This window comes from Tenacibaculum sp. M341 (genome assembly GCF_004337695.1).
Classification (GTDB): Bacteria; Bacteroidota; Bacteroidia; order Flavobacteriales; family Flavobacteriaceae; genus Polaribacter.
In genome coordinates, this window is the sequence record NZ_SJXJ01000009.1 from 173,015 (window position 1) to 230,685 (window position 57,671).

Genomic DNA, 57,671 nt, shown 5'->3' on the forward strand with positions numbered 1-57,671 from the left:
TACGTTTATAAAAAAGTAACTGCTACTAATACTTTTTGTGGTATAATAGCTGCTACTTCTGTAGAAGATTATCATAACAATGTTATTAAAATACACGAACGTACCTTAAAAGAAAGAGAATTACTTTTTGAAAACTATCTAAAAAACACAGGTTTTAACGCAGAGCCAGTGTTACTAACCTACCCTGATGATACCGATATTAATATGATTCTAAATAAATATCAAAATCAAAGGGCCGAATATGAATTCTCTACTACCGATAAAGTTTTACATTTTTTATGGCAGGTAAACGATGTTAACGATATTGAGATTATAACAAAGTCTTTCAATAATATAGATACATTATATATTGCAGATGGACATCATAGAACGACTTCGTCTTGTTTATTAGCTAAAAATTTAGCTAAAGAAAACCCTAATCACACAGGTAAAGAGGATTATAATTTTTTTATGAGCTATCTTTTATCTGAAAGTCAACTTAGCATTTATGAATTTAATCGATTCATTAAAGATTTAAATGGTTTAAGTGTTGAAGAGTTTTTAATAGAATTAGATACTTACTTCAGAATAGAAAACAGAGGTCAAGAATTATATAAACCAAAAGAAAAACATCATTTTAGCATGTATTTAAATGGTGATTTTTATGCTTTATACTTAAGAAAATCTGCTTATGAATTTAGTGATAAACTAAGTGAGTTAGATGCTGAAATTTTATACCGAACAGTTTTAAAACCTATTTTAGGTATTAATGATATTAGAAATGCTTCTAAAATTATTTATTCTCAAGATAAATCTGATGGTTTAGAATTAAAGAATAAAGTAGACAATGGTGAATTTAAAGTTTCATTTGGTATGTTACCAACTAACATACAAGAAATAAAAAATATCGTAGATGCCAATTTGGTAATGCCACCTAAAACAACTTATATAGAACCTAAATTAAGAAGTGCTTTAACTATTTACGAATTCTTATAATGATTGCAGAAAATTTAATCAACATAAAAAATAAATTGCCAGAAAATGTAACATTAGTAGCAGTTTCTAAAACAAAACCTATTAGTGATTTACAAGAAGCTTACAATGCTGGTCAACGAATATTTGGTGAAAATAAAATACAGGAAATGGTAACCAAATATGATGAACTACCTAAAGATATTGAATGGCACATGATTGGTCATTTACAAAGAAATAAGGTAAAATATATGGCGCATTTTGTTAGTTTAATTCATGGTGTTGATAGTTTTAAAACTCTTAAAGAAATAGACAAACAAGCAAAAAAACATGATAGAGTTATCAATTGCTTACTACAAGCTCGCATTGCTAAAGAAGAAACTAAATTTGGTTTAACTTTTCAAGAAATCAAAAACATTCTATTTTCTGAAGAAATAAAAGAGCTAAAAAACATAAATGTTGTTGGTTTAATGGGAATGGCAACTTTTACCGATGATCAAGAACAATTAAAAAGTGAGTTCAACGATCTAAAAGCCCTGTTTAACGAAATTAATATCAGTGGTAAAGATAAATTTACTACATTATCTATGGGAATGAGTGGAGATTATCAATTGGCAATTGATTGTGGCAGTACTATGGTAAGAATTGGTAGTTCAATTTTTGGTAATAGAAACTACAAAATTTAAATTTTAGTCACTTATCTGATTTTCTTTATATTTGCCAAAATCTACTCCCCATATTATTATGATAAATAGGAAACCTTTACTGCATGTACGCAATTTTAGACATAGAAACAACTGGGGGAAAATTTAATGAAGAAGGCATTACTGAAATAGCTATCTATAAATTTGACGGACACGAAATAGTAGATCAATTTATATCTTTAATCAACCCTGAAAAAGAAATTCAAGAGTTTGTTGTTAAACTAACAGGTATTAACAATAAAATGCTTCGTAATGCACCAAAGTTTCATGAAGTAGCCAAAAGAATCGTAGAAATTACATCTGACTGTATTTTGGTTGCACACAATGCTGCTTTTGATTACAGAGTTTTAAAAAATGAATTTAGCCGATTAGGTTACGATTATTTTAAAAACACTCTTTGTTCTGTTACACTTAGTAAGAAATTAATTTTAGATCAACCTTCTTATAGTTTAGGTAAATTATGCCGCAATTTAGGCATAGCTGTTGCCGATAGACATCGTGCTAGTGGCGATGCCCAAGCAACGGTTAAACTTTTTAAGTTACTTCTTGAAAAAGATACTAATAAAAAAATCATTCAACGAACAATTAAATACACTGATAACAGAAATCATAAATTAAAATTACAATCAATTTTAGATGATTTGCCTGAAAAGGAAGGCGTATATTATGTTCATAATGAAGAGGGTAAAATTATTTTTTTAGGCAGAGGAAGAAATATTCGACAGGAAGTCAATAAGTTATTTCTTAAAAACTCGAAACGAGCTGTTAAGATTAGTACTAAAGTTGAAAATATCACCTACGAAGAAACTGGTAACCAACTACTTACAAGATTAAAGTATTATATTGAATTAGACACCTTAAAACCTAAATATAACATCGTAAGAAAAAGAAAGTTAACTGATAAAGATTTTAATCATGATAATTTTCTGCTTGTAAATAAAGGTAGAGAACCAGAAGAAAAATCTATTATTTTAATTGAAGAAAATACTGTTTTAGGACATGCTTTTACCAATTTGGCGTATCAAAATAATGAGATTCATATTTTAAAGAATTTAATCACTCCAATTGAAAATAAGGAACTTGCCAAAACTGTTATTAAAAACTTTCTGATTAGTAGTAGTAAAACTGTTGAAAAGATTGTTAGATACGAAGTAGATTCATAGAGATATAATAATTATCATCAACAAAAATGATAATCATAAAAAAAGACATGTAAAAAACATGTCTTTTTTATTTTATGTAATTTTATCTAATCATTAATCTAAACTAAAGTTAAGTGGAAAATTATATTTAGCATTTACCTTTTTTCCATCTTTAACAGCAGGAGTAAAAGTTGGTAATTTTTTTACTAAATTAATAGCTGCCTTTTCTAATATTTCAGCATTTTTAGCACCTTTAGCTTCTATATTAACAACTTTACCTGTTGCATCAATTACGAAATTGATGTCTACCATCCCTTCTATATTATCGTCAATAGCTGATTCAGGGTATATAAAGTTCTCTTGAATATGCTTTATTAAACCTTTATTAAAACATTTTACATCATTCGTTTCAGAACAAGCTTTAAATCTAGGAATTGCGTTTAATCTATTAAATGTATAAAGAACTCCTAAGTCTTTCTTAACGTTTGGTTTTTTAATGTTAGTAGGCTTAACTCCTGGAATTTTAAACGTAATTGGTAATCCATATTTTACAGCAATTGGATTTCCTCCTTGTTTTCCTGGTTTAAATTCTGGTAATTTCTTAATTATTCTTTTTGCCTCTTCCCCTAACTCTTCTCCTAAATACGGATCTACAGTTTTAAGGTTTACTACATGACCATCACTATCAATATTAAAAAAGATAAAAACTCTTCCTTGAATTCCTTTATTGTAAGATTTTTCAGGATATCTGAAATTTCTTTTGATATGCTTAGATAATTCAGACCTAAAACACTTTTCTTGTTGAGCAAGTGGTGAACTTTCACAAGATTCGAATAACGGAATCTCTTCTACAAAATTAAACAAAACAGCTTCTTTCCTTTTAATCTCATTGACGTTAAGCCCTTGGTTGATTTCAGAAATCTTCTTTTTAATGCTTGCTAATTTGTGATTCGTTTGATTTTCATTGGTTAAAATACCAGAAGCTTCGTTTCTTTTTCTTAAAATCCTTTTTCTTGAAACAACTTTAATGCTAATTTTTTCAGTTTTAACACCTTCTTCGTTTGACTCTTGAACGGTGCACTTAGTAATGCTATTCAAACCTTGAACTGAGTCCCCCGATTCATCTGTACATGTTGTTTTTTGTGCTGCAAGTTGCATGCTAAAAAACAAAGTACATACTACAAGTAATAGTTTTTGCATCATAATTTGTTTTAGGTTTATTTAGATTATAGATTAAGCTAAATGTATTAAGAAAAAAACTAATAAACAAAAAACATGAAAAACTATGTGCTGTTTTACAGCTCATTATAGAAATTTAAGTTGATTTTTCACTAAAAAGACATCATTTTTAGAGGCAATTTTTTTTCATAAACAAGTTAAACAAAAAGCTTTTAAAACACTGAATTGCAACACTTAAAACTTTTAATAAATTCTTTTTTTATTAGTTATAATTCATATGAATCAACTAGATAAAAAAAATTATCATTTGTTAATTTTTTTTTCAATTATTGAAGAAAATTATGCAATAACAAGGTGATTTTCCCCATTTTTAAACATAAAAAACTGTTAAACTCAATAAAAAACGCAGATTTTTAAGATTTTATTTAAAAAAATGATGTTTTAGAGGTATTAAGTATTTCTAATTATTTCAAACTAAAACTGATTGGAAAGCCATATTTAGCATTTACTTTTTTACCATTCTTAACAGCTGGCTGAAATCTAGATAGTTTTTTCACTAAGTTTACAGCTGCTTCTTCTAAAACTTCTCCATTCTCAGGACCATCTGTTTCAATATTTACAATATCACCTTTTCTGTTAACTACAAACTTAATATTTACAATACCTTGTATATCATCATCTAAAGCGCTTTCAGGATAATCAAAATACTCTTGTATATGCTGAATTAGCTGTCTATTGAAACATTGTATACTTAAATCGTTACCACAAGTTTTAAATTGAGGAATACTCTCTAATTCATAGAAAGCATACTTGTTTTCATCTATTACTTCTACTTCCTTTACTTCAACCTTTTTAGTTTCTTTAATTTTGTCTTCTTCAATATTAGATGGCTTAACTCCTGGTATTTTAAAAGTTATTGGTAATCCATATTTCACAGTAATTGGGGCACCATTGTGTTTACCTGGAATGAATTTTGGTAACTCTTTAACAATTCGCTCGGCTTCCTCTCCTAATATTTCTCCCTTAAAAGGTGATTTAGACTTAATTTGACTAATATTACCTTCTTTGTCTATTAAAAAATATACATATACTCTACCCTGTATAGCTTCTTCATAAGCTTTTTCAGGATACTTAAAGTTCTTTCTAATGTGCGCTGTTAATTGCTCTCGGAAACATTTATCTTGATCATCTAAAGAAACTATTTGACATTCTTTAAACAAAGGAATTTCTTCAACAAAATTGAAAGGAATTATCTTATGACCGCCTGTCTTATCAAATTCAAGCTCATTCATTTTAGATATTTTATCCTTTAAATTAACTAATTTGTGAGAATAACTATTTGTAACAATACCTGTTGCTTTATCTCTTTTACGTAATATTCTTTTTCTAGAAACTACTTTTACAGAAACCTTTTCTTCTTCGGTATTATCAGATTTTTCTACGGAACACTTTGTAATGGTATTTAAATCTAAAATAGGTTCTATTTTGTCTTTAGAACACGTTTTAGTTTGAGCAGAAACATGTGTGTACAGAGATAACGCACACACTATGAGTAGTAATCTACACATGGTGCTTGGGGATTAGGGATTATGTTCAAATGTATAAATTTGATATAAATTAAGCAAATAAAATATCAAAAAATGTTTTTTTACTATAAATAGAATAAACTATAAACCAAACGATTACCAATATTTATCACTACGGACTAAGTATAAAACCTTTTATTACTTCAAAAAAAATATTTTCATAATTTAGTGCTCACAATCTAAATTTATGGCTTCTCAATTAGAAAAACGTTTTGAAAACCTACTTATAAAATACACAGATGATACCGACTTCATCAAAAAGTTCTGGAAAAACATTCATAATAAATATTCTGAGAGTCACAGAGCATATCATAATTTAAATCATTTAGAAGAACTTTTTAGATACTACGATCAATTTGAAAGCCAATTAGAAACCCCTGATACAATTGCTTTTTCTATTTTTTATCATGATGTTATTTACAACATATGGAAAAAAGATAATGAAGAAAGAAGTGCTGATTATGCTGTTGATGAATTGTCTAAAATTTCTCTTTCCAAAGAAATATTAGAAAATATTCAAGAACAAATACTAGCTACTAAAACTCATGAAAGCAGTAATAATGACAGTAAATTACTTATTGATTTTGACTTAGCCATTTTAGGGCAATCTGAAGAAATTTATGAGAGTTATACAAAAGCTATTAGAAAAGAATATAAACTGATACCTAACTTATTGTATAAAAAAGGTAGAAAGAAGGTGTTATTACACTTTTTAGATAAAAAAAGTATTTACAAAACTGAAACTTTTGTAAGTCTATATGAAAAGAAGGCTAGAGTTAATCTGAGAAACGAATTAAAAGATTTGTAGCCCTTTACAATTTTCTAAAGTCATATATATTAAGTAATTTGGCTTTCTCAAATTATGTATATACAATTTATAAACAAGATCCTTTTTTAATGAATAAATTGTTGTTGAAGAGTGAATGTTTGAAGTTTTTTTGTTGTTACATCCTAGTATTTTTATTTTCAAATAGTGTATTTGGTTTAAAAAAACATGATAGTATAGTTAATACAACTTCTCTCCAGAAATCTCCTGTTAATACTAAAAGTACTGAAATCTCTCTCGATTCTGGTTGGGAATTCTATTGGAAACAATTAATTAATCCCAATGAATTTAACAACAATTACACACACACCAAAGTTTCACTAACAAATTGGACCAATTATAGTCTTGCTGATGGAGAAAACCTTCCTTCTATCGGTTATGCAACCTATCGGTTAAAATACACTTTACCTGAAAAAAACAAACACTTATCATTATTTATTCCTGCCATATATGCATCATCAAAAACTTGGATTAATGGTAAGTTAATTTCTGAAATAGGTAAAGTTGGAACAACACGAAGTGAAACGTTACACAGAAGATACTCACAAATAATTCCTTTAGATACCAATGAAAATCAACTTGATATAGTTATACAAACAGCAAATTTTTATCACAATAAAGGAGGAATCGACAAACCTCTTGTTTTGGCTAACAGTGAACACTTAAGCAATGTAAGAGCTAAACGCATTATTGCTGACATGATTTTTATTGGTTGTTTAGGCTTTATTGGGGCTTTCTTTTTATTATTTTATCTTTTTTACTGGAATAAAGATAAAGCCGTATTATTCTTTGCTTTTGCTTGTATTTGCTTATCATACATGGGTTTAAGCGATAGATATGCTCCTTTAGCTAGAATTTTTGAATCATCTAGCTGGGTTATTCTTACAAAAATAGAGTATGTATCTTTATTTTTAGCGGGTACAGCTGCTAGCCTATTTTTTGATAGTATTTTCACCAGTTTTACACATAAAACATATTCTAAAGTTATTAGGCTAAGCTTTTACACACTTAGTGCTTTAGTCATATTCTTACCTGCTCCACATTTTACAAGGTTTGTGCTACCTTTTTTAATATTAATGATGGTTAACCTGTTATATGTAACCTTTATTATTATGAAAGCAATTATTGGTAAAAGACACGAATCTATTTTATTACTGGTAAGCATGATTTTAGGAACTGTCGTTTTTTGCATTCACATTTTTATATTTTTAGGTAAGAACGCCAATGCAATTATATATGTAAACTTCGGATACGTACTGGTTTTTATGATGCTTTCCATGTTACTAATGAATAGATTTTCGGATTCTTTTAAAGAGTTAGAAAAAGCTAAAGAATTTGCTTTAGAACAGAAAAAAGAAATCTCTGTAAAATCTAAAGAACTATCAAATGTTAACTTAGAACTTAAAGAAAATTTAAAACAGTTGGAAAGCTCAAATTCTGAATTAGATAGTTTTAATCATATCGTTTCTCATGATTTAAAAGCTCCTTTAGTAGCAATGCATACTTTGGTTACTTTTATTGAAGAAGATTTAGAAGAATCTCTTGATGATAACTCTAAAAATTATTTTGAGTTATTAAAAGGAAGAGTGTCTAAAATGAGCGCTTTGATTGATGGTCTTTTAGAATATTCAAAAGTAGCTAGAGGTAAAAAACAAAAAAACACTTTTAGCTTTAATGAATTACTAATTGAAGTTACCGAAATTTTTGACACTAAAAATACTTTTGTTTTACCTGAAAAAGATTCAGAAATTTTTGCTAACAGAATTGAATTAGAACACGTGTTTCAAAATTTAATTAGTAATGCTATTAAGCATAATGATAAGGAAAAACCTGTTATAACTGTTGGAGTTTCTACATTAAATGAAGAATACCTATTTTTTGTTGGTGACAACGGTCCTGGTATACCCGAAAAGTACCATCATAAAATATTTGAAATGTTTAGTAAGCTAAATAATAATAGCGAAGTTGAAAGTACTGGTATTGGTTTATCTATCGTAAAAAAATTAGTTTCTGAAAATAACGGAACCATTTGTGTAGAGTCAGAAAAAGGTTTAGGTACTACCATTAAGTTCTCTTGGAAAATTTAAAATATAATCAATCACTTTCAAACTCTACTTCTACTCTATTATTTAATATAAATAAGCATATCTTTGCCACCAGTAAAAACTATATATGTCAACAACATTTTCAGCTTTAGGTGTACGTAAAGATTTTGTAAAAGGATTGAAAGAGTTAGGTATTAAAACCCCTACAGAAATTCAAGAAAGAACTATTCCTTATTTATTAAATGAAAGAACTGATTTTATTGGATTAGCTCAAACTGGAACAGGAAAAACAGCTGCTTTTGGTTTACCTATACTTCATCAAATAAAACCAAATTCTAATACCATACAAGCTCTTATTTTATCTCCTACAAGAGAGTTAGTTCAACAAATAAAAAAACAACTATTTAAGTTTACAAAATATGTTGACGGAAAAATATTTGTTGAAGGTGTTTATGGCGGTGAAAAAATTGAGAGACAAATTAAAAATTTACAACGTCCAACACATATAGTTGTAGCTACTCCTGGTAGATTAATCGATTTAATTGAAAGAGGAGAAATCGACTTAAAAAACATTAAAACATTGGTTTTAGATGAAGCTGACGAAATGTTAAGTATGGGATTTAAGTTGGCTATTAACAGAATTTTAAAATATACATCTGGAGAAAGAAATACGTGGCTTTTTTCTGCAACAATGCCTGAAGAGATCAAAAAAATAATTAAAAACTACATGAATGTAAATGCCAAACGTGTAGAGATTAATCCTTCTTCAGTTGTAAATCAAAATATCACACATTTTTACTCTTTAACTACACTGAATGAAAAGTTAGACGCTGTAGTTTCTTTTTTAGAAAAAAGACCAGATGAAAGAGGTATTATTTTCGCTCGAACAAAAGCTGGTGCAAGAAAACTGAATGAAGAGTTACAAAAAGAAGGTTTTAGTATTGGTGTTTTAGAAGGTGACATGAAACAAATTGAGCGAGATAAGGTAATGCGTGCTTTTAAAAATGAAAGTTTACAGTATTTAATTGCTACAGATGTGGCTGCTCGTGGTATTGACGTTCAAAATTTAAACTTTGTAATTCATTATCAATTACCAGAACAATTAGCATATTATACTCACAGAAGTGGTAGAACTGCAAGAGCTGGTAAAAAAGGAATTTCTCAAGCTTTTATTTTACCTAAAGAATTAGAGCAAATTCATCAACTAGAGAAAAACTTAAATATTAAGTTTATTAAAAAATAAATTCAAGATTTTAAAATAGAATTTCTGTTTATTAAAATTTCCAATCAAAAAAAAATCGCCGAAATGGCGATTTTTTTTGTTTTATATGTACTGAAATAACTATTCTTTTCCTAAAGAATCAATTTCATTAACATTTCCGATTCCTTTTGGATTTGGTCCCCAATCATTTGGTCCATGCTCACTATCTGTTGCCCACCAAACAATCAATAAAATAACTCCTATTAAAGGAATTAAGATTAAAAGTAACAACCATCCACTTTTACCTATATCATGCAAACGTCTAGCTCCTACAGCAAGACTCGGTAATAAAACAGCAAGAGAATATAATGTTCCTAATATAGCTAATTCTGGTGCTATTGCTAAAGATAGAATATTAATAGCAAGAGAAATCAGAAAGTTGATCAATGTAAACATCCAAAACTCTTGTCTCCTTGCTCGACCATTAAAGTCAACATACTGCTTAAGTACTTTTACATACCAATTCATAATAAAAAAATTTAGTTAAGTTAATTTTTGATAGGTTTAAATGTAAAGAATTAAAATAAACCACGCAATTTTAATTCTAAATATCCATTAATCGTATCTCCTGTTAAGTTTTGAGGTTTGGTTAAAATTGATTGGATACCATACTTTTTTAATTCATTGGCTATCTGCTTCTTTTCGTACATAAACTTTTCAGCAATTATTTTATCATAAACATCATTTACATTATTAGCCTTCTCTTGTACTATTTTACTCAGCTCAGTATTTTTGAAGAAAACAACCAATAAAACATGATTTTTAGCTATAGCTCTTAAATAAGGTAATTGACGTCTTAAAGCATCTAGAGTTTCAAAATTTGTATATAAAATCAATAAACTTCTACTCGGAATTTTTCTTTTGATAGAAGCATATAATAAGCTATAATCTGGCTCTAAGAAATCTGTTTTAATATTATAAAGAGCTTCTGAAATTAAATTCATTTGTGAGTTACGCTGTTCTGCTACAATAATATTATCAATCTTTTTAGAAAACGTAAACATTCCTGCTTTATCTTGTTTTCTTAAAATAACATTACTTACCGCTAATGTTGCATTGATGGCGTAATCTAATAATGTTATCTTTTCAAAATGCATTTGCATAGCTCTACCAGAATCAATAATTGAATAAACCGATTGAGACTTTTCTTCTACATACTGATTCACCATTAACTGGTTACGCTTAGCTGTCGCCTTCCAGTTTAATGTTCTAATATCATCGCCTGCTACATATTCTTTAATCTGTTCAAATTCTAAAGAGTTCCCTATTCTTCTTATTTTCTTACTTCCGTGTGCTGTTAAATTATTTGAAATCGCTTTCATATTAAAATCTTTCAACTTTAAAAACGAAGGATAGCATCTAATTTTTTTCTGAACTCCTAATACATACTTTTTAGTTGCCAATTGCAATAATGAAGAAACATATACATTGGTATTTCCAAAATCATAATCTCCTCTTACATATGGAGTAACATTATAACTTAATTCTTTTTCTTGCTTCGGATTAAAAACTTCAAAGAGTTTAAAATTTCTATTTTGTAATTGATAAGGAAGCTCTTCAATTAATGAAACATGCGTTTTAACATTATAATTATTAACTACTTTTAAGTGAATAGTATTTACATCTCCATTAGATAATCTTTCAGGCAACGTACGTTCTAACTCAACACCTTTCTTTTTTGAAAAAAGTATAGCAATATCAAAAAGAGTAATTAAACAAATGCTAAACAGTAAGACTTTTGCAAAAGTAAAAAACATAGGAACGAAAAAACCTATAACAAATAGCACAGTAACTATTGCTAAAGCATAGAAAAATCGATTGTTTAGAAATAACGAGTTGTATAAGTTTTTCATTCTTTATGATCAATTATTTTATCTAGGTATTTCAACAGATTCAATTATTTGCTCAATAATTTGTCTGCTTGTAATCCCTTCCATTTCTCTTTCTGGTGTAACAATAACTCTGTGTTCTAAAACTGGAATTGCAGCGTTTTTAATATCTTCTGGAGTAATAAAATCTCTACCATTAATAGCTGCAAATGATTTTGATGCTTTTAAAATAGCAATAGTTGCCCTTGGTGAAGCTCCTAAAAACAAGAAAGAGTTTGTTCTTGTGTTCACTACAATATTCGCAATGTATTCTAATAAATTTTTCTCTACTTTTATTTGAGTAATTAATTTTCTGAACTTTAAAATTTCTTCTCCAGTAATTACCTTTTCAACCTGATCTAATTTTACATTCTCAACCAAATCCTGCTCTCTAGTAACAATCTCTAACTCCTCAGCTGCTGTAGGATAATCCACATTAATTTTAAATAAAAAACGATCTAACTGAGCTTCTGGTAAACGATAAGTTCCTTCTTGCTCTATTGGGTTTTGAGTAGCTAATACAATAAAAGGCGGATTCATTTTATAACGTACACCATCCATTGTAATTTGCTTTTCTTCCATTACTTCAAATAATGCTGCTTGAGTTTTAGCTGGAGCTCTATTTATTTCATCAATTAAAACCATATTAGAAAAAATAGGTCCTTTTTTAAATTCAAACTCATTACTTTTTACATTAAATACTGAAGTACCTAAAATATCAGAAGGCATTAAATCTGGAGTAAACTGAATTCTACTAAAATCAATATCCATAACACGAGAAAGTAATTTAGTCGTCATTGTTTTTGCAACACCTGGTACCCCTTCTATTAATGCATGTCCATCAGAAAAAATAGCCACAATTAATAAATCGATCATACTTTTTTGTCCAACAATCACTTTATTTAATTGTGTTTTTATCTTATATATACTCTCCTGTAATTCAGATACGTCAATTCTATTTTTAAACTCTAATTTATCATTGCTCTCTTGAGGCTGATTCGTTTCTTCCATAATTATTTATTTTGTAAAAAGTTTTCAATAAGTGTATTTAAACGAACAAGTTCATCTTGTGTACACTCTGACCTTTTGTTTACTGTAATAATTGTATTTATTAAATATGTTGTTGTATGAACTGTATTTCCTGATTTAGCGGCTAACTTTTCTATGAACTCTTTATTTAAGTTTCTTGTTTCAATATGATATTTGCTTCTTATTTTCTCTAAAAAGTAAATAATCTTTTTAGTAGCCAAGTTTTTATGATTTTGTTCCCCTTTATACAAGTTTGCTATCGTGTGTATAAAATCTTTTGTTGAATTTTTTAATGGTTTTACTTCAGGAATGGCACGTTGTTTACGTCTTGCATTAAAAATTAAAAAAGTAAGTAAACCAATAAAAGCAACATACAAAGACCATTTTAAAGATGAATGTTGTGAAAAAAAGTTTAAAGCAGAAGTACTATCATTTCTATCTTGATTTCTAGCATTTTCTTTACTTCTTCTTATGTGCGGATCCCATAATGTTAACCTATTTGGTAAATATGAAAGAACATTAGACGCATAACTTTTATTTTCATTTAATAAATTATAATTAGTAAAAGCAATAGGTTGTGTATGCAAATAAATAGAACCATCGTAAAACTTAACTTTAATAAAATTCGGATGATGATCAAACCTACCTACTTTTTGAGTACCTAAAACGGTGGTAGTTACTGGGTCAAAAGATGAAAAATAATGTCTTCTTATATTTCTATCAAATACATATGAAGTTTCTTTGAATCCTTTATTTCTTAATTTAAAAGTGCTTCTCAATTCTTTTAATTTAGAAATATTGTAGGTTAAACTATCAAGATTTGTTGTTTCAACTTTTAAAGTATCCGTTAACCTACTATTCATATAATTTAACGACAAGAAAATATCGTTACCAGATGCTACAAAATTCAAAAGTTTATTAATATTTAAACTATCTAAACGATGAGCAATAGACTTTATACATACATAATTAGCATAATCAGCCTCATTATCATAGTAAACATCATAAAAATAATCTTCTATATGCTTATCTAGCATGGTAAACTGATCTTTACCAAAAAGTTCTTCTCCTTCGTTAGCAATAATATAAGTTCCAAAAGGATCTTTAGAACGTTCTTTATAGTTTTCATACCAATTTGTTCTAGACGAACATGATGTAAAAACCATTAAAGATATTATGAATGTAAAAAATAATATGTTTCTTTTAAAAATCAATTATATCGTATTTAAAAATGATTGATATTTCTTTTCTATAGCTGTAAAACTTGTTTGATCAATATTAAACTCACCATACCAAACATAATCGTATAAATACAGTAAATATGAAAAAGGCTTACGCAATTCCGTTTTTTTCAAATCAAAAATATACTCAGAGTTTGTTTTATCTTTATCAAAGTTAATCAACTCTTTTTCATTCATTTTCTTCAATAAATGTAAATAGTAATATTTTGTAGCCTTTCTATAATCACCGTCTTGCTTTGCTTTTTCTAACAACTTTAAATAATCATTTTTATGAATATCTTCTTCATCATTAACAGCTACAATAGCTACTTTTTCAGTTTTATTTCTACTGAAATCCCACAATGAAACTTCATTACTTAAAACACTTTTTACAATAATTAATATGACTATTAACGCTAATGCATAAGGAAAAATAGTTGCTAAAAAATCTACAACCGATTTAAAAAAAGTTAAGTCTACATCTTTTTCAGGTTTCTTCTCCTCTACTTCTTTTACAGGCTCTTCGTACTCTGTATAGGTAAAATCACTACCATTGTATTTAGATTTTAAATCTTCATTAAAAGCTCTATTTTCAGCTGGTACCACATCAATATTTTCTTCTTGAGAAGTAGCAACAAGACTAAAAAAAAGCATAAAAAACAGTAATAATTGCTTCATTATTTATTTAGTTTTTTAGCTGCCACTTTATAAGGCAATATTAAATAGTAATAAGAAATAGAAACCAGACTCGTTGCAATTATTAAGAAACATACAAATCCAGGTACTTTATTATAGTATCGTGTTACATAACCTTCTAAAAAAGCAGCTACAAACGTAAAAGGAATTGTACTAATGAATATAAAAAAGGCTTCTCTTATTCCTTTTTTAAAGGACTCCATCCTTTTTAAAGCTCCTGGAAATAAAATACTAGCACCAATAATATAACCACAACCAGCTTCTATAACCATTCCGAAAATTTCATATGTACCATGAATCCAAATTCCTTTTAAACTATCTAACAAAGTATTATTTTGATAGAAAAAAGCTTGAAAAACAGCTACCATGATTCCATTTTGAATAATATAAAAACCTGTACCTAACCCTAGGAACAACCCTGATAGAAACATGTAAATACCTACACGTAAATTATTTGCAAAAATTCCGATAAAACTTCCCCAGTTACTTCCTCCTTTGTAAACAGCTAAAGCATCTCCACTTTCTATATTTTCCAATGTTTTCTCTACATAACTATCTCCTAAAATCTGACGTGCAAAATTATCATCATTAAAAGTAGACACCAATCCTATAAAAAAACAAACAAAAAAGAAAGCAAAAGAAATATACATGTACTTACGGTGTTTGTACAGTAATAAAGGAACTTTCTCGAAGAAAAAAGCCAATAAAACGTTTTTATCTTGCTTTTTGGTATGATAGATTTTCCCATAACTACTTTTAGCTAACTTATTTAAATATGGCACTACATTACTTTTTGGGTAATAAGATTGCGCATATGATAAATCATTCATGATTTTTATATGTAAGTCGGCAATTTCGTCTGGAGATTTTTTACTATTATTTGAAATTACTTCTTCTAATTCCAGCCATTTTTCTTTATTTTGCTTTATGAAAGCGATTTCTCTCATATAGCAAATGTAAAAATTGTATGAAAACACTACAAGTAAATACTACACAAAATGTTAAAATAAATTTTGAAATGGCAAATGTTGGGCAAAGACTGCTTGCTTTTGTGATTGATAATGTTATAAAAATTGCATATGTGTACTTGTTAACTGAATTTATTAACTTTAATTTTATAGGTGATATTGTAGACAATGACTATTGGTCTACTGAGGCTTTAAAAATTTTATTTTTTATTCCTATTACTTTTTACACCTTGTATTCTGAAGTATTGTTAGATGGTCAAACACTAGGTAAACGAATATTAAAAATAAAAGTTATTAATATTGAAGGATTTAAACCTTCTATTTTAGATTATACTATTCGCTGGTTTTCAAGAATTGTAGATTTCAACTTTTTTATTTTAGTAATTGTTTTATTTAGTAGCTATCTAGACAATCAAAGCTTTTATGTATGGCTTTGGTTTATATTTTTATTAGGAAAATTAGTTGGTTTTTTAATGATCATTTTTACAGAAAAAAATCAACGTTTAGGTGATTTTTCAGCAAATACAGTAGTCGTTTCTTTAACTGATCAAGCTAGTTTTTCTAAAACTATTTTAGAAAACATAAAAACAGATTACAAACCAACTTTTGCTAATGTTATTAAGTTATCTGATAATGATGCAAGAATCATAAAAGACACATATACCAGAGTAAAAGAGTCTAAAGATTACAAAACACTTATTAAGTTAAGAACAAAAATTGAAGAAGTAACTGATATCAATAAACCTAAAGACATGAATGATATTAAGTTTATAGATATTGTTTTAAAAGATTTTAATTATTATACTCAAGATAAGTAAAAACTAAGCTAACAATACGTTTTTTATTGTATCAGTAATTCTTGTAGGTTTAAACGTAGTTTTATGCAACAAACACCAAACTGTTTTTGCCTTTACTATAAGTTTTTCTTCTTTGTAAATTTCAACATAACGAACCGATTTTACACCATGGGTTTCACCAACCCATGTTTTTATGGTTATTACATCATTTAACTTAGCTTCTCCTAAATAATCAATTTCATGACGAATGACCACCCAAACGATATCGTCTAAAGGATTCTCTTTAGTTAATTCTGACCAATGTAACTTAGCAATATCTTGTACCCATAGTACAAATACTACATTATTTACATGTGCCAACTCATCAATTTCTTCTTTACAAACCGTTCTAGTAATTGAAAATATTTTATCTGAATTCATAAACACAAACATACACAACTCTTAGTTTTATTTCGTTTCTTTGTAGATCAATTTTCCACCATCATGAATCAAGTTGCTAACGAGCTATCTACTAATAAAATCAGTTCTTTATTATTAAAACAATCTGTGCCTGCTTCAATAGGTATTTTGGTTATGTCTATAAACATGATTGTTGACACTATTTTTGTTGGACAATGGATTGGCGTATTGGCTATTGCAGCTATAACTGTAGTATTACCAATTAGTTTTTTAATCTCTTCAATGGGAATGGCAATTGGTGTTGGTGGTAGTTCTATTATTTCATTAGCGCTTGGTGCTGATAATATTGAAAAAGCGAAAAATGTTTTTGGAAATCAATTGAGTTTAACAGCTATTATTTCTTTTATTTTAGTTGGAATTTGTTTGATATTTGAAACGCCTGTTTTAAAACTTTTTGGAGCTAATGGAGAAATTATAAATCCAGCTATTCCTTATTTTAGAGTAATTATTTTAGGAGCTCCTTTTTTAGCGTTTGCCATGATGGGAAACCCTATTATTAGAGCTTTAGGAAAGCCAACTTACTCTATGATAGCTTTAATTTTACCCGCAATTGCTAATATTATACTTGATGTTGTTTTTATTAAGATATTAGGTTGGGGAATGTTTGGTGCTGGTTTGGCAACTGCTTTGGCTTATGCTGTTTGTGGTTTATTTATTTTAGGATTTTTATTTTCTAAAAAATGTGAAATTAGAATTTCTGCTAAGTGTTTACGTTTACAAAAAAGCATTGTAGCTGAAATTTCTTCATTAGGTGTAGTTACTTTGGTTAGACAAGCTACTTCAAGTATTCTAATTATTGTTTTAAATTATTCGCTATACAAATATGGAAATGAAACATCGGTGGCAATCTTCGGAATTATTAACCGATTAATGATGTTTATTTTCTTTCCTGTTTTTGGAATCGTTCAAGGTTTTTTACCTATTGCAGGTTATAATTACGGAGCTGAATTATTTGATAGAGTTAGAGAAACGCTAAAAATTTCAATTATTTACGGAACTCTAATTTGTGTCGTAATTTTTATTGCTATTCTTCTCTTTAAAAATGAAATGGTTTCAGTTTTTACCACTGATGAAACTTTATTAACTCAAACACCAGAAGCCTTATTAATTTGTCTTTTAGCAACTCCTTTTATTGCTGTACAATTAATTGGCGCATCCTATTTTCAGGCAGTAGGAAAAGCAACTCCGGCTTTAATACTTACATTATTAAGACAATCTATTTTTCTAATACCTTTTATCATACTTCTACCAATGTTTTTCGAATTAAAAGGTATATGGTTTGCTTTCCCTATTTCTGATATTTTAGCTACAATAGTTACTTACTTTTTCTTAAAAAAGGAAATTGACAAGCTAAAAGCTAGTCAATTAAACTCTCACCATTCAAATTCGTAGTTAACACATTACTCATTAAATCAAAAAATGGTCTTAATGCTTTAAAAGACAAATCTATTTCAGCAACAAAATTTGCTGACAATACTTCTTTGTTAGAAAATGTACGTGTTGCTATAAAACCTTTTTTACGAATTAAATCTATGGATGGATGATTTTTGTCAAAACCTTTTGGTGCAGTTTTAAGCTCTTCTCCATCTAAAACTCCTCCAAAATATTTTTTAAAATCAGGAGCAGCTAAAATATCTCTAATCTCTTCATCATCATATTCAAATTCTTTACGAATTCTTAATAGATCATCCTTTTCAGGCTGCCAAAAACCACCACCTAACATCGTTTCATTTGGTTTTATTTGTAAAAAATAGCCTCCTCTCAAATGTGCTCCACCTCTTGAGAAAGATGTTGCAAAACGTGGATTGTAAGGTGTTTTATCTTTTGAAAAACGAACATCTCTATAAATTCTATAAATCTTTTGCTTTTCTATATCGTCATGCATATTCAAATTATCATGAATTACAGAGAATACATCTTTAGCATTTTGTAAAGAATCATTGTAAACATTTTTATTTTCTGTAAACCAATCTCTATCATTATTATTTGATAATTCTTCTAAAAATTGAAAAGTAGACTTTTGAAATTGCATGTTACTATATTTTTGATTGATCTATTTATTGAACTGAATTTTTAAGATTATATCTTTTTAATTGATATACAGAAAAAGCACCTAAAACTAATTCAGCTACAACTCCAAATATATAACCATTAGAAGGAACACCATCAACTAACATACTAAACAATCTTCCTACGCCTAAAGTTAGCATAAATAGTATGTTTAATTGAGTTGCTATTTTCCAATACTTTAATTTCAAAATACCAACAAACCATACTATAGAAATTCCTAAATACAGAAACATAATAGCCTTTAACATATTAGAAAGATCAGTTGTATTGACCTGAATATCTAGATGATCTTTTAAAATTAACGGCTACCATAAATTATAGCTGTTGGTACAACTATTAATAAAGAAATAATGAGATGTAAATTCTTAAAAATTTGATTCATTTTTATTCTTGCTTTACAAAGATCGTCATTTATCTGATTATTTTAAACAAAAAATCAGCGCCAGAAATATCTAACACTGATTTTAACTTTTTAAATTTCTACCTTACTTTAATTTACTATAAAACAGACTATTTATTCACGGTAAATATATCTTTCAATTGCTTTACCATATTTCCATTACCTGAAACAGTAATTTCTCCAATTTTATCTGCAATTTTTTCTACATATTCCATCTCTTTTAACTTAAACAACATTTCATTGTTTTCCATTAATTTAGCTGTATTTAATAAACTTCTAGTTGCAGCAGTTTCTTCACGTCTAGTAATACTATTTGCTTGTGCTTTCTTTTGAGCTAACAATACCTGATTCATAATCTCTTTCATATCTCCAGGTAAAATAACATCTCTAATTCCACAGTCAATAACAACTACACCTAATTTATTTACTACTTTTTTAGTAGCTTCTAAAACCAAATTAGAAATATCTTCTTTATTATCTAGTAATTCATCTAATGTATAAGTTCCAATATATTCTCTTAATGCTAATTGCATTGCTACATATAATTGCTTTTCATAATCTTTATTAGCTAACAAAGCTTTTTCTATATCTGTTACTTTATAAGTAGTGTAAAAATTAACTCTAATAGCTGCTTTGTCTTTAGTTAATAGCTCTTGACCCGAAATATCTAACTGTAATTGACGTGTATCTATTTTGGCAATTTTTATTGATGTATTATTTTTTCCAAAATCTATAAGTTCCTCCTGTCAATGTTTTTGTGTAAACATCATCTACCAGTAACACTGCTTTTTCATATGAAAACACTTCAAAAACTCTAATGTGCTTTGTTAATTCATAATTAGCAAATAATGCTTTGTCAATACTTTCTGTAATATAAATTTTGCTGACATCTATTTTTGTAAAAGTTCTATTAATGAATCCTTTCCAATATAAATGCCTACCAGCTTGTAATATTGTTTTAAAATTATCATTCTCATATACAATAACCAACTCATTATCTTTTACTTCAATAACATCTAGCATAGTTGCTAGTTTTTCATCTTTTAATAAAATTTCTAAAGGAACATATGTATTCAACATACTAAATACATCATACTGTATCACTTTTTCACTAAATGATAACCAACTTACTCCTTCAGTAATTACCTTTTTGTAGTCTCCGTTTTTAAAAACGAGTCCTACTTTTCCTTGTTGAATTCTTACTCTTTTCATTTTTTTTCCTTTAGAATTTATTCTTAATTATTTCTTTTAAAATTCAAAATGAAGCATGCTAATGCTTTAAAATTTACGGATGAATTCTTTGTAAGAAACTTATGAATACATTGTTTTAAAAGCGGATTGAAATTTTAATTAATTTACAATTGACTCATAAAAATTTGCACCTCATTTTAATACTTAAGAATACAGCAAAGCAAATTTTAAAGTGTTACATATAGCAACTCATCAAACAATACTTCATTTATTACATCAGTTTTACAAGATAATGAGCTTAAAAACTACTGACTAAAAGTAGAACTTGAAAATTCAAGTTTTGAAAATACTACGTTATGAGCGTAGTGCTCTAACCAACTGAGCTACAAGACCTATTTTTTGGTGGTCTTGGCAGGATTCGAACCTGCGACAAAAAACAGACATTAAAAGTGTCTGAGAGTTAATGGATTTTCAGTCCAACGCATTCAACCACTCTGCCATCCCGAGTTATCGGGAGTGGGATTCGAACCCACGAACTCTGAAAAAACTACTGCTCTATCCAATTAAGCTACATGACGTTAATCATGGTAGGACTCGAACCTACAACCTGTAGAACCATGATTGTTTTATGGCTAACAATCAAAACCTTCAAATCAAGTTGCACATACAAACACAATACAAATAATTACAGCAATGTATACAATGGTGCTATACAGAAACACACAACAAGACTTGATTGATATTTTTAATAAATAAATGAACTTATTAATGCACCTCATCACAATTCCCCCTTTGTGATGAGGCTTTCAACTTTCATATCAAAATAGATTCTTTTTAGATTCTTTTTAGATTCTTTTTAGATTCTTTAAATTGATACGTTTTTCATAACAATTCTCCCCTATTTCGGCGACTTTTTCTTAATAACACTGCAAATTTGAAACAGCATTGCGCAATCTTTTTACGTATTAAAAAATATTTAATATTTGTAGGAATAGCAAGACTCGAACTTGCATCTTTAGAATCGTACTCTAAAATTTTATCCAATTAAACTATACTCCTGTAAGTTTAAAGTTTCAGAAGATTGTTAGTAATTGATAACTTTAAACTAATTTTTTACACAGCTCTATCCGCACAAAATGAACTAGCAAATGCATGAGGTTTTGCTTTAAAAGTGAACCCCATACCTAAAATGTACCCCATAGCATCCTTAAAAGCTACATTTGACTTAAATTTTTCATCTGTATTAATATCTGCATGAACTTCTAATGCTACATCATAAACATCAAGCACATTACAAATTTCATAAGCTACCTCTACAGACATTGCAACCTCTTTTAACATACGTTCTTTGATTCCAATATTTTTTAATCCTTTTTCATTTCTTACAAACATAAAACCTCCTTTATTCTCTCTTATGACAACAATAGCGGTAGCGTACTCTATATGAGAAGTGTATGCTTGTGAATCGGAACCAACGCAAATCTTGATACGGTTTCCTTCTTTTTTTTCTTTTACAATGGCATTTTCCACTAATTGAGTTATTTTTTCATTAAAAAACTCTCCTTTTAAGTTTCGCCATTTTTGTTTTGCAATTTTCATGATTTCTCTTTTAAATTAAATTTTTACTTTATTTCTTTACTTACATCTTATAAAGATTAAAAAAATCCATTACTAAACTATTAAAAACTCATTATCAAAACTTTATTTATAGTTTTAGTATGTAATCGATTAAATTTGTACAGGAAGAGAGACTCGAACTCTCAAAAATCTGATTCTAAGTCAGACGCGTATTCCAATTCCGCCATTCCTGCATTTTCAGTTTGTAAATAATCAGTTATCAATAATTAATAGTATTTCTGATCATTGATAAATGACCACTGAAAATAGCGGTTCATACGAGAATCGAACTCGTATCTCCCGAGAGACAGTCGGGAAGGATAGCCATTACCCCAATGAACCTTTTTATTAGTATGCAGTGATTTAGTAAGCAATTTGCTATGTAAACTGCTTATTAAGAACTATAAACTGTGGAAGTGGTAGGACTCGAACCTACAAGCTCCGAAGAGAACAGATTTACAGTCTGCCGAGCCAACCAATTGCTCAACACTTCCTTTTTTGATAATTAGCTGTAAGTTAGTAGGCAGTTTGTAGTATAAATTGTCTGCTGCAAACCGCATTAATATTAACTTACAAATGAGTCATAACTCATTTTTAGACTTTCAATTAGATTTTTCTTTTTTATAGCCATTAAAATCTTAATTATAAGTCTCCACACACCTCCTTTCTAGGCAATTTGTCTGGGAAGCAGGACTCGAACCTACAACCTCCTGCATCCAAAGCAGGTAAACAACCAATCGTTATCTTCCCAGTTTATAATTGTAAGTGATCAATTATCTTTTATCAATGATTAATTATCAAATTTTGTTAACCGGTCATTGATTATTGACCACTGAAATAGCGATTCATACGAGAATCGAACTCGTATCTCCCGAGAGACAGTTGGGAAGGATAGCCATTACCCCAATGAACCTTTTTATTAGTATGCAGTGATTTAGTAAGCAATTAGCAGTGTAAACTGCTAATTAAAAACTATAAAACTGTACGTTAATAAACTGTGGAAGTGGTAGGACTCGAACCTACAAGCTCCGAAGAGAACAGATTTACAGTCTGCCGAGCCAACCAATTGCTCAACACTTCCTTTTTTTGATAGTTAGTAGTAAGTTAGTAGGCAGTTTGCAGTATAAACCGTCTACTACAAACCGCATTACTATTAACTTACAAATGAGTCATAACTCATTTTGAGACTTTCAATTAGATTTTTCTTTTTTATAGCCATTAAAATCTTAATTATAAATCTCCACACACCTCCTTTCTAGGCAATTTGTCTGGGAAGCAGGACTCGAACCTACAACCTCCTGCATCCAAAGCAGGTAAACAACCAATCGTTATCTTCCCAGGTATTTTAGTTAGTATTTATTGAACTCTTTTTTAACAAACTCTAAAAACTACATCCTAATTATTGAGACATTGGGACTCGAACCCAAGACTCCCGTGATATAAGCACGGTACTCTACCAACTGAGTTATATCTCTTTTTGTTTGTATTTTTTAGTGTTTATTTACAGTAATAATTACTAAACACTAACTAGTAATTACAATTTCAATATGTCAATGATCTTATCTGAAACAACAATGAGGTTTTGCTTTCTCATTATAGTAATGATTTGAATTTTAATAATTTTCAAATGAATTTGAACTTATTTCAATCATTGAGACAAGAATGAGATTCGAACTCATAAAAAACGGATTTGCAGTCCGTTGCCTTAACCATTCAGCCACCTTGTCTTTTTACAGAGAATAAATGAATTAAACCTTCACCATTTTTATATGAACTTAATTAGCAATGAAGCCTAACAAACCAATAATTACTATTCTCTTTAGATTTTATTCCATAAAAAAAGCATCTCTTTTTACGGAGATGCTTTCTTTTATATTATGAATATATAATTAACTTATACTCTCATAATAGATCTCCTTTATTCTATTAAATTCATCATCACATAATACACACAGACTACTCGGTGAGCGGAACTCTAAATAGCTTTTTATTATATGTTGTGAATATTGTTTCATTTTATTTACTTTTTAATATTTAATAGTTTCTGTTTTTTAAATAAATTCAGAATTCAAAACTTTACTTTTTATTTCGTTTTGACGATGCAAATATGAAATAGTTTTTTTGATTACACAAGGAAAAATTAATTTTAATTTACTGATTTTCAGGTTGTTAAACTTAAAATTAAACAATAAGATTCCTGTCCGTATATAACGGATACTTAACATTCAATGCAATGGTCTGTCTCTCAATTGTTTCCTGTTTTTACTATCTCTTTATTTTTTAATTTTCTTAACTAAACATTTTTTATTTTTTTTCATAAAAAAAGCGTCCAATTTTTTAATTGGACGCTTGTACTATATTATTTCTTATTATAATTATCTTAAATCATTGTTGAATTTTATATACATAACATCCTTTTCGCTTAAAACTCGGGCGAAAATCATAAGAACAAAGTTCTAATTGTTTATTTATATGTATAATTTGTAAACTCATTTTGTTTTTGATAATGTAAAATTACTCATTTTCTTTTAATTATAAAGCTTAAATAAAAAAATAAGCCTAAAAAGAATGCGAATTATACGGGGGGCTAGTATAATTCGCATTTGTATTAACAGTTATATCAACTTATATTATTGAGTGTAGTTTACTCCCTTATCAAGTTTGATCAAGATTGGTTCTTTTAATTAATAAACTGCTAATTTTTACATTATTAAATGAACATCATAATCACATTGCTAATATATAAAATTAACATATATTAATCAAGGTTTTTCTTAACTTTTTATTTATAAATAACTGTTTTTGAATTAGAAACGGATTTATAAGTAACATAATTTACATTTTAATTAAAGCTGTAAATTATAAAAGGTATAACAAAAAATGCGAATTACATCGGGGGTGGTATAATTCGCATCTAATTAACTTGTAAAACTAAAAATAGTCTGTTAATTGTTTTGGTAATAATCTTATCATTTCTGATAATACTCCTAATCTCTATTCAAATATAACGAATTAACATATGTTAAGCAAATGTTTTCTTGTTTTTTTCTGATGTTCAATTGATTATTAAAAACAATATACAAAAAAATGCGAATTACATCGGGGGGCTAGTATAATTCGCATCTTATTAATTACTATTACTGTAAATAGTCTATTAATTTTTGGTAATAATCTTATCATTTCTGATAATACTCCTAATCTCTATTCAAATATAACAAATTAACATATGTTAAGCAAATATTTTCTTGTTTTTTTGATATTCAAAACTTTACATCTATACATTTAATAATAAATGATATTCGTCTGATATAAAAAAATCTAAAATATTACACCATGCTTTTGACCTATCTAAAATCCATGCATCAGAAGTTATAGCAATATATTCACTATTAGCTATCATTTTATCTGGATTATTATCTAACAGAACATCCCATTCATAATTGTTATCACTAGCAACCTGTTCTAATTTGGTTTTCATTCTTCCACTATTAGAAACAGGCTTATCGAAAACCCAAATAACCTTTTTTACGTGGTGATCTTTAAAAAAATCGGCTAACATTTGTATTGCTTCATGTGTTTGATTGACACTTTTATAGGTACCATGCAAAGAAGACAAATCGCGATAAGCTCCATCTTGTCCTTTAAAAATATATGCTTCTGAAAGAAAACTCTCCAATAAAATTAATTGATTAAAACCATCTATTATTAATGTTTGATCTTTTAAATCAGAAAATAACACCTCTACTCTCTTTCTAGTTTCTACTTTACTGGCTGCAGCAGACATTCCTTTGATTGCTTGTTGCTGACGCTTATTTAATTTATAACGATTTCCTACTAAATCACATGACGATGATTCTCCATAGCCTCTTTCTAATAAAAAAGACATATCAAATACTGCTTCTTTTATTTTTCGTTGCATAAATGCTTCTCCAAACAAATAATCATCACGTCCTTCTTTTCCTCTGTTTTTTGGCATTTTATATTTTTTAGTAGTTAAGTATTTTACAAGTTAAATAGTATTACTAATTACCTCTAAAACTAACTCACACTTGATTATAAAACTTATTTCTAATATCAACTAATAATTCATTAACCAAGCTTAGATTAGGTTTTTCAGGTAGTGCAGATACTTCATACAAAGCTTCTAATTGATCTCTTATTTCTTCTGCTTCTTTAACCAAATCATCATACTCAAACATTGCGTTTTTGATTTTAAATAAGTACTCCCTTTCTGAAGGACTTACTCTGACTGTGATGTTATTGTTTTTAGCAATATCTTCAGCTATATGTAACAAACGAAATGTATGCATCATGTTTTTGGCATCATAGTTTTTATCATGAGAAATATTATTCTTATAACGCTCATCATTTCTTTTTGCTACCCAAGACCAATATTCTTTGTATTTTTTACAATACGATGAATATCCTTCCAGGTTACAGTATAACATAGCTATTGGCTCTTCTTCCTTCGGAATAGAACTTGTACATACTTCATTTGCATTTTCTCTTGCAATTCCCTGATATTTTAATGATTCGTTATAAAATAAATTGAAACAGTTTTTCATATTCGGAATTTTAGCCAATCCACAAAACTGTGTTTCTAAACTATTCTTAGTTACATACTCTTTTAAAGGAATTGATTTTTTTCCTTCTAAAATCATACAAAAATCTTCTATATCTTTTCGTTCTTTATCTACAGGGTTTACAATTTTCTTATTCAACCCTCTAGCCTTTTTTATTTGTGTAAAAGCATAATTAGCAAAAGTATTTTTACATAGTTTTGATAAGAAGTATTTCTTTTTAATTTCATCAAACAATGGATGTTTATACAAAATACAATCTTCAGGTACATTTAGCATTTCTAAAATGTTCGGGTTGTTTTTTGCACATAGTTCTATAAACTTTCTTAACTCGTAATAAGCGATATCATTTGTTTCATTATTTATCTGTCCGATATAATCTAACGAATAAAACTTTTCTTTCGGTAAAATAAATACGCCTCTTATATCTGTATCAGAAGTTGGTGTTTGCAACCCGTATGCCCTACTTCCACCTATACATTCAAAAATAATTGCTCCTGATTCTTTTAGTTCCTCTATTGTCATTTTTTATTTTTCTTGAAAGTTATACAATTTCTTTTCTTTTATTACTATTTAACTCTTTTAGAACTTCCATAGCTATAAATCCTTCTGTTTTACCGCATCCTTTTACCTTATCTTTTATGCTATACTGAGCTGTTACCTCTATGAAGCTGTACAATTCAATTAATTTACTTTTATCTTTAGTAAGATCAGCATCAAACTCGTAAAACCTGCCTTCTTCTGTCAATAACAAACCTTCGTCTGTACTTCCCCATATAAGATCTTGATCATATTGTAAGACAATACATGTATCAGTATTAATCCTATACTCTTTTAAAAGGCTCTTTATTGGTTCTGGCAACCCTTTTTCTCTCCAAAATTTAGCTTTTTCTATAATATAATGTTTCTTTAAAAGTATTTGCTCGTTAACATTAAGCTGTCTTTTTAATTTAAGTTCTTCCAATTTCATTTTTATAAGCTCTAATAATTTACTTATTTCTCCAATTTTCTTTTGTAAATAAGTTGATAAAAGAAACAGGAACCTTTTTCAAATTAAACTCTTCTTCTTTTTCAAGAATCAGCATACAATTCTCAGGTAATTTTCCTTGTGAATCAAATTCTAACTCTTTTATTTTAATAGATTGAGTAATTCCATTTTGATCTATTTTTGAACTGAAATCTTTACCTGTATGACCATAAAAATGATATTGGAAAGGCATATGATTTAAAACTTCTCTTATTTCTTTTGATCCATATCCTATTTCTTCTGTATTATCAGCATCATGTGTTATCAGTAAATCGTAAAGATTTAAAGAATTAAATAGTTTTTCTATTTTTTCAAATTCATATTTCTGAATGAATCTTTTCTCTTGCCTATCTTTTCTGTCTCCTATTCTACCTAAACCAACAAACGATAAATTTTCATCTTCTGTATTAAAATATTGAACTTCTCCAGATTTACAAAGCCACACATAATTGTAAACATCAATAGGAAATCGTTCGTCATCAATAAATTTATGCTCTAAATCGTCTAAAAAATCATGATCTTCATGATTGCCTCGTACACATATCATTTGCACATCTAAATGCTTCAAAAATGCAGCAATATCTTTGTTATACTTCGTGAAGTCATAATGAAATCCTAATTCATCTTTATCTCGTTTAGCATGACGCATAGTCGCTTTATCTAAATTTTCTAAATCTGGATATGCTCCAATATCTCCGCATTGAATTATTAGATCGATTTTTTCATTATATTTTCTTTGATATTCACTTACCATTTTAAAAGGCAATAAAATTTTACCATGAACGTCAGAAAAAATAGCAATTCTCATTATTTATGTTTTTAAATACTGACTTATCTATTTACAATAGACTCTAACAATACAAACCTCACAGGTTTTGATACCTGTAAGGTTTTGCTGTATTACACATACTTAAAAAAGAAACTATTAAATGCTTCTTGATTTGCTTTTGTATGTTGTAAGCTATCTCGTAACGAATTATTTTCAGCAATTATTTGTCTAACTAAAGTGATTAACTCTTCCGATACAGGATCGGTACTCTTTTCTATTCGCTCACTCTTTAGTTGAATTACCGCATCTATTTTAGCATGATAATCGGCTGGTAGTAATTCATACATTTCTTTAAAGTACACTGGCGGAATTGCATTCTTTTTTGCAATCCAATTTGCGCACAAGGCAGTACGAATGGTATAAAAGAAACTTTTCAAGGTCATTTTGTCTGTGCCTAATGTTTCTTCAAAACCTTTATTCATAGCATGAAAATGATGAAATCCTGCTATTGGATTGAAATTTTCATTTGCCAATTGCTTTAATTCTTCTAAAAACTGTTCGTTAGCCCTGTAAACTACCGGTGAAAATAACCAACCTGTAAACGAAGCATTAGACTTTGCCAGTAAACGCAATGCTTTTCTAATATCCCAACCAGATCCATCTAAATCATCTTCGGTCATAAACTCAATAGTGTCTTTTGTTTCCCAAAGATTCAAATACCATTCTTTTTTATGCTTGTACACAAAACGGATGTCATAATCAGAATCTGGTGAAGCAAAGCCCCAAGCTCTACTCCCCGATTCTACTGCAAATAGAATCTCTATATTTCTTTCTTTTTCTATTTGTGCTAAATGTTCTAAAATTCTTTCTTCCATTGTTTCTTATCTTTTAATATTCCCACCAAAGCGTTTTTCTATAAAGCGGATATGTTATTTCACAACCTTCTATTTGTTTTCTTAGTATAACTTTACATTTTGTTCGATACTGTTGTCTAAAAAATCGTCTGTATTCCCAGTTATTGCTTTTCCAATAGATTTTTGCTGATCTTGTACGTTTTTTTCTTTTGTGTGATTTTTTAAAATTGTAGTACTTTTTATTACTGTACGATTTCATTTTGTATTAAGTTTTTTGTTAAAACCTAATACAGTGCTCCTTTCTTTGTTTGCATTTTTATGCTAAGCTTAAATTCAAATTTTTCTTTATACAACTTTTTCACCTTTAAATCAACAACTACAACAACCTAAATTATTGATTATTATAATGTCTGGTTGAGCGCAGTCGAAACCTTATTTGATTGTTAAGGTTTAAATGTTCTCGACTGCGCTCGAACTGACATAATTATGAATCTTATACAAACGTTTTTAATGTTCTATACTATTTTTTATTACTTTTTCTTTTCTTCTTTCTACGTTTCCATGGAGCATTTTTCTCCCAGTCTCCAGCCATAATACAACCATAAGGCATCACTTCATCAATCACTTCTCCTAAACCGTATTCTGACATTTGATTTCGAACAGCTTCAGCATTTTTATATGCAGATGGTAACTCCGTAATATCAATTTCATTAGAAAAGAAACGTACATCTAAACCTTTCGTTTCTTGAACAAAAATCTCTTCAACTGTACCTGTTTTACTCTTTCTATGCTGTGTTCTACTAACATTACGTCCTGCTCCATGAGGTGCAAATCCTAAATTACTGTTCGTAGTTTTTCCTGATACAATTAATACCGGCTCGCTCATATTTAAAGGAATCAATCTTGGTCCAGTTATATCTGGCATAAACTTTGGATCTAAAGGAGTAGCACCTTTCGCGTGGTAAAACAAGTCACCATCTTTGAACACAAAATTGTGCTCGTTCCAAAATCTATTCTCTTTTTGAACACCTAATTTCTCTAAAGTAGCATCGTGCAATACCTCGTGATTCTTTTTCGTCCACTTTCTGATAATTTGCAAAGCTTCCCAATATGTTTTTCCTTCTTCTGTATCGTAAGGAATCCATGCATTTTGTTTTAATGTTTTAGGTGACAATTCTCTTCTGAACTGTTCCGCTACCTTCATTCCTTTTGTAAACAAATTAGCTCCAAACCCTCTACTTCCATGATGCGTAACTAACATAGTATTTCCTGTTTTTTTAGAAATCCCCACAAACAAGAAATGATTTCCATCTCCTTGAGTTCCTAAATGAGAGCGTGCTACAGAAATACTTTTTTTATCATTTAAAAAGATGTTGTTTTCAATTTCTTCTAATAAATCTGCAGGAAATCTAAATTGATTCTCTCTAGATCGTCCTCCATATCCAAAATGTGTTACACTATGTGCTGCATCTAATACATTTTTAGGATTTGCTTTACCAAAATCGGTTAACATCACCGAACAACAAATATCTGCACTATGCATTCCTGGATGTATCGCGTTTTTGGCAACTGCTACACCTCCTACTGGAATGGTTCCTGCTGGTCCTGTCGGACAAGCATCTGGCATCACAGCACCGTTCACTAATGTTGGTGTTTTCATTAAAACTTCCATAGAAGTAATTACTTTCTCAACATTATCTTCTTCTAATTCATTTTCTGCCTTTATATTGATATTAAAAGCCACTGGTTCTTCTAATAATTCAATTTCTGGTCCAGGACGAAATGGTTCTAAATACATTAACATTTCTTCTCCTTGTAATTCATTTTCATTTATATGATCTAATGCTTCTTTCATCCATTTTCCCGATTTAAATCCTAATTCAATTAAATCATGTCCTGTTATTCTTTTCGTTTCCATATATATTATAATTTATAATTTATTTCTATTTTTTTATTCTAGTATCTTATTGAGTAATTTACAAATTGTAATTTTATAATCGTTTTTTCATAATTACACTGCAAACATCCAATCATATTGCGCAATCTTCTTACGTAATTAAATTTATTTTCAAAAAAATCATTTTTCTTGAAGTTAATCAGACTATTAAAACAAAAAGTAACAAAATAAAAAAAGAGACTAATTAAAAACTAGTCTCTCTTTTAAATTTATTTAAATAAATACTTACACCGCTACGTTGTGCTCTCTTAAAGCATCGTTTAATGATGTTTTCTTATTTGTACTTTCTTTACGTTTACCTATAATTAATGCACAAGGTACTTGAAACTCACCTGCTGGGAATTTTTTAGTATAACTACCAGGAATCACAACAGAACGAGCAGGAACTCTTCCTTTCATTTCTACTGGCTCATCACCTGTAACATCAATAATTTTAGTAGATGCTGTTAATACCACATTAGCACCTAAAACAGCTTCTTCTTCTACTCTTACTCCTTCAACAACAATACTACGAGAACCTAAAAAAGCATTATCTTCAATAATCACAGGAGCAGCTTGTAAAGGCTCTAATACACCACCAATACCTACACCACCAGATAAATGTACATTTTTACCAATTTGTGCACATGAACCTACCGTTGCCCAAGTATCAACCATTGTACCCTCATCAACATAAGCTCCAATATTTACATAACTAGGCATTAAAATAGTACCCGCAGAAATATAAGCTCCATGTCTTGCTACAGCATTTGGTACTACACGAATTCCTTTCTCTTTGTAATTTCTTTTTAATGGAATTTTATCGTGATATTCAAAAATACCAGCTTCTAAAGTTTCCATTTGTTGAATTGGAAAATATAAAACTACCGCTTTTTTAACCCATTCGTTTACTTGCCAACCATCATTTGTTGGTTCTGCTACACGAAGTTCTCCTGCATCTAATAAATCAACTACTTTTCTGATTGCTGATGTAGTTTCTTCTTGTTGTAAAAGGGCTCTGTCATCCCAAGCTTTTTCTATAATAGATTGAATCTCTGTCATTGGTTATATATTTTGTACAAATATAAAATAGTGTGTTATTTCTTCCGCCGAAAATACATTTTTTAAACAAAAAATATTTACTTGTTTAAAATCATTGATGATCTACAATTAGTATTGTATCAGAATCGAGAGAAGAGAAGAGAAAAGAGAGAAGAGAAAAGAGAGAAGAGAAAAGAGAGAAGAGACTTTTTATAGCTTGAAGTTGGAAGCTAGAAGAACTTCACTGTAAACTAAAAAACTGCAAACTGTCCACTAACATTGATAATTGATCACCGATAATTGTTAATTGAAAAGCTGGAAACTGTCTACTAACATTGATAATTGAAAAAGCTAAGAGACTGAAAGAACTTTACTGTAAACTAAAAAACTGCAAACTGCTTACTAAAAGTAAAAATGATTAATTTTGCTACAAAATAAAAAATAATTTGGCGCGAATACTTGCAATAGACTTTGGTTTAAAAAGAACAGGATTAGCTGTTACTGATGAATTACAAATTATAGCTTCTGGATTAACAACTGTTGATACTAAAGAACTACTTCCTTTTTTAAAAGATTATATTTCTAAAGAAAATGTAGAACTTTTTGTTATTGGTAAACCGAAACAAATGGATAACACCGATAGTGAAAGTGAAGTATTAATTAAAGATTTCTTAGAAAAACTTCAAAAACAAATCCCTCAAATGCCTATTAAACGTGTAGATGAGCGATTTACTTCTAAAATGGCTTTTCAAACAATGATTGATAGTGGACTTAAGAAAAAACAACGAAGAAATAAGGCTTTAGTTGATGAAATTAGTGCTACAATTATTTTGCAATCATATTTATACAGCAAATAATTTAAAGTAAACATCGTTATTTGTACTTTTGCGTGCATTAAAAATAGAACTGAATATGATTTTACCAATAGTTGCTTATGGTGATCCTGTTTTAAGAAAGGTAGGAAAAGAGATTGATAAAGAATATCCAAAACTAGATGAGTTAGTAGCAAACATGAAAGAAACCATGTACAATGCTTCTGGTGTTGGTTTGGCTGCTCCTCAAATAGGAAAAGCCATTCGCTTATTCGTTATTGATGCTTCTCCATTTGCCGAAGATGACACTTTAGAAGAAGAAGAACGCAAAGTTTTAGAAGATTTTAAGCGTGTATTTATAAATGCTAAAATTCTTGAAGAAGAAGGTGAAGAGTGGGTTTTTAATGAAGGATGTCTTAGTATACCTGATGTTAGAGAAGATGTTTGGAGAAAACCTACAATTACAGTTGAGTATTATGATGAGAACTTTGAAAAGCACACAGAAAAATTATCTGGATTAGCTGCACGAGTTTTTCAACATGAATATGATCATATTGATGGTGTTTTATTTACAGATAAATTATCATCATTAAAGAAAAGATTAATCAAGAAAAAATTAGAAAATATATCAAAAGGGAAAGTTAATTCTGGATACAGAATGCGTTTTCCTAACTTAAAAAGATAATTGAATTATTTATGGAATTTAGTAAAATAATAGCTGTTTCTGGTAAGCCAGGACTTTTTGAAATTTTATCACAAACTAAAACAGGAGTAATTGTTAAATCATTAGTAGATGGTAAAAGAATGCCTATTACAGCTACTCATAATGTAAGTTTATTAGAAAATATAGCCATCTTTACTTATGAAGAAGATGTACCTTTAGGAGATGTTTTTACAAATATCGCTCAAAAAGAGGATAACAAAGAGGCTATTTCACACAAAGAAAGCAACGATACTTTAAAATCTTATTTCTCTGAAGTTTTACCAGACTTTGACGAGGAAAGAGTTTATACTTCAAATATTAAGAAAGTATTACAATGGTATAACATTTTAGTACAAGCAGGATTTGACTTTGCTACTATAAATGTTGAAGAAACTGTTTCATCTGAAGAAGAAGAATAACATATGCCAAACAATAGTCGTAAACAACAGTTGGAAGCTTTTAATCGTTTGTTAGATATCATGGATGAGCTTCGTGAGAAATGTCCCTGGGATAGAAAACAAACATTAGAAAGTTTAAGACACTTAACTATTGAAGAAGTTTACGAACTAGGTGATGCTATTTTAGACAATGATTTAGAGGAACTAAAAAAAGAATTAGGCGATGTGCTTTTGCACATCGTTTTTTATGCTAAAATAGGAAATGAAAAAAATGCTTTTGATATAGCTGATATTGCCAATTCAATTTCTGATAAATTAATTGAAAGACATCCGCATATTTATGGTGATGTTATTGCTGAAAATGAAGAACAAGTAAAGCAAAACTGGGAACAAATTAAGTTAAAAGAAGGTAAAAACTCTGTTTTAGAAGGTGTTCCGAGAAGTTTACCTGCAATGGTAAAAGCAAACAGAATTCAGGATAAAGTTGCTGGCGTTGGTTTTGACTGGGAAGAACCACATCAGGTTTGGCAAAAAGTGCAAGAAGAACTTACTGAATTAAATGAAGAAATAGAAAAAGGAAATCAAGAAAACATTGAAAAAGAATTTGGAGATGTTTTATTTTCTATGATCAATTATGCACGTTTTATTAAAGTTAATCCTGAAAATGCTTTAGAACGTACCAATAAAAAATTCATCAATAGATTCCAATACTTAGAACAAGAAGCTAAAAAAATAGGAAAAGATCTTTCAGACATGAGTTTAACCGAAATGGATGAAATCTGGGAGAAATCTAAAAAGTATTTTAAGTAAATATTTTATATTGTATAACATAAAACAACTAATATTAATTTAAAAATATTACAGTTTTATAAATGTTAGTTCGAGTATTTTTTATGAAGTTGTTACGTAATAAAAAATACACTTAGAACAATTCTTATAACAAAAACTTTACAACTCAAAGAAATGGCTTTAACAGAATCAAACATATTTGAATTAGGAAAAGTTGCTCCTAATTTTGAACTTACCAATACTATTAATAACGAACTTGTAAATCTTTCAAAAGTAAAAGGAAAAAAAGGTACTGCTATCTTTTTTATTTGTAATCACTGTCCTTTTGTTATTCATGTAAATGAAGAATTGGTAAAATTAGCAAATGACTACAATCAAAAAGGAATTAGCTTTATTGCTATAAGTAGCAATGATGTGGAAAACTATCCGCAAGATCGTCCTGAATTAATGAAAGAGCTTGCTGAAAAATTAAAATATCCTTTTCCTTACTTATATGATGAAACTCAAGAAGTAGCTAAAGCTTATGATGCTGCTTGTACTCCTGATTTATATTTATTTGATGAGGATTTAAAAGCTGTATATCATGGTCGATTAGATGATTCTAGACCAGGAAATGACAAACCTGTTACTGGAAAAGATTTTAGAGATGCTATTGATGCTTTATTAAACGAAAAATCAATTTTAGACAACCAGAAACCAAGTATGGGGTGTAATATTAAATGGAAATAATATTTAATTACGAATGTGGAATTAGGAATTACGAATTATTTCTCTCCAATTCCTACAAATAAAAAACGCCGATTATTTTTAAATAATCGGCGTTTTTTATATCTAAAATAGTGCTTTCAAAAACCTACTTAACTCCTCTACTCCTTCACTACTTAACTCCTTTTTAAAATCTAAAAATTACACATTGAATCTAAAGTGCATTACATCACCATCTGCAACTACATACTCTTTACCTTCTACTCTAACTTTACCAGCTTCTTTCACTTTTGCTTCAGACCCATAAGACTCATAATCTTCGTAACTAATAGTTTCAGCACGAATAAATCCTTTTTCAAAATCAGTATGAATTACACCTGCTGCTTGAGGAGCAGTAGCTCCAACAGGAATTGTCCAAGCTCTAACTTCTTTTACACCAGCTGTAAAATATGTTTGTAGGTTTAATAATTTATATGCTGAACGAATCAAACGAGAAACACCTGGCTCTTCTAAACCGATGTCAGCTAAAAACATTTGACGCTCTTCATAATCTTCTAATTCAGTAATATCGGCTTCAGTTGCAACTGCTAATACAATAATTTCAGCATCTTCATCTTTTACTTCTTCTCTAACCTTTTCAACATATGCATTACCATCTTTGGCAGAAGACTCATCTACATTACACACATATAATACAGGCTTAGCAGTAATAAACTGCATTGACTTTACTAGTTCCTCTTCTTTTTCTGTAAATTCTAAAGCTCTAACAGATTTTCCTTCCATTAATGTAGCTTGAATTCTTTCTAAAAGTTCTAATTCAGCCTTAGCTTCTTTATTACCAGTTTTAGCAGCTCTTTTAACCTTCTCTAAACGCTTTTCAACAGCTTCTAAATCTTTTAACTGTAATTCTATATCAATAGTTTCTTTATCTCTAATAGGATCAACAGAACCATCAACATGTACAATATTATCATTATCAAAACAACGTAATACATGTAATATCGCATCAGTTTCTCTAATATTTGCTAAAAACTGATTTCCTAAACCTTCACCTTTACTTGCTCCTCTAACTAAACCAGCAATATCAACTATTTCTACAGTTGCAGGTATTACTTTTTCTGGATTAACTAATTCTTCCAGTTTTTCTAATCTTGAATCTGGAACATTAACTACTCCTAAATTTGGTTCAATAGTACAAAAAGGAAAATTTGCACTCTGCGCCTTAGCGTTCGATAAACAATTAAATAAAGTTGATTTTCCTACATTAGGTAATCCTACAATTCCGGCTTTCATATTCTATATTTTAGCGCTGCAAATGTACTATTTTATTTTGCATTTTAATAGTTATTTATAGATAGCTTTACAGGAGCAAAAAATTACACATAATGCAACAAAAAAAACGTTTGCGTAAAAAAAATTGACTAAAACATTTATTCAATTAAAAAAAAATAAATAGATTTATCCCTTATTAACCAAATATTAATATTATGATAAAAACAAAACTATTGATTTTGTTATTCTTCATTGGTAGTATATTTCATGTGCTATCACAATCAAAAATTAAAGGAAAAGTGGTAGATGTTAATAACGAACCACTACCAGGGGCGAGTGTTGTTGAAAAAGGAACTTCTAACGGTACGTCTACAGATTTTAACGGTCTTTTTGAATTAAGTGTTTCTGAAAATGCAACATTAGTTGTTAGTTTCACTGGATTTGATACAAAAGAAGTAGCAGTAGGAGGTAAAACTGAATTAACTATAGTATTAAAAGAAGGATTAGAATTAGATGAGGTTGTAGTAACTGGATCTAGAACTCCTCCAAGAAGTAACACTTCTAGCCCATTACCAGTAGATATTGTTGGTGTAAAAGAACTACAAGCTACAGGACAAACAACTTTTGACAAAGCTTTACAGTATAAAATACCATCTTTTAACACGGTAAATACTCCTGTTAATGATGCTACTTCTTTATTAGATCCATATGAAATTAGAAATATGGGACCAAGTAGAACATTAATCTTAATTAATGGTAAACGTAAAAACTTAAGTGCCCTTTTATATACACAAACTTCTCCAGGTCGTGGTGAAACTGGTGCTGATATTTCTGGTATCCCTACTGATGCAATTAAAACAATTCAAATTTTACGTGATGGTGCATCTGCTCAATATGGTTCTGATGCGATTGCTGGGGTAATGAACATCATTTTAAAAGATGACTACAAAAAAGGATCTGCTACTTTTAGAGCTGGTATTACTGGTGAAGGTGACGGAGAAATGTTAGGTGTTAGTGTAAATGATGGTAGTGAAATTGGTGATGATAAAGGCTTCATTAATTATACTGTTGATTTTTCTAAAACTGCTTTAGCTAACAGACCAGGTACTGTAAGTGCTGAAGGTGAAGCTGCTGATTTTGGTGCTAGTTTAGCAGATGTTCAAGAGTTTTTATCTAGAAGACCTGATGCTGGAAATGTAAATGGATCTCCTGAAACTACAGCTGCTAAGTTTTTAATTAACGGTGGTGTTGATTTAAGTAAAGAAACTGAGTTATATTTTAATGCTGCTTATGTTTATAAAAAAGTAAGTAGTTTTGCTAATTATAGAACCCCATACTGGAGAACTATAACTGATTTTCCATATTTAGCGAACTTTTTCCCAGGAAATCATCCAACAAATCCAGGAGGGTATGATGGATATGTACCTACTTTTGAAGGTGACTTAAATGATTACAATGCTACATTAGGATTTAAATCTAAAATTAATGACTGGAATGTTGATGGAAGTATTACAATTGGTGGAAATCAACAAACATATAAAGTAAACAACTCACATAATAGAAATACTGTACTTAGTCCTAACACATACGTTGGAGATTTAAACGGAAATGGTGTTGTTGATGTAGTTGAATATGACTTAAACGGTGATGGTACTATTGACCCTAATGAAGGAGTTGAATTAATTCAAGGAACAAATTTATATAGAGAAAATAGTCCTATTAGTTTTGATCCAGGAGGAACTTCATTTAATCATGTAGTTGGAAATATTGATATTTCAAAAAGGTTATCTGACCAAATAGCAATTGCTGTTGGTGCTGAGTTTAGAACAGAAAACTTTGAGGTAATTGAAGGTGATTTAGCTTCTTACGATGGTGGTGGTGCTGATTCTTTTGCTGGTAATTTACCAGAGAATTCTGGAAACTTTAATCGTTATAACTTAGGTGGATATTTCGATGTTGCTTGGGATATTTCTGAAGACTTCTTATTAAATGGTACAGTAAGAGCTGAAAACTTCTCAGATTTCGGTAGTACTTTTGTTTGGAAAGCTAGTTCTCGTTACAAGTTTGCTGATGATAAGTATACGTTAAGAGCTTCTGTTTCTACAGGATTTAGAGCTCCTACTTTACATCAAATTTACACTCAAAAAGCGCAATATAGCTTTGTACCTGGTCAAGGTATTCAAGTTGGAGGATTAGTAAACAACATCTCTCCACAAGCTAGATTATTAGGTATTCCAAAATTAACGGCTGAAGAATCAACTAACTTTACAGTAGGTCTTGGTGGTAAGCCTTTTAAAAACTTCTCTTTCACTATTGACTATTACAATATTGCAGTAGATGACAGAATTGTATTAAGTACTGAATTAACTCCTCCAAGTACTCCTGCATTTGCTGGTTTATCTGATGTTAGTTTCTTTGTGAATGCTATTGATACAAAAACTTCTGGTTTAGATGTAGTACTTAACTATAAAAATCTTGAATTAGGTGAAGGAAAATTAGGGTTCAACTTATCAGGAAACTACACTATTCAAAATGAGCGTGATGGAGCTGTAAAAAATCCAGCTTTTGCTGCTAATTCTGGACAATCAGTTGTAAATGCTACGCAAGAAGCTTTATTCTTCACTTCTAGACCACAAACTAAATGGATTTTAGGAACTACGTATGATATTGATAAATTCTCTTTCTCTTTAAATAATACATATTTCGGAAAAACTACATTTAAACAACAAGGTTTAGACGATAATTTAAGAACTGAATTTATTCCTAAAATCGTTACAGATTTAGGTATTAATTATAATGTAACTGAAAAGATTACTATTGCTGCTAACATCAACAATATTTTAAATGTTTTACCTGAGTGGGAATTTGTTGCTGAAAATGCTACAGGTCAAGCTATCATTAATGATACTACAGTTACTTCAACTGGTTTAACACCAATTCAAAACCAATCTAACTTAATTACATTTAACCAACGTTACTCTCAAATGACGTACGATGGTTACCATTTCAGTCAATTAGGAACATTATTTAACTTATCTATAAACTATAGATTCTAAATAATAGAAAATTTGTAAACAAACAAAAGCCCAAAACTATTAAGTTTTGGGCTTTTACTTTATATATTTTGCAAAAAGTAAGTTTATTATTTACCTAACTTTTTAGCATTTTTTACTTTTTGTTTTGTTAAAGCTATATCAATAACCTCACTCATCTCAGTAACATAGTGAAACTTTAAACCTTTAAGATAGCTTTGCTTAATTTCATCTACATCTCTTTTATTATCTGCACACAAAATAATCTCTTTAATATTAGCTCTCTTGGCAGCCAATATTTTCTCTTTAATTCCACCTACAGGTAACACTCTACCACGTAATGTGATTTCACCAGTCATTGCTATTTTATTTTTCACTTTACGTTGAGTGAAAACAGAAACCAATGAAGTTAACATAGTAATACCTGCACTTGGTCCATCTTTAGGAGTAGCACCTTCAGGAACATGAATATGAACATCATATTTATCTAAAACCTCAGGTTTAATTCCGAAATCTTCAGCATTAGATTTTATATACTTCATTGCAATTGTAGAAGATTCTTTCATTACAGTTCCTAAGTTACCTGTAATTGATAAATTCCCTTTTCCTTTAGATAAAATTGATTCGATAAATAAAATATCTCCTCCTACTCTAGTCCAAGCTAAACCAGTAACAACACCAGCTGTATCATTATTTTCATATTTATCTCTCTCTAACCTTGCTGGTCCTAGGATTGTTTCAATATCTTCTAGAGTTAATTCTACATTATACTCCTCTTCCATTGCAATAGATTTAGCCACAAAACGTACTACTTTAGCTACTTGCTTTTCTAAACCACGAACTCCAGATTCTCTTGTGTAACCTTCAACAACTTTTTCAATCTGACTTTTCCCAAGTTTTAAATGATTAACATCTAAGCCATGTTCTTTTAATTGCTTTGGTAACAAATACTTTTTAGCAATCTCTATCTTCTCTTCAATTGTGTATCCTGTTACATTAATAATCTCCATACGATCTCTTAATGCCCAAGGAATTTGATTGATATTATTTGCTGTTGCTATAAATAATACTTTGGATAAGTCATAACCAACTTCTAAATAATTATCGTAGAACTCAGTATTTTGTTCTGGATCTAATACTTCTAACATTGCTGAAGAAGGATCGCCTTGATTACTTTGACTCAATTTATCTATTTCATCTAAAACAAAAACCGGATTAGAAGTACCAGCTTTCTTAATGTTTTGAATTAATCGACCAGGCATAGCTCCTATATATGTTTTACGATGTCCTCTAATTTCTGCTTCATCTCTCAAACCTCCTAAAGACATACGAACATACTTTCTACCTAATGCTTCAGCAACAGATTTTCCTAAAGATGTTTTACCAACTCCTGGAGGTCCATATAAACATATAATTGGAGATTTCATATCTCCACGAAGTTTTAAAACGGCTAAATGTTCAATAATACGATCCTTAACCTTTTCTAAACCAAAATGATCTCTATCTAATATTTTTTGAGCCTTTTTTAAATCAAACTTATCCTCAGAATATTCTCCCCAAGGTAACTCTAACATTAGCTCTAAATAATTACGTTGTACTCCGTATTCAGCCATTTGTGGATTCATACGTTTTAAACGATTCAATTCTTTTTCAAAACTTTCAGCTACTTCTTTGTTCCACTTCTTAGTTTTGGCTTTGGTACGCATTTCTTCCAACTCTTGATCGTGAGAAACGCCTCCTAATTCTTCTTGAATAGTTTTTAACTGCTGGTTTAAATAATATTCACGTTGTTGCTTATCTAAATCAGATCTTGTTTTTGATTGAATATCGTTACGTAATTGTAACTTTTGAAGCTCTTTATTTAAATTCTTTAATGTTAAAAGAGCTCTTTCTTTTAAGTTATCTTTCTCTAATAAAACTTGTTTTTGAGAAACACTTAAATCCATATTTGAGGAAATAAAGTTCACCAAAAATGAATTAGATTGAATATTTTTAATCGCAAAAGATGCTTCTGAAGGTAACATAGGGTTTTCCTTAATTACTTCTAAAGCTAACTCTTTTATAGAATCAATAATTGCGTCAAACTCTTTCTTGTCATCAATTTCTCTTTCTTCTTTTGCTTCTTGAACTTTAGCTTTCATATATGGATCTTGCTGAACCATTTCAACTATCTCAAAACGCTTTTTACCTTGAATAATAACAGTTGTATTTCCATCAGGCATTTTTAAAACCCTTAAAATCTGCGCAACTACTCCTGTATGATAAATATCATCAGAAGTTGGATCTTCAACCTCACTATTACGTTGAGCTACTACTCCAATCGTTTTATTTCCTTTATTAGCATCTTTTATCAACTGAATAGATTTATCTCTACCCGCTGTAATAGGTATAACAACTCCTGGAAACAATACCGTATTCCTTAATGGTAATATTGGTAATTCTTCAGGAATCTCTTCTTTATTAATAATCTCTTCGTCTTCTGGAGTTAATAAAGGAATTAACTCAGAATCTTCGTTTATCATATCTTGAAGAGACAAATTGTCTAAATGTATAATCTTTGATTTACTCATATTCTTTTTTTATCTGTCATTATGACATTTTGCTTTGTAAAGTCGTAAAACCCATATAACTCTAAACAGCATAAAGCACTGTATTTAAACGACCTAAACTAAAACCTAGTATCATATACCATTATAATAGTCAATAGTTATGCCAAGTGGGACTATTTGTTTACTAGAATTTAACAATAAAAAAATAAACTAATAACACTCATTTTCAATAAGGTTTGCTGTTTATTTAAACGAAATGAAATACAAACACTTACTAAAATATGTTGTTTTTTAATGATACTTTGGTATAAACATTAAATCCTATTTATTTTTACAATATCCAAATAAGCTAAAAATGAATTTAGAAGACTTAAAATATCCTATTGGTAAACCTAATATACCTAAAGTTATAAATCCTGAACACATTAAAACTTGGATTGAAGTTATTGAGAATTTCCCTTCAGAGTTAGATTATTTAACCAAGAATCTTTCTAAAAGTCAGTTGGATACTTGCTATAGAGATGGCGGTTGGACTATTAGACAAGTAATTCATCATTGTGCAGATAGTCATCATAACTCTTACACCAGATTTAAATGGACTTTAACAGAGGAAGCCCCTATAATTAAAGCTTATTATGAAGACCGTTGGGCTGAATTGTTTGATTCAAAATTTGCTCCAATAAATCTATCTATCAATTCTTTAAAAGCGCTTCATGCCAAATGGACATATTTTTTAAAAGGCTTAACTGAAACTGACTTAGAAAAATATTTTATCCATCCAGATGGTAATGAAAAAGTAAAACTGAATGAAAACATAGGTATATATGCATGGCATTGCCAACATCATTATGAACACATTAATCAATTACTCATACGAAAGAAATGGAAATAAAAAAGAAGCTACTTTTCAGCAGCTTCTTTTTTATTTTATCAAGTTTGTAAACCTTAGAATGTATAAGTTATACCAAAGTTAACTCCAAAAGATGAATATGGAGCTGTTACTGATAATTGCTTAGTAGCATCAGTATTACCTAAAGGTAATTCATCAACATAATTAATATTATTGTGGAAAAGAGTAGCTACTGCACTGTTAGGATCGCTAGCTAAGAAAATAGCTCTTACAGTATCAATTCCTAAACTTGTTCCTGTTTCTCTAATAGTAGCATCAAACTCGCTCATTGTAGAAACATCTCTAGTAACACTTATTCCTAAGTACTCAACTTCTCCAAATAAAGCAACATGGTCAGATAATTTATGTTTATATCCAATAGCACCAATAAAACCTAAAGGGAATCTACCTTCAAAATCGTGAACAAAATCAACATCTAATGTAGTGTCTACTCCAACACCTGGCAAAGAACCTGCAGGTAAAGCTACACCATCAATAGAACCAACTAATTCAGTTCTACCAGCTACTTTAGTTACTAAACCAGCTCTTCCGTAAAAATTCTCTGTAATATTGTAAACAGCAGATAAAGAAGCACCGTAAGCTCTTCCTCTAGCAAATAAATCTACTTCTGGTTGAGTAGGAATACCTGAAACATTCATAATGTTTTGATCTGCTCCATCTAAATAACCAAAACCTAGTTCAACTCCCCATTTCTCGTTAAAGAAATAACCAGTTCTAAACTGAGTTTGTAATCCTTCTCCATATGTACCATAATTAACTTTTTCTCCATTCAAAGTAGTAGTAGTTCCTAAACGAACATCTGCCGTTGATAATGAATATCCGAAACTACCAGAAATGTAAAATTGTGCGCTCGCCACCACTGAAACCAATAACATGCACACTGTGATAAATGTTTTTTTCATAAATTAAATATTAATTTGTATTTGCAATAATGGCTGCGAAAATCATAAAAAAAAATTAGTAATTTCGCATTTATTAGTCATTATTTTTAATCTTTTTTGAATACAAAAATTTTATCACCTGAGGTACAAGAGTTTATCAAAAAAAACTTAAAACAAGATATTGTACAAATAATTCTTAAAGGAAGTCCTTTTGAAAATGTAACTGTTCAGGAGCTTGCCAATCAAATAGCTGCTAAGCAAAAAAGTGAAAGGAAATTACCTACTTGGTTTACCTCTGAAAAGATATTTTATCCTCCAAAAGTTTCCATAGAACAATCTTCATCTGAAATTACTGCCAAATATAAAGCTGGTTTAGTTAATGGTGATATTTTAGTTGATGTTACTGGTGGTTTTGGTGTTGATTCTTTTTACTTTTCAAAAAGAATGAATCAGGTTATACACTGTGATATTAATGCTGAATTATCTGAAATAGTTGCTTATAATCTAAAAGAATTAAAAGTTTCTAATATTGAAACAAAAGCCATAGATGGTATAAAGTACATTGAACAAATTTCTTCAAAAATAGATTGGATTTATATTGATCCATCTAGAAGAGATCAACAAAAAAATAAGGTATTCTTTTTAAAAGACTGTCTACCAAATGTTCCTTTACATATTGACTTACTGTTTTCTAAAAGTAATAACATATTCATAAAAACATCTCCGCTACTCGACATTACTTCTGCTGTTGGAGAGTTAACAAATACAAAAGAAATACACATAGTAGCTGTAGAAAATGAAGTGAAAGAATTGCTTTTTGTTTTAGAGAAGAATTACGAAGAAGATATTCTTATTAAAACTATTAACTTCACTAAAAACAATCAACAAACCTTTGATTTTATTTTCTCTGAGAAAGTATCTATTAAAGAATACAGTCAACCTTTAAAATACCTATACGAACCAAATGCTGCCATCTTAAAATCTGGTGGTTTTCATAATTTATGTACTGAATTTAAAGTCCATAAATTACATGAACATACACATTTGTACACTTCTAATGAGTTGATTGAATTTCCAGGAAGAAAATTTGAGGTAAAAGAAGTTGTTCCTTACAATAAAAAAAACAGTTCAAAAAAACTATCTGGTAAAAAAGCGAATATCAGTATTAGAAACTTTCCAAAAACAGTAAATCAACTAAAAAAGGATCACAAAATACAAGATGGTGGCGATAGTTATGTGTTTTTTACAACATTAAGCAACAATCAAAAAGTGTTTATTCTTACTGAAAAAGTATAGGATTCCTTACTGATTTTAACCTCTAAAAGCCATAATTAACTCTTTATTGAAGGTTATTTTTTGTTTTATTATACACAAATTCATAAAGATTTGTATTTTAGCTTGCATAATTTAATCAGATAATCAATGCCTTTCTTAAACGATCAAGAGTTAGAAAACTTACAACAAGAAATTAAAGACTTAAATATCAAGAATGAAGCTTTAGAAATTGAAATAAGCGAACGTATTGAAGAAATTGGAGATATTAAAAGTACAGCAAGAAATAGAAATATTTTACTTAGCTTTTTTGCTGGTGTTGCTATTGCTTTTGCCGTTTACTTTTATCAAAATGGTTCTTCTGTTAATGTTAATGAAATTAAAAAGCAAGAAGCTACTAGAGTTTTAGATAGTATTAGTGACGCTTCTAGCTATGCTGATGATTCATATGATGATGATGATGAAAATAATGAAGACTCTTTAACTGCATCTGAAGCTGTTGAAAATTTAAAATCAGAAGTTAGCGGACAAAAATTATATTCTGTTCAAATTGCTGCTTTAACTGAAAGAAATTATCCTGTTTTATCAAAAACTATCGCTGGTACCCTAACAAATGATGAATACTTAAGATATTCTGTTGGTTTATTTGATTCTTTAAAAGAAGCTCAAAAATTCAGAAAAGCTTTAGTTAATATGGGATTTGAAGATGCTTTTGTAGCTTCATATGTTAACGGACAAAGACAAGAAATTGAAAATCCATACTAAATTTTAAAATATACTAATGATAATCAATCATTTTAAAAGAACGCTTGTGTTAGCTTTAACAATAAGCGTTCATTTTTTTTATGCTCAAGAAAAAGTTCCAACTAAAAAAGTTCAAAAAGGCTATGCTCAAATAGATTTCCTACCAATAAAAATGCCTTTTGAAGAACCTAATATGGATTTTACAGGTATTCATTATAATGTTATGCTAAATAACTGGGCATACGGAGGTTTAGGTTTTTATGGTGCTGTTGGCGGAATTAGAGGTGGTTTTTTTACTCTTGGAATAAATGCTGGAGCTAAAGTTAATATAACTGATAAACTATTTTTAGATACTGGTTTCCATTTTGGAGGCGGTGGTGGTGCTTCTGCTCCTGATGGTGGTGGTGCCTTTATTTTACCTCACGCAAATATTGGATACGATTTTGATGCTTTTACTGTTAGTTCTGGTTGGAGTTATGTAAACTTTTTTGATGGTGGTAATATTAAAGGACATCAATTATATGCTGCTGTTCAAATTCCTTTATCGTTTAACTTCTCTGATTTTAAAAACAAAGAGAAGAGTTTCTCTGTTGATGATTTAAATCTTATTGAATGGAAAGAGCCTTCTAGTAGATTGTCTTTAATGGTTCATTTGAACAACTTATCTGTAAAAGGTGATTCTAAGTTTAGTACAGGGGAGTCTATGGCAGGTAGAACTATTCGCTTAGCAGGATTTGAATTAAACTCTTTTTTCAATAAAAATTGGTTCTTCTTTGTAAAAGCTGATGGTGCTTACAGTGGTATTCCTGCTGGTTATATGGATATCTTTTTAGGTGGTGGTTATCATTTATCTATGAATAAAAACCGTACGAATATTCAAGCCAAATTTGGTGTTGGTGCCGGAGGTGGCGGTGGCGTAGATAGTAAAGGCGGTTTTTTAATTTATCCTGATATTTCTATTGAACAAAAACTATTTGACAAGGTTTACTTATCAATTAATAAAGGATATTTAATGAGTCCTGACTCACATTTCCTTTCATCTACTCTAGGATTTGGTTTAAAATATTATGTTGACAAAGATGGAATTACTACAGACTATGAAACTCCTTCTAAAGGAAAGTTTAAAGGAATTCAAACCATAGTAAAACAAGATTGGTACATAGGAGCCCAACGAAATGGTAATTTTAAGCAAGACATGCATCAAATTTCTTTACAAATTAACTTTTTCTTGAATAAGTATCTATACGGTGCTGGTCAAACTTCATTTGCTAATTTCGGTGATGCTGGTGCCTATGCTGAAGGAATTGTTGGTTTAGGAGTACAATCTAATAACTTTTTTAATGATCGTGTTTCTGTATTTGCTCAAATATTAGGAGGTGCCGCTGGTGGTGGTGGAATTAGTACTGGTCAAGGTTTAATTGTAAAACCAAGTGCAGGTATTAATATAAATGTATCTAATAATTTAAGTTTAAAAGGTGGTATTGGATATGTAAAAGCTAGAGGTGGGCAATTGAGTACTGTTTTTGCTAATTTTGGTATTTCATATGATATCTCTTATTTAATAGCGAAATAGTATTTAAAAAATAAATAACTGAATCTAATTATTTTAAAATCATAAAATGTTATGATTAATAATACCATAAAAATTACAATTACAAATATTGATGATTATCTTAAAAATAAAAACCAAAGAATCATTGAATATTCGTTTAGCAATAAAAGAATGTTATTAAGTATATTAGGTTTGATTTTGGGTTTAATTCTTATTATTTCGACTCTTATTAATTCATATGATTTTAAATCAACAACTACTGTAAACGGAAATACTACAATAATTTACAATAACTATTATGCTCATTTTGGTATAGGAATTGGTCTTTTAATAGCTAGCCTACTCAGGCTTGTAGATTTTCTTAAAGGTAAAAAAGTAATAAAATTAGCTTTAGATAAAAGACTTGCCAAATTAAAAAAATTAAATTCTAATATTGAATTTGTATTTGATGAATCTTATTTTTCTAAAAAGACAAAACTTAGTGAGAGTAAAATTCAATGGGAATACTTTTATACTTATAAAATAGATAATAATTTTCTACACCTATTTTCTGATAAACTTCAAGCACCTATATCTGAATATGAAATACCTTTAGATAGTTTAGATGAAGTAAAAAAGGAAGCTTTAATAGAATTATTAAAAAAAATTACTAGTAATCATAAAAAAACACTCGATAACAAATAACATAAATCATTAATCCTATCTTTGCTTTTAATTGCCGTAGAATTATGCAGAAAAAAATTAACATACAGAATAAAAAAGCTCGATTTGAATTCGAGATTATAGATAAATATACTGCTGGTATTCAGTTAACGGGTACCGAAATTAAATCTATACGTCAAAGTAAAGCTAGAATTACAGAAAGCTTTTGTGAATTTAATGATCGAGGTGAGTTGTTTGTGATAAACATGTATATTGAAGAATATGCCTTTGGGAATCACTACAATCACAATCCAAAAAGCGAGCGTCGCTTACTATTAAATAAACAAGAATTAAAAAAACTCGCTAGAGAAGTTGAAGCTAAAGGAAATACAATTGTTCCTTTACGATTATTCTTAAATGAAAAAGGATGGGCTAAACTAGATATTGCTTTAGCAAAAGGTAAAAAAACACACGATAAACGTCAGAATATTAAAGATAGAGACAATAAACGTGATTTAGCTCGATTAAAAAAGAACTTTAATTCATGATAAGCTCACTATCAAAATTCAATATCATTCTTGCCTCTGGTTCACCTAGAAGACAGCAATTTTTTAAAGATTTACATTTAGACTTTGAAATTCGTTTAAAAGAAGTAGAAGAAGTATATCCAGACCATTTAAAAGGTACAGAAATAACTGACTTTTTAGCCGATTTAAAATCAAAACCTTTTGATCTTGAATTAACTGAAGGTGACTTATTAATTACGTCAGATACTATTGTTTGGTTGAATGATAAAGCTTTAGGTAAACCAAAGAATTATGAGGAGGCTTTTGCCATGTTAAAAAGTCTTTCTAATAATAAACATCAAGTAATAACTTCTGTAAGTATAAAAAGTAAAAAACTTCAAAAAGTATTTAACGATACAACAGATGTTTATTTTAAGGAACTTACTGATAATGAAATTGATTTTTACATAAAAACATACCAACCATATGATAAAGCTGGTGCTTACGGCATTCAAGAATGGATAGGTAAAATAGGAATTGACAAAATAGAAGGTAGTTACTTTACAGTTATGGGATTACCTGTTCATAAATTATATAAAGAATTAATTAGTTTATAGCCCTCTTTTTTTTCGTAAAAAGACTATTTTTGGGCAGAATTTACAACACAACAATGAAAAAATATACATTTACAGAGAAGAAAGACACACGTTCAGGATTTGGAGATGGTTTAACTGAATTAGGAAAAACCAATGAAAATGTGGTTGCTTTATGTGCAGACTTAACAGGTTCGTTAAAAATGAACGAATTTGAAAAGAATCACCCAGAACGTTTTTTTCAAGTAGGAATTGCCGAGGCGAATATGATGGGAATTGCTGCTGGTATGACAATTGGTGGTAAAATTCCTTTTACAGGAACTTTTGCTAACTTTTCTACAGGTCGTGTATATGATCAAATTAGACAATCAATTGCCTATTCTCACAAAAATGTGAAAATTTGTGCTTCTCATGCTGGTTTAACTTTAGGTGAAGACGGTGCTACCCACCAAATATTAGAAGACATTGGATTAATGAAAATGTTACCAGGTATGACAGTAATCAATACTTGTGATTACAATCAAACTAAAGCAGCTACTATAGCTATTGCAGAACACGAAGGTCCTGTTTATTTACGTTTTGGTAGACCAAAGGTTCCTGTATTTATGCCTACTGATGAAAAATTTGAAATTGGTAAAGCTATTAAACTTACCGAAGGAACAGATGTAACTATTGTAGCTACAGGTCATTTAGTTTGGGAATCGTTACAGGCTGCTGAGCAATTAGAAAAGGAAGGTATTAGTGCAGAAGTTATCAATATTCACACTATTAAACCTTTAGATGAAGAAGCTATTTTAGCATCTGTTGCTAAAACAAAATGTATTGTTACAGCTGAAGAGCATAATAAATTTGGTGGTTTAGGAGAGAGCGTTGCTCGTTGTTTAGCAACTAACAATCCTACTCCTCAAGAATTTGTAGCTGTAAACGATACTTTTGGTGAATCAGCTACTCCTGCAGAGTTAATGAAAAAATATAAAATAAACGATGAGGCTGTTGTAGCAGCTGTTAAAAAGGTTATTGCAAGAAAATAATTCATATTTTTAATCGTTAATTTTTAACAAGACAAACATTATGAAAAAAATAATTCTATTACTAGGTGTTTTTATTGCATCTATTCAGTTTTCACAAGCTCAAATTCATTTTGGTGTTAAAGGTGGTATTAACTATAACTCTGATTCTTTTTTAGAAGTTGCTGACGATATTATTGATGGTAACGCTGAAAGTAGAACAGGATATCATGCTGGTATTTGGTTACGTGTTAAATTACCTATGGTAGGTTGGTATGTACGTCCTGAATTAGTATACACTTCAATTAAAAGTGAAGTAAATGTCAATTCTATTAACGCAGTTTCTGGAACAGTAATTCCTCAGCCTGCTAGATATGACTTTCAAAAAATAGATGTTCCTGTTTTAATCGGAAAAAAGTTCTTAAAGGTTGCTTATTTCCATCTTGGACCTTCTTTTCAATATGTAATTGATGGTGATTTAGACTTTGATACTCTTGTTTCAAAAACAACTGTAGATGGTTTTACTGTTGGTATGAATATTGGTGCAGGTATTGAATTAGGTAAAATTGGTCTTGAAGCTCGTTGGGATAGAGCTTTTTCTGATGTAGAATCAGAATTAATCTCAGCAACAGGTACAGATACTTCTAAATTTGACACTAGAGTAAATCAAATAGTAGTTGGATTAACATACCGTTTCTAACAACAACTATTCTTTATAAAATTAAAAAAGCTCAATGGTAATTTTTACCACTGAGCTTTTTTAATTAAAATATGTTATTTAGATAACTGTTGATTTTGTAGATAGTAATTATAAATTCATTATTGAAGAAAATCTAATACGCATCTACATCAATAATAAAACGTATTGGTCTAAATTCTTTAACCGCTTCAAAAGTTGTTTTTATCTTCTGAATTTGTTCTTTTGTTTTAGCTAATGATTGTTTAGGAGGTATTTTTATCATTAGATTTTTTATATACTGATTTCGAACTCTTGATACAGAAGGTTCTGTAGGCCCTAAAACATTCTCTCTAAAAACGTTTTGTAACGCACGTGCTAACCAATTAATACCTTCGTTAACTTTTACAAAATCTTTATGTTTCAATGTAATTTTTATCAACCTGTAATAAGGAGGGTAATGAAATTGCCAACGATCTTGCAATTGTTCTTTATACATTTCTTGGTAACTATTCGTAGAAACTTGCTGTAAAATTTGATGGTAAGGATTATAACTTTGTATAGCCACCATTCCTTGTTTTTTTGAACGTCCTGCCCTACCCGATACTTGTACCATTAATTGATAAGCTCTTTCATGAGCTCTAAAATCAGGATAATTTAACATAGTATCAGCACTCAAAATACCAACCAAAGAAACATTTTTAAAATCTAATCCTTTAGACAACATTTGCGTTCCTACTAAGACATCTATTTCTTGCGACTCAAAAGCTTCTATAATTTTTTGATATCCATATTTACCTCGAGTAGTATCGGAATCCATTCTTCCAATATTATGATTTGGAAAAAGCTCTTTTAATTCTAATTCAACCTGCTCAGTACCGAAACCTTTGGTATCTAAAGTATTACTTCCACATGCTCCACAACTATTAGGTAAAGCTCTTTGATAGTGACAATAATGACATTTTAATTCTCCCTTATACTTATGATACGTTAAACTAACATCACAATTAGGGCATTGAGGCGAATGTCCACAAGTTGTGCACTCTAGAATAGGCGCATACCCTCTTCTATTTTGAAATAAGATAATTTGCTCTTTCTCCTCTAAAGCTTCACTCATCAATTGTAACAAACGATCAGAGAAATGACCTTTCATTTCTTTTTTACGCTTCTTTTCTTTGATGTCTATTAATTCTATTTTAGGTAATTGAATATTACCATGTCTTCTGTTTAAAGACACCAATCCAAATTTATTTTGCGTGGCATTGAATTGTGTTTCTAAAGAAGGCGTAGCAGAACCTAATAATATTTTAGCCTGATGCATTTTTCCTAACACTATGGCACTATCTCTGGCATTATACCTTGGAGAAGGTTCAAATTGCTTGTATGAAGCTTCATGCTCTTCATCAACTACAATTAAACCTAGATTAGAAAATGGTAAAAAAATAGCAGATCGTGCACCTAAAATTATTTGACCTTCAGCTTCATTCTTTAAAATATTATTCCATGCTTCTACTCTTTCATTCACAGAATATTTAGAATGAAAAACAACTATTTTTTTTCCAAAATAATTTTGTAATCGTGTAATAATTTGGGTAGTTAAAGCAATTTCAGGAAGTAAAAACAATACTTGCTTACCTACATTTAAAACTTCTTGTATTAGTTTTGTGTATACCTCTGTTTTTCCTGAGCTGGTAACTCCATGTAATAATATTACATCCTTTTCTTTAAAAATCTCTTTAATACTTTTTAAAGCTACTTCTTGATGTTCATTCAATGTTTTCAAATCATTCTTTGAATCATCAAATTGCACCCTATCTGTTTGTATATGGTAAAACTCAAAAATATCTTTAGATACTAAAGCATTTAAAATTTGAGTGGAAACACCTGCTTTCTCAACAAGAGTTTTTGCTTTTATCGGTTTTTTTGTAGCGTTTTTTAACTGAAAAAAAGTTAAAACTGCTTCTCTTTGCTTTTTAGCTCTAGATAGTTCTGTGAGTAACTCTTGTAACTTTGCTTCATGATTATATGTCTCAATCAGCTGAATGTACTTTACCAGTTTGGGCTTATACGATTCATAAATTTCTTCTTTTACAGATAAAACACTTTTTTTTATCAAACTATCTATTACTGGAAAAACTTTTTTCTTTCCTAAAACTTCTGCTACTTCGTAAATAGTTAATTGAGCTTGTCTTTGTAAAGCTTCATAAATTAAGTACTCTTCATCAGTTAATTCATCTACATTTGAAAATGCTTCATTTTTTAAAACAATGGTTTCACTTTCTAATAAAAATGCTGATGGTACTGCTGCCCTATAAACTTCTCCTAAAGAACACATATAGTAACTAGACAACCATTGCCAGTGTTTTAGCTGTTTCTGATTAACAATAGGAGATTCATCTAAAATTTGATGAATTTCTTTAGCTTCATATAATTCTGGAGATTTTTGATGGACATCTAATACAAGTGCAGCATATAACTTTTTTTTACCAAAAGATACTGCTACACGCATTCCTATATCTAAAAAATCAGCCTCTTGTTCCGTTACAGAATATGTAAATGTTTTTTGTAACGGAATAGGTAATATTACATCTATAAAATAAATAATCTGTCCTTTTTTATTAGATCAAAGCTACATAATTTATTGCAATTTTATATCTCAAATTTTAAGCTATTCTTACTTTAATAATTCTTATAAAAACCAAAAGACCATCATATAAATGATGGTCTTATAATCAACTTTATGTAAACTTAAATATTAAGCTTTTTTAAATGTTTTTGTTCCTTTTGTGTTTGTTGATGTATTTTTAAACGTTAGTATAATCGTTTGATCATCTTGTAATGTAAATTCAACGTTAGTTCCTTTTACTTTTAATGTAGTATCATTTTTTAATTCAAAAATTCGAACACTCTCTTTTACAAAACTACAAGCAGCACTTGTATCAAAAGTAACCTTATCTGAATTTTCGCCTCTAGATGTAATTTTTTCTGCTTTTACTGAAGTAATACCTGCACCGCCTACAGCTATACCATATTTTGCTAAATCTCCTCTTGTAAAAGTTCTTTTCTTTTGATTTACCAAAATCTTATTGTTATTCTCTTTGAAAGTTAAACTAGACTCAGTTCCACAAGAAGAAAGTTGTATTTCTTCATCATTGATTACCGATTTTGTTAACTTCCATTCTCCTTGCAATTTTTCTTTCAACTTTTTAAATTCTTCTGATTCGGCTGGAGGTGTAGTATCTGGAGTAACCTCAATATCATCTAAAACTGCATTTGCTATATCTTTTTCATTTATAAATGTATCTTTTTGTGTTACACCATCTTCTTTAGATGTAATTATCAACTTTCCTTCTTTTAATTCAGCAGTAAGCCCAATACTTTTGTTTAAATCTACAATTCCTTCTTTGCTAATTGAATAGGTTCCCGAAAACTCTTGAGTAACAGCACAACCAGCTGCAAAAGTACCAGTTCCTTTTTTTCTGTAATTTACTTTGTAACCATCCTCGTCAAAATTGGCTACCGAAGTTTTTAAACAATCAAAAGATTCTCGACTAACCGGAGTACCGTCAATTTCACTTTCTTGAATAAACCAAGTTCCTAATAGTTCATTAAATACTGCTGCATTACCTGGATTATTACCATCTGTGATAATTTCTTCATTGTTATCTCCACAAGACACAAAAAACAATGTTGTTAATGATAATAATGTAATTAATTTTAGATTTACTTTAAATAGTTTCATAATTAAGTTTTTTACATGATTAAAACAATCGAGTTTACAATTACCCTACCAAAAATTACTAGATTTTGTTTTTTTAACCTTTTTCACAAAAAACTACTGTTATTCATTGTAATTTTAACATTAGATATTAATACTTTTGCAACCAAAATAGGATTATGCAATTATTAAAAAGAGTTGGTTACTATTTAGTAGGGGTAGCTTTAGGAACATTAGCTGTATCTTTTTTTTGGAAACAAAAAAAGGTGTCTTTTGATTATGGAATGGATGCTAGAACGCTAAAAACCATCAGAATTAGAAAAAGAATTTTCTCTGATAGTGCTAAAGAAATTATGCTACAGAAAAATATTGATACTGCTACTATTTCTTCTATTTTAAAAAATGGAGATGTAAACTTTAGTAAAAGTAAACCTAGATTAAAACCTTGTGCAGAATACTATGTTACAAGTGAAACTATTGACTTATATGTGATAAGGTGTGATAGTACTGCTACAATTAAAGATATTTATATAAAATAAGAAAAGGAACTTTGCCCTTTTAAGTAAAAAACAAAAAGTCTATACTATCTAACTTAGTATAGACTTTTTTTAATAATCAGATTAACTCTTTCAATATAAATGAAATCGTTTTTTCTTTTCCTTTTACCGATTTAATATTCAATTTTATTTCTTCTCCTTTATTCTTAAAATAACTGTTATATATATTTAGCCTTTTTGATGAATCTCCATTCACTGAAATAATTATATCATTCTCTCTTAGACCTTTTGAGTAAGCTTCAGAATTTTTAGATACGTGATTTACGACAATAGTATCATTAACTTTTTTCAATTGTACTCCTGATAAAGGAAACTCAAATTGATTATTATAAGTTTTATTTGGCTTTAAATACATTGTTTTTGTATTGTAATCTAACACAACATTAAAACGTTGAATTATTTTTGCTCCAAGTATTCCCATAAAATCTGAGCTTGCCAACACACCTTCTGTTGCACCTGATAATTCTATTGGTAAATTTGTAAAGCTGAAACCTTCTAATTGCAATGTTTTAATTCTTATTCTTTCATCGTAAGATTCAGCACCCAAACCACTCGATTTTCTCAATAATTTTTTTTCTGCTTTTTCACTTAGCTTATTCTTTTTATTGTAAGGTGAATTGACACTTAAACTTAATCCAGCACCACTATCAAACAAAACATTCCCTGCGAAACTTTCTCCATTTTCTAATGTAAAGCCTACCTTGATCAGAGGAATTGGAATATTCGTTTTAAAAGTAAACGGAATCTTAGTAAAATCTTTTAGATTGATATCATTATCGTCTTTATAAAAAACAATTTTCTTATTAGAATAATCAATGTTAGTGATATATTTAGAGAGTAATGTAGCACCTATAATTCCATCTATTTTTTCATCAGATAAAACATTCAAATTAGACAAATCTTTTATCACCATTGCTCTACTAACAAGTTCAATAGTATCTAACTTTAATTTTTCATTTAAAGCAATATCATAAAACTCTTCTCCTGAAGCTCCTTGAACCGGTTGTTGATACTCGCTTTTCACACCTATTTTCTCTGCTACTTTAGTATCTATTACTTCTGCTGTTGCTCCGGTATCAAAAACAAAATTTAATTCTTCTGAATCATTTACGCTTACTTTTATAAAAGTATGACCTCTATCACTAATCTCCAGAGGTAATTCTAACACTTGTGCGTTTGCAAGTTCAAATAATAATAAAAATGTTATTTTAAATAAAATAGTAAATCTCATATTCAATGTTTGTATTCTGAGACAAATTAAAGAAATAAAGAATTTTCAACTGGTTAACTTCTACTAACTAATGTTAATGAGTGTTAAGCGAAGTTTCTATAAACAAAAAAGCACCTACTTTGGTAGATGCTTTTATATATTATCTAAATTAAAATTAGTTAGCTACATCACTAGTAAACTTAATTCTCATTAATCTTAACTCTTCATCATCATAATCACCATCAAATTCATCCATAGCATCTTGAATTTTGTCTGATTCTGCCTCCATGAAATAGTCATTAATTTCTTCTTGCTGATCTTCATCTAATAAATCTTCTATGGCATAATCGATATTTAACTTTGTTCCTGAAAACACAATGGCTTCCATTTCCTTTATCAATTCTCCCATTTCTAATCCTTTAGATTTTGCAATATCATCTAATGGTAACTTTCTATCAGTATTTTGAATGATGTACAATTTAAGTCCTGAATTAACTCCAGTACTTTTAACAACCAAATCATCAGGTCTAACAATATCGTTGTCCTCAACATACTTAGCTATTAAAGCTACAAAATCCTTACCGTACTTTTTAGCTTTTCCTTCACCTACACCATGAACTGTAGAAAGTTCTTCTAAGGTAGTTGGGTATTTTAAAGCCATATCATTAATAGATGGATCTTGAAAAACAGCAAAAGGTGGTACTCCTTTTTTCTTTCCTACTTGTTTACGTAAGTCTTTTAACATACCTACAAGCTTATCATCTAATCCAACAGATGAAGATTTAGCATTGGTTATGATAGATCCATCATCTTCGTTAGAATATACATGGTCTTCTGTCATCATAAAAGATGTAGGATTTTCCATGTACTTCTTTCCGTTTTCAGTAAGCTTTAAAACACCATATTGTTCTATCTCTTTTCTTACTA

At 29.3% G+C, this 57,671-nt stretch carries 52 protein-coding genes and 9 tRNA genes (2 of these 61 running past the window's edge); 24 read left to right on the top strand and 37 right to left on the bottom strand.

Annotated features, from left to right (window positions below):
- The 3 genes from EYW44_RS12165 to EYW44_RS12175 form a co-directional block, all read left to right on the top strand.
- Nucleotides 1-975: the 3' portion of a DUF1015 domain-containing protein gene (locus EYW44_RS12165; RefSeq protein ID WP_132723939.1), read on the top strand. 267 nt of this gene lie to the left of the window's left edge; 975 of the gene's 1,242 nt are visible here — the last part of the coding sequence; the start codon falls outside the window, past its left edge; the stop codon is at nt 973-975.
- Nucleotides 975-1,637: a YggS family pyridoxal phosphate-dependent enzyme gene (locus EYW44_RS12170; protein ID WP_207893777.1), complete on the top strand. Its 663-nt coding sequence runs from the start codon at nt 975-977 to the stop codon at nt 1,635-1,637. The genes EYW44_RS12165 and EYW44_RS12170 overlap by 1 nt, the downstream gene beginning before the upstream one ends.
- Before the next feature lie 83 nt (nt 1,638-1,720).
- Nucleotides 1,721-2,818 (top strand): exonuclease domain-containing protein, encoded by a 1,098-nt coding sequence (locus EYW44_RS12175; protein ID WP_132723941.1) that lies wholly within the window; start codon nt 1,721-1,723, stop codon nt 2,816-2,818.
- Between the two features lie 93 nt (nt 2,819-2,911).
- Here the strand turns inward: EYW44_RS12175 and EYW44_RS12180 are convergent, their stop codons facing one another.
- Nucleotides 2,912-3,997 (bottom strand): energy transducer TonB, encoded by a 1,086-nt coding sequence (locus EYW44_RS12180; protein WP_165872216.1) that lies wholly within the window; start codon nt 3,995-3,997, stop codon nt 2,912-2,914.
- A 443-nt stretch (nt 3,998-4,440) separates the two neighbouring features.
- Nucleotides 4,441-5,544 carry an energy transducer TonB gene (locus EYW44_RS12185; RefSeq protein ID WP_132723943.1) on the bottom strand — a complete coding sequence of 368 codons (1,104 nt, stop codon included), beginning with the start codon at nt 5,542-5,544 and terminating at the stop codon, nt 4,441-4,443.
- A 205-nt stretch (nt 5,545-5,749) separates the two neighbouring features.
- Here EYW44_RS12185 and EYW44_RS12190 point away from each other — a divergent pair, with 205 nt between their 5' ends.
- The 3 genes from EYW44_RS12190 to EYW44_RS12200 all read left to right on the top strand — a co-directional run bounded on the left by EYW44_RS12190 (nt 5,750) and on the right by EYW44_RS12200 (nt 9,676).
- Nucleotides 5,750-6,370, top strand: coding sequence for an HD domain-containing protein (locus EYW44_RS12190; RefSeq protein WP_132723944.1), 621 nt, complete (start codon nt 5,750-5,752; stop codon nt 6,368-6,370).
- 119 nt (nt 6,371-6,489) lie between these two features.
- The gene (locus EYW44_RS12195) at nt 6,490-8,475 is read left to right on the top strand and encodes a sensor histidine kinase (protein ID WP_165872217.1); all 1,986 of its coding nucleotides are present in this window, start codon (nt 6,490-6,492) and stop codon (nt 8,473-8,475) included.
- A gap of 85 nt (nt 8,476-8,560) precedes the next feature.
- On the top strand, nt 8,561-9,676 hold the full coding sequence (locus EYW44_RS12200; RefSeq protein ID WP_132723946.1) for a DEAD/DEAH box helicase: 1,116 nt from the start codon (nt 8,561-8,563) through the stop codon (nt 9,674-9,676).
- Between the two features lie 99 nt (nt 9,677-9,775).
- On the opposite strand, the gene EYW44_RS12205 is transcribed toward EYW44_RS12200, so the two are convergent.
- From EYW44_RS12205 to EYW44_RS12230, 6 genes are read right to left on the bottom strand one after another with little or no spacing between them, the layout of a single operon-like run.
- The gene (locus tag EYW44_RS12205; RefSeq protein WP_132723947.1) at nt 9,776-10,162 is read right to left on the bottom strand and encodes a DUF805 domain-containing protein; all 387 of its coding nucleotides are present in this window, start codon (nt 10,160-10,162) and stop codon (nt 9,776-9,778) included.
- A gap of 50 nt (nt 10,163-10,212) precedes the next feature.
- Nucleotides 10,213-11,547 (bottom strand): DUF58 domain-containing protein, encoded by a 1,335-nt coding sequence (locus EYW44_RS12210; protein WP_132723948.1) that lies wholly within the window; start codon nt 11,545-11,547, stop codon nt 10,213-10,215.
- Between the two features lie 18 nt (nt 11,548-11,565).
- Complete coding sequence (locus tag EYW44_RS12215; RefSeq protein WP_132723949.1) at nt 11,566-12,573, bottom strand: AAA family ATPase; 1,008 nt, start codon at nt 12,571-12,573, stop codon at nt 11,566-11,568.
- Between the two features lie 2 nt (nt 12,574-12,575).
- Nucleotides 12,576-13,757 carry a DUF4350 domain-containing protein gene (locus EYW44_RS12220; protein ID WP_132723950.1) on the bottom strand — a complete coding sequence of 394 codons (1,182 nt, stop codon included), beginning with the start codon at nt 13,755-13,757 and terminating at the stop codon, nt 12,576-12,578.
- A gap of 48 nt (nt 13,758-13,805) precedes the next feature.
- Complete coding sequence (locus tag EYW44_RS12225) at nt 13,806-14,489, bottom strand: hypothetical protein (protein WP_132723951.1); 684 nt, start codon at nt 14,487-14,489, stop codon at nt 13,806-13,808.
- Nucleotides 14,489-15,454 (bottom strand): stage II sporulation protein M, encoded by a 966-nt coding sequence (locus EYW44_RS12230; RefSeq protein WP_132723952.1) that lies wholly within the window; start codon nt 15,452-15,454, stop codon nt 14,489-14,491. The genes EYW44_RS12225 and EYW44_RS12230 overlap by 1 nt, the downstream gene beginning before the upstream one ends.
- 20 nt (nt 15,455-15,474) lie before the next feature.
- Between EYW44_RS12230 and EYW44_RS12235 the strand changes: the two genes are divergently transcribed.
- Nucleotides 15,475-16,293, top strand: coding sequence for an RDD family protein (locus EYW44_RS12235; protein ID WP_132723953.1), 819 nt, complete (start codon nt 15,475-15,477; stop codon nt 16,291-16,293).
- 3 nt (nt 16,294-16,296) lie between these two features.
- Here the strand turns inward: EYW44_RS12235 and EYW44_RS12240 are convergent, their stop codons facing one another.
- Nucleotides 16,297-16,692 carry an acyl-CoA thioesterase gene (locus tag EYW44_RS12240; RefSeq protein WP_132723954.1) on the bottom strand — a complete coding sequence of 132 codons (396 nt, stop codon included), beginning with the start codon at nt 16,690-16,692 and terminating at the stop codon, nt 16,297-16,299.
- A 63-nt stretch (nt 16,693-16,755) separates the two neighbouring features.
- Between EYW44_RS12240 and EYW44_RS12245 the strand changes: the two genes are divergently transcribed.
- The gene (locus tag EYW44_RS12245) at nt 16,756-18,123 is read left to right on the top strand and encodes an MATE family efflux transporter (RefSeq protein WP_132723955.1); all 1,368 of its coding nucleotides are present in this window, start codon (nt 16,756-16,758) and stop codon (nt 18,121-18,123) included.
- Here the strand turns inward: EYW44_RS12245 and EYW44_RS12250 are convergent.
- The 21 genes from EYW44_RS12250 to EYW44_RS12340 all read right to left on the bottom strand — a co-directional run bounded on the left by EYW44_RS12250 (nt 18,089) and on the right by EYW44_RS12340 (nt 32,237).
- Complete coding sequence (locus EYW44_RS12250) at nt 18,089-18,763, bottom strand: DUF2461 domain-containing protein (protein WP_132723956.1); 675 nt, start codon at nt 18,761-18,763, stop codon at nt 18,089-18,091. The genes EYW44_RS12245 and EYW44_RS12250 overlap by 35 nt on opposite strands.
- A gap of 25 nt (nt 18,764-18,788) precedes the next feature.
- On the bottom strand, nt 18,789-19,034 hold the full coding sequence (locus EYW44_RS22615) for a DUF4345 domain-containing protein (RefSeq protein ID WP_243643653.1): 246 nt from the start codon (nt 19,032-19,034) through the stop codon (nt 18,789-18,791).
- Between the two features lie 277 nt (nt 19,035-19,311).
- Nucleotides 19,312-19,935, bottom strand: a complete 624-nt coding sequence (locus EYW44_RS22620) for a slipin family protein (protein WP_306766634.1) — start codon at nt 19,933-19,935, stop codon at nt 19,312-19,314.
- On the bottom strand, nt 19,916-20,413 hold the full coding sequence (locus tag EYW44_RS22625) for a hypothetical protein (protein WP_243643654.1): 498 nt from the start codon (nt 20,411-20,413) through the stop codon (nt 19,916-19,918). Before EYW44_RS22625 ends, EYW44_RS22620 begins: the two co-directional genes overlap by 20 nt.
- 965 nt (nt 20,414-21,378) lie before the next feature.
- Nucleotides 21,379-21,451: transfer RNA gene (locus tag EYW44_RS12265), tRNA-Arg, on the bottom strand.
- 54 nt (nt 21,452-21,505) lie between these two features.
- Nucleotides 21,506-21,991, bottom strand: a complete 486-nt coding sequence (locus tag EYW44_RS12270; protein ID WP_132723957.1) for a ribonuclease H-like YkuK family protein — start codon at nt 21,989-21,991, stop codon at nt 21,506-21,508.
- Between the two features lie 138 nt (nt 21,992-22,129).
- Nucleotides 22,130-22,203: transfer RNA gene (locus EYW44_RS12275), tRNA-Leu, on the bottom strand.
- A gap of 76 nt (nt 22,204-22,279) precedes the next feature.
- A tRNA-Asp gene (locus tag EYW44_RS22215) sits at nt 22,280-22,351 on the bottom strand.
- Nucleotides 22,352-22,420: 69 nt separating this feature from the next.
- Nucleotides 22,421-22,503 (bottom strand) — tRNA-Tyr (locus EYW44_RS12280).
- A 185-nt stretch (nt 22,504-22,688) separates the two neighbouring features.
- A tRNA-Pro gene (locus tag EYW44_RS12285) sits at nt 22,689-22,761 on the bottom strand.
- Between the two features lie 246 nt (nt 22,762-23,007).
- Nucleotides 23,008-23,090 (bottom strand) — tRNA-Tyr (locus EYW44_RS12290).
- A 186-nt stretch (nt 23,091-23,276) separates the two neighbouring features.
- Nucleotides 23,277-23,349, bottom strand: a tRNA-Pro gene (locus tag EYW44_RS12295).
- A 62-nt stretch (nt 23,350-23,411) separates the two neighbouring features.
- Nucleotides 23,412-23,484: transfer RNA gene (locus EYW44_RS12300), tRNA-Ile, on the bottom strand.
- Between the two features lie 179 nt (nt 23,485-23,663).
- Nucleotides 23,664-23,736 (bottom strand) — tRNA-Cys (locus EYW44_RS12305).
- Between the two features lie 1,547 nt (nt 23,737-25,283).
- Entirely contained in the window at nt 25,284-25,985 is a 702-nt protein-coding gene (locus tag EYW44_RS12310; protein WP_132723958.1) for a DUF434 domain-containing protein, read from the bottom strand.
- Nucleotides 25,986-26,052: 67 nt separating this feature from the next.
- A complete protein-coding gene (locus EYW44_RS12315) occupies nt 26,053-27,114 on the bottom strand; it encodes a nucleotidyltransferase domain-containing protein (RefSeq protein ID WP_132723959.1) in 1,062 nt (353 codons plus the stop codon).
- A 19-nt stretch (nt 27,115-27,133) separates the two neighbouring features.
- Nucleotides 27,134-27,559 carry a hypothetical protein gene (locus EYW44_RS12320; protein ID WP_132723960.1) on the bottom strand — a complete coding sequence of 142 codons (426 nt, stop codon included), beginning with the start codon at nt 27,557-27,559 and terminating at the stop codon, nt 27,134-27,136.
- A 19-nt stretch (nt 27,560-27,578) separates the two neighbouring features.
- Nucleotides 27,579-28,424 carry a metallophosphoesterase family protein gene (locus tag EYW44_RS12325; protein WP_207893778.1) on the bottom strand — a complete coding sequence of 282 codons (846 nt, stop codon included), beginning with the start codon at nt 28,422-28,424 and terminating at the stop codon, nt 27,579-27,581.
- Between the two features lie 92 nt (nt 28,425-28,516).
- Nucleotides 28,517-29,260: a nucleotidyltransferase domain-containing protein gene (locus tag EYW44_RS12330; RefSeq protein WP_132723962.1), complete on the bottom strand. Its 744-nt coding sequence runs from the start codon at nt 29,258-29,260 to the stop codon at nt 28,517-28,519.
- A 499-nt stretch (nt 29,261-29,759) separates the two neighbouring features.
- Nucleotides 29,760-31,157 carry an RtcB family protein gene (locus tag EYW44_RS12335; protein ID WP_132723963.1) on the bottom strand — a complete coding sequence of 466 codons (1,398 nt, stop codon included), beginning with the start codon at nt 31,155-31,157 and terminating at the stop codon, nt 29,760-29,762.
- 264 nt (nt 31,158-31,421) lie between these two features.
- Nucleotides 31,422-32,237: a 2,3,4,5-tetrahydropyridine-2,6-dicarboxylate N-succinyltransferase gene (locus tag EYW44_RS12340; RefSeq protein ID WP_132723964.1), complete on the bottom strand. Its 816-nt coding sequence runs from the start codon at nt 32,235-32,237 to the stop codon at nt 31,422-31,424.
- A gap of 425 nt (nt 32,238-32,662) precedes the next feature.
- Between EYW44_RS12340 and ruvX the strand changes: the two genes are divergently transcribed.
- The 5 genes from ruvX to EYW44_RS12365 all read left to right on the top strand — a co-directional run bounded on the left by ruvX (nt 32,663) and on the right by EYW44_RS12365 (nt 35,647).
- Nucleotides 32,663-33,073, top strand: a complete 411-nt coding sequence (ruvX, locus tag EYW44_RS12345) for a Holliday junction resolvase RuvX (protein WP_132723965.1) — start codon at nt 32,663-32,665, stop codon at nt 33,071-33,073.
- A gap of 55 nt (nt 33,074-33,128) precedes the next feature.
- Complete coding sequence (gene def, locus EYW44_RS12350; RefSeq protein ID WP_132723966.1) at nt 33,129-33,713, top strand: peptide deformylase; 585 nt, start codon at nt 33,129-33,131, stop codon at nt 33,711-33,713.
- An 11-nt stretch (nt 33,714-33,724) separates the two neighbouring features.
- Nucleotides 33,725-34,150, top strand: coding sequence for a DUF5606 family protein (locus tag EYW44_RS12355; protein ID WP_132723967.1), 426 nt, complete (start codon nt 33,725-33,727; stop codon nt 34,148-34,150).
- A 3-nt stretch (nt 34,151-34,153) separates the two neighbouring features.
- Nucleotides 34,154-34,939, top strand: a complete 786-nt coding sequence (gene mazG, locus EYW44_RS12360) for a nucleoside triphosphate pyrophosphohydrolase (protein WP_132723968.1) — start codon at nt 34,154-34,156, stop codon at nt 34,937-34,939.
- 153 nt (nt 34,940-35,092) lie between these two features.
- Nucleotides 35,093-35,647 carry a thioredoxin family protein gene (locus tag EYW44_RS12365; protein WP_132723969.1) on the top strand — a complete coding sequence of 185 codons (555 nt, stop codon included), beginning with the start codon at nt 35,093-35,095 and terminating at the stop codon, nt 35,645-35,647.
- 177 nt (nt 35,648-35,824) lie between these two features.
- Here the strand turns inward: EYW44_RS12365 and ychF are convergent, their stop codons facing one another.
- A complete protein-coding gene (gene ychF / locus EYW44_RS12370) occupies nt 35,825-36,916 on the bottom strand; it encodes a redox-regulated ATPase YchF (protein WP_132723970.1) in 1,092 nt (363 codons plus the stop codon).
- Nucleotides 36,917-37,110: 194 nt separating this feature from the next.
- Here ychF and EYW44_RS12375 point away from each other — a divergent pair, with 194 nt between their 5' ends.
- Nucleotides 37,111-39,951, top strand: coding sequence for a TonB-dependent receptor (locus EYW44_RS12375; RefSeq protein ID WP_132723971.1), 2,841 nt, complete (start codon nt 37,111-37,113; stop codon nt 39,949-39,951).
- An 86-nt stretch (nt 39,952-40,037) separates the two neighbouring features.
- On the opposite strand, the gene lon is transcribed toward EYW44_RS12375, so the two are convergent.
- A complete protein-coding gene (gene lon, locus EYW44_RS12380) occupies nt 40,038-42,497 on the bottom strand; it encodes an endopeptidase La (protein WP_132723972.1) in 2,460 nt (819 codons plus the stop codon).
- A gap of 334 nt (nt 42,498-42,831) precedes the next feature.
- Here lon and EYW44_RS12385 point away from each other — a divergent pair, with 334 nt between their 5' ends.
- Entirely contained in the window at nt 42,832-43,368 is a 537-nt protein-coding gene (locus EYW44_RS12385) for a YfiT family bacillithiol transferase (protein WP_132723973.1), read from the top strand.
- 53 nt (nt 43,369-43,421) lie between these two features.
- Here EYW44_RS12385 and EYW44_RS12390 read toward each other — a convergent pair whose 3' ends face one another.
- A complete protein-coding gene (locus EYW44_RS12390; protein WP_132723974.1) occupies nt 43,422-44,288 on the bottom strand; it encodes an outer membrane beta-barrel protein in 867 nt (288 codons plus the stop codon).
- Nucleotides 44,289-44,384: 96 nt separating this feature from the next.
- Between EYW44_RS12390 and EYW44_RS12395 the strand changes: the two genes are divergently transcribed.
- The 8 genes from EYW44_RS12395 to EYW44_RS12430 all read left to right on the top strand — a co-directional run bounded on the left by EYW44_RS12395 (nt 44,385) and on the right by EYW44_RS12430 (nt 51,283).
- Complete coding sequence (locus tag EYW44_RS12395) at nt 44,385-45,563, top strand: THUMP-like domain-containing protein (protein WP_132723975.1); 1,179 nt, start codon at nt 44,385-44,387, stop codon at nt 45,561-45,563.
- A 126-nt stretch (nt 45,564-45,689) separates the two neighbouring features.
- Nucleotides 45,690-46,304 (top strand): SPOR domain-containing protein, encoded by a 615-nt coding sequence (locus tag EYW44_RS12400; RefSeq protein WP_132723976.1) that lies wholly within the window; start codon nt 45,690-45,692, stop codon nt 46,302-46,304.
- A gap of 16 nt (nt 46,305-46,320) precedes the next feature.
- Nucleotides 46,321-47,856, top strand: coding sequence for a hypothetical protein (locus EYW44_RS12405; protein ID WP_243643655.1), 1,536 nt, complete (start codon nt 46,321-46,323; stop codon nt 47,854-47,856).
- A 51-nt stretch (nt 47,857-47,907) separates the two neighbouring features.
- Nucleotides 47,908-48,519, top strand: a complete 612-nt coding sequence (locus EYW44_RS12410; RefSeq protein ID WP_132723977.1) for a YcxB family protein — start codon at nt 47,908-47,910, stop codon at nt 48,517-48,519.
- A gap of 44 nt (nt 48,520-48,563) precedes the next feature.
- Nucleotides 48,564-49,025: an SsrA-binding protein SmpB gene (smpB, locus tag EYW44_RS12415; RefSeq protein WP_207893779.1), complete on the top strand. Its 462-nt coding sequence runs from the start codon at nt 48,564-48,566 to the stop codon at nt 49,023-49,025.
- A complete protein-coding gene (locus EYW44_RS12420) occupies nt 49,022-49,600 on the top strand; it encodes a Maf-like protein (RefSeq protein ID WP_132723979.1) in 579 nt (192 codons plus the stop codon). The genes smpB and EYW44_RS12420 overlap by 4 nt, the downstream gene beginning before the upstream one ends.
- A 53-nt stretch (nt 49,601-49,653) precedes the next feature.
- Nucleotides 49,654-50,607, top strand: a complete 954-nt coding sequence (locus EYW44_RS12425) for a transketolase family protein (protein WP_132723980.1) — start codon at nt 49,654-49,656, stop codon at nt 50,605-50,607.
- A 40-nt stretch (nt 50,608-50,647) separates the two neighbouring features.
- Nucleotides 50,648-51,283 (top strand): porin family protein, encoded by a 636-nt coding sequence (locus tag EYW44_RS12430; RefSeq protein WP_132723981.1) that lies wholly within the window; start codon nt 50,648-50,650, stop codon nt 51,281-51,283.
- Nucleotides 51,284-51,416: 133 nt separating this feature from the next.
- Here the strand turns inward: EYW44_RS12430 and priA are convergent, their stop codons facing one another.
- Together priA and EYW44_RS12440 are read right to left on the bottom strand one after the other, a co-directional pair.
- The gene (priA, locus tag EYW44_RS12435; RefSeq protein WP_165872218.1) at nt 51,417-53,864 is read right to left on the bottom strand and encodes a replication restart helicase PriA; all 2,448 of its coding nucleotides are present in this window, start codon (nt 53,862-53,864) and stop codon (nt 51,417-51,419) included.
- Nucleotides 53,865-54,014: 150 nt separating this feature from the next.
- Entirely contained in the window at nt 54,015-55,001 is a 987-nt protein-coding gene (locus EYW44_RS12440; RefSeq protein WP_132723983.1) for a lipocalin family protein, read from the bottom strand.
- Nucleotides 55,002-55,156: 155 nt separating this feature from the next.
- Between EYW44_RS12440 and EYW44_RS12445 the strand changes: the two genes are divergently transcribed.
- Nucleotides 55,157-55,516, top strand: a complete 360-nt coding sequence (locus EYW44_RS12445; protein ID WP_132723984.1) for a DUF4258 domain-containing protein — start codon at nt 55,157-55,159, stop codon at nt 55,514-55,516.
- Nucleotides 55,517-55,592: 76 nt separating this feature from the next.
- Here EYW44_RS12445 and EYW44_RS12450 read toward each other — a convergent pair whose 3' ends face one another.
- Both EYW44_RS12450 and recQ read right to left on the bottom strand, forming a co-directional pair.
- Nucleotides 55,593-56,765, bottom strand: a complete 1,173-nt coding sequence (locus tag EYW44_RS12450) for an aspartyl protease family protein (protein ID WP_132723985.1) — start codon at nt 56,763-56,765, stop codon at nt 55,593-55,595.
- A 154-nt stretch (nt 56,766-56,919) separates the two neighbouring features.
- A protein-coding gene (recQ, locus tag EYW44_RS12455) for a DNA helicase RecQ (RefSeq protein WP_207893781.1) crosses the window boundary here: on the bottom strand, nt 56,920-57,671 show its 3' end. It continues 1,438 nt past the right edge of the window; the window shows 752 of its 2,190 coding nt (coding positions 1,439-2,190); the start codon falls outside the window, past its right edge; it ends in the stop codon at nt 56,920-56,922.

What these genes read in the sequence shown, in the direction of transcription:
- EYW44_RS22615 (WP_243643653.1), bottom strand. Translation starts at nt 19,034, where the DNA reads ATGTTTCTGTATTTAGGAATTTCTATAGTATGGTTTGTTGGTATTTTG.
- EYW44_RS12310 (WP_132723958.1), bottom strand. Translation starts at nt 25,985, where the DNA reads ATGCCAAAAAACAGAGGAAAAGAAGGACGTGATGATTATTTGTTTGGA.
- EYW44_RS12375 (WP_132723971.1), top strand. Translation starts at nt 37,111, where the DNA reads ATGATAAAAACAAAACTATTGATTTTGTTATTCTTCATTGGTAGTATA.
- EYW44_RS12245 (WP_132723955.1), top strand. Translation starts at nt 16,756, where the DNA reads ATGAATCAAGTTGCTAACGAGCTATCTACTAATAAAATCAGTTCTTTA.
- EYW44_RS12425 (WP_132723980.1), top strand. Translation starts at nt 49,654, where the DNA reads ATGAAAAAATATACATTTACAGAGAAGAAAGACACACGTTCAGGATTT.
- EYW44_RS12400 (WP_132723976.1), top strand. Translation starts at nt 45,690, where the DNA reads ATGCCTTTCTTAAACGATCAAGAGTTAGAAAACTTACAACAAGAAATT.
- EYW44_RS12190 (WP_132723944.1), top strand. Translation starts at nt 5,750, where the DNA reads ATGGCTTCTCAATTAGAAAAACGTTTTGAAAACCTACTTATAAAATAC.
- EYW44_RS12320 (WP_132723960.1), bottom strand. Translation starts at nt 27,559, where the DNA reads ATGAAATTGGAAGAACTTAAATTAAAAAGACAGCTTAATGTTAACGAG.
- EYW44_RS12410 (WP_132723977.1), top strand. Translation starts at nt 47,908, where the DNA reads ATGATTAATAATACCATAAAAATTACAATTACAAATATTGATGATTAT.
- EYW44_RS12215 (WP_132723949.1), bottom strand. Translation starts at nt 12,573, where the DNA reads ATGGAAGAAACGAATCAGCCTCAAGAGAGCAATGATAAATTAGAGTTT.
- EYW44_RS12325 (WP_207893778.1), bottom strand. Translation starts at nt 28,424, where the DNA reads ATGAGAATTGCTATTTTTTCTGACGTTCATGGTAAAATTTTATTGCCT.
- EYW44_RS12205 (WP_132723947.1), bottom strand. Translation starts at nt 10,162, where the DNA reads ATGAATTGGTATGTAAAAGTACTTAAGCAGTATGTTGACTTTAATGGT.
- EYW44_RS12440 (WP_132723983.1), bottom strand. Translation starts at nt 55,001, where the DNA reads ATGAAACTATTTAAAGTAAATCTAAAATTAATTACATTATTATCATTA.
- EYW44_RS12225 (WP_132723951.1), bottom strand. Translation starts at nt 14,489, where the DNA reads ATGAAGCAATTATTACTGTTTTTTATGCTTTTTTTTAGTCTTGTTGCT.
- def (WP_132723966.1), top strand. Translation starts at nt 33,129, where the DNA reads ATGATTTTACCAATAGTTGCTTATGGTGATCCTGTTTTAAGAAAGGTA.
- EYW44_RS12330 (WP_132723962.1), bottom strand. Translation starts at nt 29,260, where the DNA reads ATGGAAGAAAGAATTTTAGAACATTTAGCACAAATAGAAAAAGAAAGA.
- EYW44_RS12200 (WP_132723946.1), top strand. Translation starts at nt 8,561, where the DNA reads ATGTCAACAACATTTTCAGCTTTAGGTGTACGTAAAGATTTTGTAAAA.
- EYW44_RS12315 (WP_132723959.1), bottom strand. Translation starts at nt 27,114, where the DNA reads ATGACAATAGAGGAACTAAAAGAATCAGGAGCAATTATTTTTGAATGT.
- EYW44_RS12335 (WP_132723963.1), bottom strand. Translation starts at nt 31,157, where the DNA reads ATGGAAACGAAAAGAATAACAGGACATGATTTAATTGAATTAGGATTT.
- EYW44_RS12430 (WP_132723981.1), top strand. Translation starts at nt 50,648, where the DNA reads ATGAAAAAAATAATTCTATTACTAGGTGTTTTTATTGCATCTATTCAG.
- EYW44_RS12210 (WP_132723948.1), bottom strand. Translation starts at nt 11,547, where the DNA reads ATGAAAAACTTATACAACTCGTTATTTCTAAACAATCGATTTTTCTAT.
- EYW44_RS12450 (WP_132723985.1), bottom strand. Translation starts at nt 56,765, where the DNA reads ATGAGATTTACTATTTTATTTAAAATAACATTTTTATTATTATTTGAA.
- lon (WP_132723972.1), bottom strand. Translation starts at nt 42,497, where the DNA reads ATGAGTAAATCAAAGATTATACATTTAGACAATTTGTCTCTTCAAGAT.
- EYW44_RS12355 (WP_132723967.1), top strand. Translation starts at nt 33,725, where the DNA reads ATGGAATTTAGTAAAATAATAGCTGTTTCTGGTAAGCCAGGACTTTTT.
- EYW44_RS12445 (WP_132723984.1), top strand. Translation starts at nt 55,157, where the DNA reads ATGCAATTATTAAAAAGAGTTGGTTACTATTTAGTAGGGGTAGCTTTA.
- EYW44_RS12185 (WP_132723943.1), bottom strand. Translation starts at nt 5,544, where the DNA reads ATGTGTAGATTACTACTCATAGTGTGTGCGTTATCTCTGTACACACAT.
- EYW44_RS22625 (WP_243643654.1), bottom strand. Translation starts at nt 20,413, where the DNA reads ATGAAAAGAGTAAGAATTCAACAAGGAAAAGTAGGACTCGTTTTTAAA.
- EYW44_RS12170 (WP_207893777.1), top strand. Translation starts at nt 975, where the DNA reads ATGATTGCAGAAAATTTAATCAACATAAAAAATAAATTGCCAGAAAAT.
- EYW44_RS12385 (WP_132723973.1), top strand. Translation starts at nt 42,832, where the DNA reads ATGAATTTAGAAGACTTAAAATATCCTATTGGTAAACCTAATATACCT.
- EYW44_RS12230 (WP_132723952.1), bottom strand. Translation starts at nt 15,454, where the DNA reads ATGAGAGAAATCGCTTTCATAAAGCAAAATAAAGAAAAATGGCTGGAA.
- EYW44_RS12220 (WP_132723950.1), bottom strand. Translation starts at nt 13,757, where the DNA reads ATGGTTTTTACATCATGTTCGTCTAGAACAAATTGGTATGAAAACTAT.
- EYW44_RS12270 (WP_132723957.1), bottom strand. Translation starts at nt 21,991, where the DNA reads ATGAAAATTGCAAAACAAAAATGGCGAAACTTAAAAGGAGAGTTTTTT.
- EYW44_RS12365 (WP_132723969.1), top strand. Translation starts at nt 35,093, where the DNA reads ATGGCTTTAACAGAATCAAACATATTTGAATTAGGAAAAGTTGCTCCT.
- ychF (WP_132723970.1), bottom strand. Translation starts at nt 36,916, where the DNA reads ATGAAAGCCGGAATTGTAGGATTACCTAATGTAGGAAAATCAACTTTA.
- EYW44_RS12175 (WP_132723941.1), top strand. Translation starts at nt 1,721, where the DNA reads ATGTACGCAATTTTAGACATAGAAACAACTGGGGGAAAATTTAATGAA.
- smpB (WP_207893779.1), top strand. Translation starts at nt 48,564, where the DNA reads ATGCAGAAAAAAATTAACATACAGAATAAAAAAGCTCGATTTGAATTC.
- EYW44_RS12405 (WP_243643655.1), top strand. Translation starts at nt 46,321, where the DNA reads ATGATAATCAATCATTTTAAAAGAACGCTTGTGTTAGCTTTAACAATA.
- EYW44_RS12390 (WP_132723974.1), bottom strand. Translation starts at nt 44,288, where the DNA reads ATGAAAAAAACATTTATCACAGTGTGCATGTTATTGGTTTCAGTGGTG.
- EYW44_RS12235 (WP_132723953.1), top strand. Translation starts at nt 15,475, where the DNA reads ATGAAAACACTACAAGTAAATACTACACAAAATGTTAAAATAAATTTT.
- EYW44_RS12420 (WP_132723979.1), top strand. Translation starts at nt 49,022, where the DNA reads ATGATAAGCTCACTATCAAAATTCAATATCATTCTTGCCTCTGGTTCA.
- EYW44_RS12240 (WP_132723954.1), bottom strand. Translation starts at nt 16,692, where the DNA reads ATGAATTCAGATAAAATATTTTCAATTACTAGAACGGTTTGTAAAGAA.
- mazG (WP_132723968.1), top strand. Translation starts at nt 34,154, where the DNA reads ATGCCAAACAATAGTCGTAAACAACAGTTGGAAGCTTTTAATCGTTTG.
- EYW44_RS12250 (WP_132723956.1), bottom strand. Translation starts at nt 18,763, where the DNA reads ATGCAATTTCAAAAGTCTACTTTTCAATTTTTAGAAGAATTATCAAAT.
- EYW44_RS12180 (WP_165872216.1), bottom strand. Translation starts at nt 3,997, where the DNA reads ATGCAAAAACTATTACTTGTAGTATGTACTTTGTTTTTTAGCATGCAA.
- EYW44_RS12340 (WP_132723964.1), bottom strand. Translation starts at nt 32,237, where the DNA reads ATGACAGAGATTCAATCTATTATAGAAAAAGCTTGGGATGACAGAGCC.